We start from the raw sequence: 52,632 nt of genomic DNA on the forward strand, positions 1-52,632 counted from the left end.
CCCCGGGGCGGGCCTACGGCCGCCGGTCGGTCCGCTCCTCGGCGGGGGTGCGGATGGCGAGGACGGCCATGTCGTCGTGGCCGTCGCTGGGGTGGTGGTCGGCGAGGAAGCGGACGAGGTCGTCCAGGGGGTCGCCCGCGTGGGCGGCGGCGAGCTCGGCGAGGGCGTCCAGGCCGCGGTTGATGGGATGGTCGGGGTGTTCGACGAGGCCGTCGGTGAACAGGACGACGGTGCTTCCCGCGGGCAGCGGCTCGGAGTGGTCGGGGCGGTGGAGCTCGGGGTCGATGCCCAGCGGGATGCCGGGTTCGCCTTCCAGGTACCGGGCTCGGCCGTCGGGGGTGAGGACGAGGGGCGGCGGGTGGCCGGCGGTGCTCCAGTGGACGGTCCAGCCGTCGGCGGCGGGTTCGATCCGGGCCAGGCACGCGGTGGTGACGGGCAGGTCGGTGATGGCGCGCACGGTGAGGTCGAGCCGGGTCAGCACCGAGCTGGGAGGGCTCCCCCGGTCGTACAGCAGGGCGCGCAGCATGTTGCGGGCCTGGGCCATGGCGGCGGCGGCGTACAGGTCGTGCCCGACGACGTCGCCGATGACGGCGGCGCAGGCCTGGTCGGGCAGGACGGCGGCGTCGTACCAGTCGCCGCCGATTCCGGCCGGTTCGGCGGCGGTGCGGTAGACCGCGGCCCCGGAGAACGGGCGCAGGTCCGGCAGCGTGGGCAGCAGCAGCCGCTGGAACTGCTCCGCGCTGTCGCGCAGGTGGCCGAACAGGCGGGCGTTGTCGATGGCGATGCCGGCCGCGCCCGCGAGGGCGCGCACGATCTCCTCGTCGTCCTGGTCGAACGGCCGGCCGTCGACCCGCTCGGAGAGGTAGAGGTCGCCGTAGATCTCGCCGCGGACGGTGACCGCCACGCCCAGCAGGGTGCGCATCGGCGGGTGGCCCGGGGGGAAGCCGACGGAGGCCGGGTGGGAGGGGATGTCGTCCACGCGCAGCGGCTCGGGGTGGCGGATCAGGTGGCCCAGCACCCCGCGCCCGTGCGGGAACCCGGTTCCGGCGAGGGCCGCACGTTCCTCCTCGGTCAGGCCGGCGGTGACGAACTGCTCCAGGTGGTCGCCGGAGGGGGCGAGGACGCCGAGCGCGCCGTAGCGGGCACCGGCCAGGTCCATGGCCGTGGTGACGATGCGGTGCAGCACCGCGGGCAGGTCCAGGTCGCCGCCGATGGCCAGGACCGCCGACAGCAGCCCCTGCAGCCGGGCCGTCGACCTCGCCAGGGCGCGCAGCTGCGCCGCGGCGCCCTCCACCTGTTCGTCCGGATCGGGCCCCGGCCCCGGCAGGTCCCCCTCGGCCGGTGGCCCGGCGGGCTCCCCCGCGGGGCTCATGACATCGCCTCGTTCATGACCGCCAACGCTACCCACGCCACCTCCGCCCGGCCGGGAGCACGCGCCCGGCACGGGGGGGGTTCGATCGCACGAGCCAGCCCCAGCCGTCGGACGCGGGGCACCGGCGGCACGATGGTCGATCGCCTGACGTATCGTCAAAAGACCTTCACGCCAAGATACCTGGACGCCCCCTTCGCGCCCTCCCTCTCGCGGAGCCGGAGGTCGGTCGCCGATCACCGACCACGCTGCGCGACCGCACACGGCGGGCTCCCCGCCCCGGGGCCGGAGCAGGGAGCCCGCCGGCCGGACGTCAGGTGTCCCGGCCGAGCGACCGCGCAACCGTCCGGCAGCTGTTCGCCGCCCGGGGAGATCACGCCGCGGGCGGTCGGCGCGCAGCGCAGCGCGGCCCCGCTCGGGCCGGCCGACGGAGGAGTACGGACATGCCGCCGCGCCGTTGCCGGAGGATCATGAAAGCAGTGGACGCGCCGGTCTCCGCGCCTCCCCGGATCCGCCGAGCCTGTCGGTCCGCTGCCAGGCCTCACCTCCTGGAGGTCCCCGTGAACAGCTCACCCGCGCCAAGTCCCGCCGGGCCGATCGTCGTCGGTACGGACGGCTCGGAGCCCGCCCGCAGGGCCGTGCTCTTCGCCCTTCGCGAGGCACAGCTGCGGAGAGTCGGCGTACGGGCCGTCTGCGCCTTCGGCGGCCGGCACGCCGATCCGCCGGACCGGGCCATGACGGGCTGGTTCCGCCCGAGCGGCGATCCGGAGCCGCATCTGCACGACGCCGTCGCCCGGGAGGTGACGGACCTGGTCGAGGAGCTGCGACAGCAGGTCGGCGAACCGTATGTCGAGGTCGAGGTGCGCTGCGAGCACGGCCGCCCGGCTCAGGTCCTGCTGGAGGAGAGCCGGGACGCCGGCCTGCTGGTGGTGGGCACCCGCGGTGCCGGCCGCTGGGGCCGGCTCGCCCTCGGCTCGACCAGCACCGAGATCGTCCACCACGCCCGCCTCCCCGTCGTCGTCGTACCGCCCGAGCCCGGAGCCGCACCCGGGTGATCCCCTGCGCCCGGCGTCCCGTCGAGGGCCCGCAGACAGGTGCGCCGGGGAAGGCCGGCGTCCCGGTGTTCACCGTGCGCGGGGTGGCGTTCGCCGGGTCGCGGAGCACCCGGTGCGACCGCCCCGCCACGAGATCGCTCCCGCCCACGGCCGTCACACCGGACGGCGAGGCGCTGCCCGCCTTCCAGGACACGCGGGTCGGGGCCGGCACACCAGGTGTCCGTCCGGTCAGCCGGGGACGGTGGCGCCGCCGCGTTTCCCGCTCGCCGCCACCGCGGCCGGGCCCGTCGTCCCGGGCACCGCGCGCCAGGCGCGGGCGGCGAGTACACCGGAGGCGAGGGCCACGGCGCCGAGGGCGACGGAGGCCGCGGTGAGGCCCAGGGTGGCGCCGAGCCAGCCGGCCAGGGGGTAGGTGAGCAGCCAGCAGCCGTGGGAGAGGGAGAACTGGGCGGCGAAGACGGCGGGAAGCTCCTCGACGGCCACCGAGTCGCGCAGGACCCGGCCGGTGGGGGTGAGGATCAGCGAGCCGACCGCGCCGAACGCCACCCAGACGGCGAGCAGGACGGGCCAGCGCCAGGCGCCCGGCCCGGCGGCGGTCAGCGCGGCGAGCAGGGCGAAGAGGCCGACGATGCCGAAGGCCGCCGGGAGCATGACGGTCCGGTCCGGCAGCCGGTCCAGCACCCGGGGCAGCAGCAGTGCCACGACCATCGACCCGGCCCCGTAGGCGCCGAGCGCGATCGGGACGTCGGTGGCGGGGCGGCCGAGCGGGCCGCGGACGTAGACGACGGTGTTGACGATCACCATCGCACTGGCGGCGGCCGCCGCGAGGTCCAGGGCGAGCATCGCGCGCAGCCGGGGCACGGCGAGGAAGAGCCGGGTGCCGCGGACGGACCGGGCGAGGACGCCCCCACCGGGCCGCGCACGGTCCCGCTTCGGCCGGACCGGCTCCGCCCGGGTCGGCTCCGGGCCGCCCCGCCCGACCGACTCCGGCCGGACCCGCTTCGGCAGGGCGGCGGAGACCACCAGGACGGCGGAGGCGAGGAACCCGGCGGCGGTGCCCCAGAACAGCCAGTTGTAGCTGATCAGCGCGAGCAGGGCGGCCGCGAGCACCGGGCTGACCAGGCTCTCGGTGTCGTAGGCGAGCCGGGACAGCGACAGGGCGCGGGTGTACGCGCGTTCCTCCGGCAGCACCTCGGGGATCACCGACTGGAAGGCCGGGGCGAAGGCCGCCGAGGCGGATTGCAGTACGAAGATCAGGACGTAGACCTGCCACACCTCGGTGACGAAGGGCAGGGTGAGGGCGACGCCGGCCCGGGTGAGGTCGGAGGCGGCCATCAGGCGTCGGCGCGGGATGCGGTGGGCCAGCGCGGTGACCACCGGGGCGATGCCGACGTACGCGAGCATCTTGATCGCCAGTGCGGTGCCGAGCACCGATCCGGCGTCCGCTCCGGCGAGGTCGTACGCGAGGAGGCCGAGCGCGACGGTGGCGAGGCCGGTGCCCACCAGGGCGACGATCTGGGCGGCGAACAGGTGCAGATAGGTGCGGTTGCGCAGCACGGACAGCATGGAGGACCCCGCTCGGACTGGGCGCGGCAGGACGACACGACCAGGATAGGTCAACATGTGCACGCATGTGCACATGTTGACGAAAAGGCGGCCCGTACCCAGGAGGGCACGGGCCGCGGAGCCGGAAGGTACGGGTCAGTCGTGCGGGGGGAGCTCGCCGATCTGGTGGTCGGCGACGCTCAGCGCCTCGTCGACCAGCCGGCGCAGGTGGCCGTGGCGCAGCGCGTAGACGACGCGCCTGCCGTCCTTGCGGGTCGTGACCAGGCCGGCCAGCCGGAGCTTGCCGAGGTGCTGGCTGACCGACGTCCGGGGGGCCCCGGTCGCCTCGGTCAGCGTGGTCACGTCGGCCTCACCGGCGCTCAGCCGCTGGAGCAGGGCGAGCCGGGTGCGGTCCGCGAGCAGCGCCAGGATGCCGGCCGCGGCCTCCAGCCGCTCGTCGTCCCGATGCTCCTGCGCATGGTGTGCACCTGATATCCGAAGGCTCCCGCTCATGGCGCCATCGTAGGGCCCCGGGCCCGGCCTGCCGAAGCGCCGCGACACCGGCCCGGGCAGCGCCCGGCCGGAGGGGCCGCCATGGGCTCCTCCGGCCGGGTCGTCATCCCACGCGGTCACTGGCTCACGCGATGACGAGCTCACGCGGTCACTGGCTCACGCGGTCACGAGCTCACGCGTTCATGCCCCACAGGAAGCCCGGTACGGGCGTGTAGCGCACGTACGGACTCCACTCGTCGCCCGGCGGGCAGGGGGTGGGCGGGCACGGCGGCGGCGGGCACTTGCTGTCCTCCACCGTGATCGCCACGCACGGGCAGTCCTTGGTCAGCCCGACCTCGGTCACTGCGTGCCGCGGCAGGCTGTAGCCCTCGGGCGCGGAGACCTCCTGCCAGTAGTACGTGCCCAGCGGGAGACCGCTCGCGGAGCAGACACCCGACGCGGGGGTGACGCACGGGGCGCCGACGGCCGTGTCGGGGTTGGCCCCGGAGGTCTGCAGACCGGGCACGCCGTTGCTCTCGCGCCACAGCTGGAAGACCGCGCCCGCCAGCGGCCGGCCCGTACCGGCGTCGACCTTGGTGACGGAGGTCGACCCGCTCGGAGCGGGCGTCTTCCCGTCCCGGACGGTCACCTGGATGTTCTGCCCACCGGTGTCGAGGACCACCGTCGTCACCGCGGGCCGCGGCAGGTCGTAGCCGGGCGGAGCCGCCGTCTCCTGCCAGTAGTAGGTGCCCAGCGGCAGGCCGTCCGCCGAGCAGACGCCCGACGCCGGCGTGACGCAGGCGGAACCCACGGCGGTGTCGGGGTTCGCCCCGGAGGTCTGCAGACCGGCCACGCCGTTGCTCTCGCGCCACAGCTGGAAGGAGGCACCCGCCAGCGGCTGTCCGGTGACGGAGTCGACCTTGGTGACGCCGGTGGTGCCGGTGGGAGCGGTGGTCTGGGCGTCGGCGACGCCGACCGGGGTGTGCTGCCCGTTCATGTCCAGCACCACGGTGGTCACGTTGAGCTCGGGCAGCTCGTACCCGTCGGGCGGCGAGACCTCCTGCCAGTAGTAGGTGCCCAGCGGCAGGCCGTCCGCCGTGCAGACGCCCGACGCCGGGGTGACGCACGGGGAGCCGACGGCCGTGTCGGGGTTGGCCCCGGAGGTCTGCAGACCGGCCACGCCGTTGCTCTCGCGCCACAGCTGGAAGACCGCGCCCGCCAGCGGCTGCCCGGTACCGGCGTCGGTCTTCGTCACGGTGGTGGACCCGGTGGGGGCGGTGGCCTCGGTGTCGGCGACGTTGACCGGGGTGCTCTGCCCGTTGGTGCTCAGCACCACGGTGGTCACGTTGAGCTCGGGCAGCTCGTACCCGGGGGGCGGCGCGGTCTCCTGCCAGTAGTAGGTGCCCAGCGGCAGGCCGCTCGCCGAACAGACTCCCGACGCCGGCGTGACGCAGGCGGAGCCGACGGCGGTGTCGGGGTTGGCCCCGGAGGTCTGCAGACCGGCCACGCCGTTGCTCTCGCGCCACAGCTGGAAGGTCGCGCCCGCCAACGGCTGCGAGGTCGCCGAGTCGATCTTCGTCACGCTGGTGGAGCCGGTCTCGACGACCGGGCTCCGGGTGTCCCGGACGGTGACCGGGACGTTCTGGCCGTTGGTGTCGAGGACCACGGTCGTCACCGCGGGCTGCGGCAGGTCGTAGCCGGGCGGAGCCGCCGTCTCCTGCCAGTAGTAGGTGTCCAGCGGCAGGCCTGCGGTGGAGCAGAGGCCGTTGCTCCCGGTGGTGCAGGGGGCGCCCACCTTGGTGTCCGGGGTGGTCCCCGAGGTCTGCAGGCCCGCGACGCCGTTGGTCTCACGCCACAGCTGGAAGGTGGCACCCGCCAGCGGCTGCGAGGTCGCGGAGTCGACCTTCGTCACGCTGGTCGACCCGGTGGGAGCCGGGGGGTTGCCGCAGTCCGGGAGGTCGCCGTTGAAGGGGTAGGCGTGGAACTCGGTCCCGGTCATGCCCGAACCGGAGTTGTGCAGCAGGGTGCCGGTGGTGAAGAACCGTCCGTTCAGGCCGGGCAGGTTCATCGTGGCGGTGCTGGCCGGGTTGCCGACCAGCACGCTGCCCTGGAACTGCCCCGATCCCGTGAGGGTGACGGTCGTCGCGGTGGGGAAGTTCCACAGCAGTCGCTCGCGCAGCTGGTTCCAGGGGTCGGTGTCCTGGAGGCTGCCGCTGTAGGTGTTGATGGTGCGGGCGCCGCCCACGAGGTTGACGAGCACGGTCGCGTTCGCGGGGATTCCGGCGAACGCGACGCCCTGGGTGGAGCCGCCGCGCCCGACGATGTCGAAGTCGACGTTGAAGACCTGGAGGGCGGAGGTGCCGTCACCGGTGAACAGGGTCTGGAACCCCTGGTTGACGGCGGTTCCGGTGGCGGGGCGGGGCGTGCCTACCCCGGCGTAGCAGGCGCTGGCCGTCTGCAGCTCGCCGCGCAGCGGCGTGTAGGCGGCCACGGCCCGCGGGTCCTGGACCTTGGTGCCGGTGATGGTGCCGGTGGTCGTGCCCGCGTAGCGGACGACGCCTCCCTCGGCCAGGAGCGACTGCCCCGGGGCCACGGTGACGTTGCCTCCGGCGGTGAGGAAGTCGGCCCCGTCCGGCGGGGGGACGCGCGAGCCGACGCCGACGATGCCGATGTTGTAGACGGAGCTGACTCCGGCGGCCTTGTTCATGCTGAAGGAGCCGAGGGTCACCACGTGCCCCTCGGCCTCGGCGGCCGAGCCGCTGACGTTGAAGTCGCCGCCTACGAAGATGTTCACGCCGGCGTCGCGCCCCGCGAAAGGCCCGTTGTTGACCGGCGGGAACGTCGCCGGGCAGTCCGCGCCCAGGCAGGGCCCGAGGCCTCCCGGGAGGCCGGCCGCGTAGGCGGCCGTCGGTGCGACGAGCGACATGCCGAAGGGGACGAGCGTCAGGGCCAGGGCGGATCCCATCACCCTGCCTAGTCTTCGTCCCCAGCCGACGGCGGTCGTCGGATGCTGACTGGGCTTCACTTCAGTCCTTTCATCACATGAACATAAAGACAACCCTCGGAGTGTTCTCCTCGAACCCGCGAGCGGCGGCGACCCACCGGTGTTTTCGTCTGAACGCTCCGTCAGGTGCACCCGATCGGACGCGCACTCAAGGACCCGCGGACACGGCGGACCCACGGACACGGCAGGCCCGGCGCCGGCGCACCGGCAGGGTCTCCCGGCCCCGGATTGGGGTCCTCCGGCCCTGATGCGCCGTCAGTACTGACCCCATCCTGGACGCGTCGAGGCCCACCCGCCGCCTCGCCCGAACGACACCACGAGTCCCCGGAGGACCCGCATGTTCTGCTTCCAGTGCGAACAGACCGACCGCACCGGCGCCACCCCCGGCTGCGCCGGTCCGATCGGCAACTGCGGCAAGGATTCCCCCACTTCGGACCTCCAGGACCTGCTCGTCCACGCGGTCAAGGGCATCTCCCAGTACGCCGCCAGGGCCCGCGCCCTCGGCGCCCCGGACGACGAGGCCGCCGCCTTCGTCCTGTACGCGGTCTTCACCACGCTCACCAACGTCAACTTCAACCCCACCCGCTTCGCCGCCCTGATCCAGCTGGCCGTCGGCGTCCGCACCCGGGCCAAGGAGCGCTACGAGCGGGCCGCGCGCGCCGCCGGCCAGGAGCCGCAGACGCTCACCGGGCCCGCCGCCTGGACCCCCGGGGCGGACCCGGCGACGCTGGTGGGCCAGGCCCCGGACGTCCGGGTGAACCTCGGGCTCCCCCTGGTCGGGCCGGAGGTCGTCGGGCTCCGCTCGCTCCACCTCTACGCGCTCAAGGGCATCTGCGCCTACGCCCACCACGCCGACGTGCTCGGCCGCCGCAGCGCCGAGGTCCTCGGCGGCGTCGAGGACGCCCTCGCCTACCTGGCCGACGAACCGACCGACCCCGCCGAACTGCTGGAGCGCGCCGTCGGCCTCGGCCGGCTGAACCTCGCCGCGATCGAACTGCTCGACGCCGCCAACACCGGCACCTACGGCCCCCAGCAGCCCACCACGGTGCGCACCACCCCCGTCGCCGGAAAGGCGATCCTGGTCAGCGGCCACGACCTGCGGGACCTGGAAGCCGTCCTGGTGCAGACCAGGGACCAGGGCATCAACGTCTACACCCACGGCGAGATGCTCCCCGCCCACGCCTACCCGCTGCTCAAGGCCCATCCGCACCTGGCCGGCAACTACGGCGGCGCCTGGCAGGACCAGCAGCAGGAGTTCGCCGCCTTCCCCGGCCCGATCCTGATGACCTCCAACTGCATCATCGAACCGCACGTCAGCTACCGCCGCCGGATCTACACCGCCGGACCGGTCGGCTGGCCCGGCGTCCGGCACCTCGCCGACCACGACTTCCGTCCACTGATCCAGGCCGCCCACGCCCTGCCCGGATTCCCGGAGACCGCCGCCGAGGAGGAGGCCGTCACCGTCGGCTTCGGCCGGGACGCCGTGCTCGCGGTCGCCGACCAGGTGGTCCACGCCGTGCGGCAGGGCACCATCCGTCACTTCTTCCTGATCGGCGGCTGCGACGGCCCCACCCCCGGACGCGACTACTACACCGACTTCGCCCTCGGCGCGCCCCGGGACAGCATGGTGCTCACCCTCGGCTGCGCCAAGTACCGCTTCAACCGGCACGACTTCGGCGAGATCGCGGGCCTCCCCCGGCTGCTGGACCTCGGCCAGTGCAACGACACCTACTCCGCCATCCGGATCGCCACCGCGCTGGCCGACGCCTTCGAGTGCGAGGTCAACGACCTGCCGCTCACCCTGGCGCTGTCCTGGACCGAGCAGAAGGCCGTCGCCGTGCTGCTCACCCTGCTCGCCCTGGGCATCCGCAACATCCACCTCGGCCCCTCGCTGCCCGGCTTCCTGACCCCCGCCCTGGTCGACGAGCTGGTGAAGCGGTTCGATCTGCGGGTGATCGGCGACCCGGCGGCCGACCTGGCCGCGGCCCTCGAACGGACGGCGTCATGAGCACCGCCGACCCGGCGGAGGCGACCGGCTCGCACCCCGTCACCCTCACCACCAGCGACGGCGGCCGGCTGGAGTTCGACTGCGCCCCCGGCCGCAGCGTCCTGGAGGCCGCGGCGGAGACCGGCGCCGCCCTCCCGGCCTCCTGCCGCCGGGGCACCTGCGGCTCCTGCCACGCCTCCGTCACCGACGGCCCGTACGAACTCGGCCCGCACAGCGAGCAGGCCCTCCCCCCGGGCGAACGCGAACACGGCGAGGTGCTGCTCTGCCGCACCTTCCCGCGCGGACCGCTGACGGCCGCCCTGCCGTACGAACAGTCCCGCATCCTGTACGGCGGCATCCCGGTCCGCGAAGCCACCCTCACCGCGGTGGAGCCGGTGACGCCGGACACCGTACGGCTGGAACTGCGCCTCGACAACCCGGACTGCCAGTTCGACCCGGGCCGGTTCATGGAGCTCCAGGCTCCCGGCAGCGAGGTCGGGCGCGCGTACTCCCTCGCCAACACCGGCAACTGGGAGGGGCGCCTGGAGTTCTTCGTCCGGCTGCGGCACGGCGGGCACTTCTCCACGTACCTCACCGAGCGGGCCCGCCCCGGCGACCGGCTCACCGTACGCGGCCCGCAGGGCGCCTTCGGCCTCCACGAAACCGGCCTGCGTCCACGCTGGTTCGTGGCCGGCGGCACCGGCCTCGCCCCGCTGCTGGCGATGGTCCGCCGGATGGCCGAGTGGCAGGACCCGCAGCCCGCCCGACTCCTCCTCGGCTTCAACGAACCGCAGGACGTCTTCGGACTGGACGAACTGGCCGCCGTGGCAGCCGAGTTGCCCGGCTTCCGGTACGACATCTGCGTCCGGAAGCCGGACCCCGGCTGGTCCGGACCGACCGGCACCCCGGCCGACCTCCTGGCCGCCGCCCTCCCCGAACTCGGCACCACCACACCCGACCTGTACGTCTGCGGCCCGCCACCCCTGGTCGACGCCGTCCTGCACACCGCCGCACTCGCCGGCATACCGTCCGACCAGATCCACCGGGAGCGCTTCCTGGCCACCTGACCCCCGCCGCCCCCGCCCCTCACCCGCCCGGGCCGCCCCCGACCTGATCGGCGGCGGCCCTCGACGTCCGTGTCGGCCCTGGTGACGGTGAACGCAGGTCCGCCGTTGGGTGGATCTGGAAGACTGCTGCCCGGCGCGAACCGGTGTCAGAGTCGGGGAGCCGGATGGGTAGGAGAGCCGCTGTGGAACCGGTCTTGATCGTTCTGATCGTTCTGGTGCTGTTCGTCCTGAGTGCCCTGGTGAAAGCGATCCGGATCGTTCCGGAGGCCAGCGCCGCCATCGTGGAGCGCTTTGGGCGCTACACCCGCACGCTCGCCCCCGGTCTGCACTTCGTCGTCCCGTTCATCGACACCCTTCGATTCCGGGTCGACCTGCGTGAACAGGTCATGGCGGTTCCGCAGCAGCAGGTGATCACGCAGGACAACCGGCGCGTCGACATCGACATCGCCGTCTCCTACCAGGTGTCCGATGCCAGGGCCGCCACCTACGACGTCACCAGCTACGTTCAGGCAATCGAGCAGCTCGCTGTCGCCACGTTGCGCGGCATGGTCGATGGCATGGACCTGGAGCGGGCCCTGACTTCCCGCGAGGAGATCATCGCGGCCCTGCGCGGTGCTCTCGACCGGGACACGGCCCGCTGGGGTGTCCGGGTCCACCGCGTCGAGTGCAAGGTGGGCGCGCCGCCCGCCTCCCTCCGGGGCCCGACGGTGAAGCGGGTCGGAGCCGACCGGCACGGGGGTCCCGTCGTCCCGGCCGACGAGAACGGAGGGGCGCGTGGCACACCGCGGTCGCCCGTGCGGGCCGGACTCGCCCCCGGGCACCGTCCGCTGCGGCAGGATGATCCTCGCCGTATCGGCCGCTACCGCCTGACAGCGGTGCTGGGCCAAGGTGGGATGGGCACGGTCTATCTCGGCCGGTCTCCCGGGCAGCGCCTGGTGGCGGTCAAGGTCATTCGGTCGGAGCTCACCGAGGATTCGACCTTCCGGAGGCGGTTCGCCCGCGAGATCGAAGCCGCAAGCCTCGTCGGCGGGTTCCACACCGCATCAGTGGTCGACGCCGATCCCCACGGCGACCCGCCCTGGCTGGCCACCGAGTACATCCCCGGGCCGTCACTGCACGACGTTCTCAGGCAGCAGGGTGCCCTGCCCCCGAGGACCCTGCACACCCTCGCGGTCGGCGTTGCCGAAGCACTCGAACGCATCCATTCCTGCGGCATCATCCACCGCGACCTCAAACCCGGCAACATCATCGTCTCCGGTGCAGGACCCCGCATCATCGACTTCGGCATTGCCCGGGCCCTCGACAGCACCGGACTCACCAGTACCAACTATGTCGTCGGCACCCAGGGGTTCCTCGCCCCGGAACAGCTCATCGGCGGACCGATCACGCATGCCGTGGATCTCTACGCCTTCGGCATGGTGCTGTGCCATGCCGCCGGAGCCGCGCCGCTCCCGGACGGCGAATCCCTGGCATCCGCCCTCAGCCTGCTGCCCTCCCGGTTCGTCGACGTCATCACCCTGTGCCTCGACCACGATCCCCGGCGCCGGCCGACGGCCACCGACGTACTCGAACTGCTCTCCCGGAACCCGTCGACCGGCGACTGGTTGCCGCTCCCTGTACGCACGATGGTCGACCTGTACAACCCGGCGACCGGCTCGACACTCTGATCGCCCCGGCCGGGACATAGCTGCCACGGCATCTCCTCGCTCGCGCGACCAGCCCCAACATCCGGGCCTGGTCGGGCCGGTCGCCAGTCAGAGCGGCCTCGCCTGAAACCGCAGGACGCACGCGGTGTTCGCGAGGACGAACTGCCACTGCGGTCCGAAGTGCGCTGGTGCGGCGGCGATCCGGCCCGGCTCCGCGCGGGCGGAGCGGACATCGGGGCGCCGCTCGCGACCCGGGCCAGGAACGGGCCACCTCCACGGTCGCGGGACCAGGGTTGGAACACGGTCGGCCGCGAAGTGGCCGACCTGCCGCACATGCCGATGCCGGTCACGCCCGGAGAGGCGTGACCGGCATCGGCGTGTGGAGCGACCGGCTGCCCCCGTGTCACCCGATCTGGATGGCGGCGACCCTCGGCGGTCGGTTCGGGAAGGTGATGTCGGTCCAGCGTTCGATCCTCACGGAGTCACCGTTCACGTCGTAGTACGTCAGGTCGTTGTTGCCCGTGGAGATCCGGTCGACCCACCAGCCACCGAAGTCGGTCCTCCCCCCGTTCGCGTAGCAGTCGACGCTGTCACGGCCGTCGAGGTGCGACCAGATCTTCAGGAAGTCATTGCGGCCCCCGTCGCACTGGACGTGGTCGATGGCGAAGGCGTCGCCGCTCGGCAGGCCGACGGTGGCCGTGGCGGCTGCGGCGAACGCCATGGCCATGGAACAGATGGCCCTCTTGGTCTTCGAGATCACGGATTCTCCCTCGTACGAGGCCCGGGCGCGGCCCGGCGCTGTCAGTGGCGTCACGTCATGACGGAACGGTGCTCGGCCGATTCGGTGAACGGCCGACCCGCGCACCGGTCCAGCTCCTCCCGGCCGTGCCTGTTGGTGACACGGCCGCATGACCCGGACCTCAACGTAGTGACCCCCGTCCCCCGTCCGGCCGCAACACTCCGAATGCGAACCGGCGGGCCGAGACATCACCCGATCGTGGCGCTCACGTGCGGACGAGGGGCCGGGAGGGGGCTACTCCCCCCTCGGAGGTGCTCACCCGAGCGGGGAGGGCGTCGGTGCCGGGGGTGTCTCCGCCTTCCTGCACTCCGCCGGCACCGTGCGGTCGCAGGTCCTGCTCGGGCGCGTGACACGGCCTCGGTCCGACCGCCCGGCGCGGGCCCGTCGGGATGCGTCCCGGCGGGCGCGCGCCGTTCCGGGGCTCGTCGGGAGCAGGGCGGACCGGGCTACTCCGCCGTCCGGTCCGGCTCGGCGGCCGGGGCGTCGTACTCGGCGAGGGTTTCGCGGGTGAAGCCGAAGAAGTAGGTGGCCAGGAAGCCCGCGAGGTAGCCGGTGAGCAGTCCGCCGCCGTAGACGGCGGCGCCCGCGAGGAGTCCGTGCGGGCCGGCCAGCAGGGGGAAGAGGGCCCAGCCGGAGGGGCCGATGGCGGTGGAGCCCACCGTGCTGCCGAGTTGGCCGGCCACCCCGACGAAGGCGCCGCCGGCCGCGCCGCCGACGCAGGCGGTGATGAAGGGGCGCCCCAGCGGCAGGGTGACGCCGTAGACCAGGGGCTCGCCGATGCCGAGCAGGCCCGCCGGGAGGGCGGACCTGATGGTGGCCCGGATCGAGGCGTTGTGGCGCAGCCTCAGGTAGACGGCCACGGCGCAGCCGACCTGCCCGGCGCCGGCCATGGCGAGGATCGGCAGCAGGACGGTGGAGCCCTGCTGCTGGATCAGGGTGGTGTGGATCGGGATCAGCGCCTGGTGCAGGCCGAGCATGACCAGCGGCAGGAAGAGGCCGCCGAGCACGAGTCCGGCGAGCAGGCCGCCGTGGGCGAGCAGCCAGGTGGCGGCGTGGCCGATGGCGGTGGAGATCTCCCCGGCGGCGAACATCAGGCCGAAGAGCGCGGCCAGCCCGCCGAGCAGCACGGTGACGGTGGGGGTGACCAGCACGTCCAGGGCGGCGGGCACCAACCGGCGGGTCCAGCGTTCCAGGTGGACGGCCAGCAGTGCGGCGCCGAGCGCGCCCACCACGCCGCCCTGCCCGGGGGTGAGGTGGTGGCCGAAGGCCTCCACCTTGGTGACCCCCGCGTAGACGATCACGCTGGCCACGGCTCCGCCGAGCACGGGGGTGCCGCCGAACTCCTTCGCCGTGTTGTAGCCGACGAAGACGGCGATCAGGGACATGAACCCGGAGGAGACCGGGCCCAGGGCGGTGACCAGCGCCGGTGCCCAGCCGAGGTTGGCGAGGGCCCCGGCGAGACCGGCGACGATCCCGCATCCGATCAGGGCGGGGATCAGCGGGACGAAGATGTTCGCGATCCGGCGCAGCGCCAGCTTCACCGGGGTCGCGTTGCGCACCCGGGCCTGGGCCCGGATGCGCTCGCCGCGCCCGGCGAGGTCCTCGGCGGTGGGGGCGGCCGACGGCCCGGCCGCCCCGTCCTGCGGGCCGGGGGGCTCCAGGAGCAGGCGCAGCCGCGCGGTGACCCCGGCGACGGCGGCGGGCCCGAGCACGATCTGGTAGGTGTCGTCCTCGACCGTGCCCAGGACCGCCGGCAGCGCCCGGAGCGCCTCGGTGTCGACCAGGGAGCGGTCCGCCAGGCCCAGCCGCAGCCGGGTCATGCAGTGGGCGACCGAGCGGATGTTGGCGGCGCCGCCGACGAGCGGGAGGATCGCCTCGGCCACGGCGCGGTTCTTCTCGTCCGACATGCCGGGTGACGTACCCGGGTGCTCCCCCGGCTCAACCGCCTTGGTACGCGGCGGTTCTGGACCCCGTGGCCGGAGCCGGTGCGCCGGCGGCGCCGTCCGTCCGGTCCGGGAGCGGGTCGTCGTCGGATCCCGTGGTGCGCACCCGGTGCACGTACCGGTCGATGAGGTGGCGCAGCACGGTGGCGGTGGTGACGACGTCCGCCTCGGGGACGCCGTCCAGCGCGTCGGCGAGCCCGATGATGTTGGCCTGTTTCAGGCGGTCCAGCACTTCCCGCCCGCCGGGGGTGATGGCCACCTGGCGGGCCCGCCGGTCCTGGGCGTCCTGGCTGCGTTCCACCAGCTGCTGGCCCTGGAGGCGGTCGATCTGGCGGGTGACGTGGGAGGGTTTGACCATCAGGCGGTCGGCCAGGTCGCTCACCCGGCTGGCCTCCGCGCGTTCGGCGAGCGCGCGCAGCAGGTAGACGTCCGAGCGGGCGGCGGTGATGCCGGCCTTGGCGGTGCGGCGCTCGTGTTCCTGTGACCGTGTCAGCAGGTAGGCCAGGGTGGCCAGGACGTCCTCCAGGCCGTCCAGGCCGTCCGGGCTCTGCGGTCCGCGGGCGGTGGTCCGGTCGTCTTCGGCGTCTTCTTCGTCCGACATGGGGGAACTGTAGCGATCCGGTTCGGGCGGCGGCCGGGGCGGGGAACCGTGGCCGGATTTCGGACAGATTCGGCCGACGTCCGGCGCGCCCTTCCGCCACCACGGAACGCGAGCTACCGTGACGTTCAGTTAGTTGCTTTCGGCACGTAAATATGGCCCGGCTCAACTCCCGGAAGGGGATTCACTGATGGCCACCGCCGAGAAGACCCCCCGATTCACCCACCCCGCCGCCCGCGGCACCTGCCCGTTCGCCCCGCCGCCCGCCTACGACCAGGCCCGGCAGGAGGAGCCGGTCGGCCGCGTCACCCTGTGGGACGGCTCCACCAGCTGGCTGGTCACCCGCCACGAGGACGTCAAGGCGGTCCTCTCCGACGCCCGGTTCAGCTCCGACTCCACCCGGCCCGGCTTCCCGTTCATCAGCGCGGGCGCCCGGCAGCTGAACACCGGACGGCCGACCATCGTCCGGATGGACGCCCCGGAGCACACCCACTTCCGCCGGATGCTGACCGGCGAGTTCATGATCAAGAAGGTCGAGGCGCTGCGCCCGGAGATCCAGCGGATCGCCGACGAGCTGCTGGACCGGATGACCGACGGACGCTCCGGCGCCGACCTCGTCCACGAGTTCGCCCTGCCGCTGCCGTCCCTGGTCATCTGCCTGCTGCTCGGCGTCCCCTACCAGGACCACGACTTCTTCCAGGAGTGCAGCCGCGTCCTGCTGCGCCGCGACTCCAGCGCCGAGGACGTCGCCGACGCCCAGGCCAAGCTGGTCGACTACCTGGTCGGGCTCACCGAGACCAAGCGCACCCACCCCGACGACGGCATCCTCAGCCGCCTGGTGGAGCGCGGCGAGCTGAGCACCCAGCAGATCGGCGACATGGGCCGGCTGCTGCTGATCGCCGGACACGAGACCACGGCGAACATGACCGCGCTCTCCGTGCTCGCCCTGCTGCGCAACCCCGACCAGCTCGACCACCTGCGCGAGCACCCCGAATCGGCGCCCGGCGCGGTCGAGGAGCTGCTGCGCTACCTGACCATCGTGCACTCCGGCGTGACCCGGGTCGCCACCGAGGACGTCGACCTGGGCGGGGTGCGGATCGCGGCGGGCGAGGGCGTCATCTGCATGGTCAACACCGCCAACCGGGACGAGCGGGAGTTCCCCGGCGGCGACGAGCTCGACCTGACCCGCGACGCCCGCCGCCACCTGGCCTTCGGCTTCGGCATCCACCAGTGCCTGGGACAGCCGCTCGCCCGCCTGGAGTTGCAGATCGCGCTGGCCACCATCCTGCGCAGACTGCCCGAACTGCGCCTGGCCGTACCGTTCGAGGAGATTCGCTTCCGCGGCGAGATGCTCATCTACGGCGTCCACGAGCTGCCCGTCGCCTGGTGACCCGGGCTCCCCCGGGAGCCCCCAGAACCACACCAACCCACCTGCCCCTGGGCGGAGTTCACCTCCCCGGGGCACCCGCTCCGAAAGGAAGACCATGCTCGTCCGGATCGACCAGGAGAAGTGCTGCGGCGCCGGGCACTGCGTGCTCGCCGCCCCCGACGTCTTCGACCAGCGCGACGAGGACGGCATCGTCGTCCTGCTCGACGCCGAACCGCCCGCCGAGCTCCACCGGGCCGTCCAGGACGCCGCCGCCGTCTGCCCGGCCGCGGCGATCCACCTGGAGCAGGTGTGACCGCACTGCGGGAGGTGGCCGTGGTCGGCGCCGGCGCGGCCGGGCTGCACGCCGCCGAGGCGCTGCGCAGGTCCGGCTACGACGGCCGGCTCACCCTGATCGGCGCCGAGCCGGAGCCGCCGTACGACCGGCCACCGCTGTCCAAGCACCTGCTCGGCGGGCAGTGGCAGCCCGACCGCCTGGCCCTGCGCGGCCCCGAGGCGCTGGACGAGCTCCGGCTCGACCTGCGCCTCGGGGTCCGGGCCGAGCGGCTCGACCGCCGGGAGCGCACCGTGCGGCTCTCCGACGGCCGGCGGGTGCGCTGCGAGGCCGTCGTCGTGGCCACCGGGGTCCGCCCGCGCCGGCTGCCCGGCGCCGACGCACCGCGGCCCGGGGCGCACGTGCTGCGCACCCTCGCCGACGCCCTCGCCCTGCGCGAGGAACTGCGGCCGGGCACACGGCTGTTGGTGGTCGGCGGCGGACTTCTCGGCGCCGAGGCGGCGGCCACCGCCGTCGGGCTCGGCGCCGAGGTGACCTGGCTGACCTCCACCGCCACGCCGCTCGCCGCCGTCCTGGGCACCGAGACGGCCGCGCTGCTGGCCGGCCTGCACCGCGAGCACGGGGTGCGGCTCCACCGGGGCGTGGCCACCGGGCTGCTCGAACGGCTCGGCCGGGCTGCCGGCGTCCGACTGGCCGACGGCACCGAACTGACCGCCGACGCCGTGCTGATGGCCGTCGGCTCCGAGCCCGCCACCGAGTGGCTGGCCGGCAGCGGCGTCCCGCTGGACGACGGCGTGGTCTGCGACGCCTACTGCGCCGCCGGCCCCGGCGTCTGGGCGGCCGGGGACGCCGCCTCCTGGCCCGACCCGCGCACCGGCCGTCACCGGCGCCTCGAACAGCGCACCAACGCCACCGAGCAGGCCATGCACGCGGCCCGGAACCTGCTGGCCGGCCCGGACGGCGCCCGGCAGGCCTACCGGCCGGTCCCGTACCTGTGGACCGACCAGTACGGACTGCGGGTGCAGGTGTTCGGCCGGCCCGGCGGCGCCGAACGGTTCGAGGTCGTCGACGGCAGCCTGGAGGAGCACCGCTTCGCCGCCGTCTGCGTCCGCGACGGCCTGGTCACCGGCGCGGTCGGGATCGCCTCCGCCAAGGCGCTGCGCGGGCTGCGCGCCCAGGTGGCGGCGCACGGCCCGTGGCCGCCCGAGCCGGCCGGAGCCCCGGGCTCCGGCCCGGCCTGAGCCCCGGGCCGGGCCGTCCCTGGGCACGGGGACGTTCCGTCCTTGCGCACGGGCCCGGGTACGGTCCGCCGGCCGCTGCCGCCCGCCAACCGGGCGAGGCGGCGGGCGGACCGGCATGGTGCGGGGCCCCGGAGCGACCGCGCCCGGAGACTGGTGGCCCGCATCCGGCCAGGGGAGCAAGCGCATGGACGACCGCAGCCGCCGAGCCGGCCCGGGGCCCGCTCCGACCCTCGCGGTGAGCCCCCGGGCCGGTGTCCTGGGCACCGCGCTGGCCGCCGTGCTCGCCTTCTCGCTCTCCTCCGGCTCGTGGCAGTGGTTCTCCACCTACCTCGGGCTGACCCTCCTCGCGGTGGTCCTCTCCTCCACCCGCCCGCCGACCCGTGCGACGGACGCGGGAGCCGGCTACGCCCGGAGCCTGGCCGCCTACGCGCTGGTCATCGGCCTGACCGTAGCCCTCGCCCTGGCCCCCGCGATGCAGCGCTGGTCCTGGCTGTTCCCGATGCCCGGCACCCGCCGCGACTGCCCCCATCTGGGCGACTACGCGCGGCTGCAGGCGCAGGCCGCCCTCGGCGACCTCGCCGCCGGGGACGGCGCCGCGCTCGCCACCGCCCAGGACCAGCAGGCCCGGCACGCCGTCGCCGACTGCCTGTCCGCCACCACCACGCTCTGGCTGCCGGTGTACGCGCTGGCCGCGGCCCTGCTGGCCGTACTCCTCGTCCTGCTGCTGGACCGGGTCCGCGGCCGGCGGCAGCCGTCCGGGACGGCGGCGGGCTGACGGGCGGCGGCCGCGCGCGCCCACCTGCCTCCCGCCGTACCGCTCTCCCGCCGCTCCGCCGCCGGCTCTCCCGCCCTCCCGCCCTCGGCGGTCTACCGAGCGAACAGCCCTCGGACTATCGTTAGTTGGCGGAAGCTATCGAGTTCCCACTCCGACCCGCCGGCCGGCCCCGGCCCGGTCGGCCGGCAGGAGGCAGCGGTGGCGACACGACTCTCCGGCGGCGGCAGGACCGGGCGGCGGCTGTGCGGCGAACCCGTCGCATACGAGCAGCTGCCGGAGCACATCAGGGCCGCCGTGGACGCACCGTCGGGTCACTCGGGCCAGGGCACCGAGGTCTCGACGCCGGTGGTGTAGTCGACGCCGGGGACGTCCCAGCCGTACAGCTGCCGGAACTGGTTGTAGAACCAGGCGGCGCCGTCCGGCTCGGCGGCCAGCGCGCCCGCCGGGTCGGCCCACAGCTCCCGCACCCGGTCCTGCACGGCGGGGTCGAGCTCCCAGCCGTCCAGGCGGATGCGGCCCTGACCGTCCAGAGTGAGCTCCTTCGCGCCGGTCAGCTGCTCCCACAGGTCCACGGCCTGGTCGTCGGTGGTGCGCCAGCCGTCCTCGCCGAGGACGATGCGCAGCAGCGAGGTGTAGAGGGCGATGGAGGGGATGGCGGTGGACGCCTGGGTGACGGCCGCACCGGCGACGACGGTGAACGCCCGGCCGCGGTCGGCGAGCAGTTCGGTCTGCAGCTGACGGGCGGTGGCCTCCAGGTGCTCCTTGGCGGCGCCGATCGTGCCCTGCCGGTAGACCGGCGCGGTGATCTCGGAGCCGACGTAGGACAGGGCCACGGTGGTGAAGCCGGGGCCGAGCAGGTCCTCGTCGGCCAGCGCCCGCACCCACAGCCGCCAGTCCTCGCCGCCCATCACCTTGACGGTCGCCGCCCGCTCGGCCTCGTCGGCCGGGGTGAGGTCGACGGTGCCGATCTGCGGGGCGCCGTCCTCGAAGAGCAGGGACGGCGAGGTGTACGGCGAGCCGAGGGGCTTGATCACCGAGTGGTGGACCTCGCCGGTGGCCGGGTCGGTGCGCCGGGGCGAGGCGAGCGAGTAGACGAGGTAGTCGACCGGGCCGTAGCGCTCGGCGAGGAGCTTGAGCACCTCGGCGCGGGTGGCGTCCGCGTAGGCGTCGGCGTTGACGAAGGTGAAGTCTCCCCCGCTCCGCTCGGCCAGGACCGAGGTCGCGGCGGTGCGGTACCAGCCGGCGGTGGCGGTGCGCCGCTCGGTGGCGGCGGCCTCGTAGCCGACGCCGATGCCGCGGATGCCCTGGCGGCGCAGCCCGGCGAGCAGCAGCGCCTGGCCGTATCCGGCGCTGGCACCGAGGACCAGGGCGACCGGGGCCCGGCCGGCCGGCGCCGCGGGCTCGATGCGCTGCCACTGGCGGTCGACGGTCGCCGCGCTGCCGGCCGGGTGGGAGTTGACGATCAGGTAGCCCCGCTGCTTGGGAGTGATCTGCTGGATGCTCACGTGCTGGCGCCCTCTCCGATCCGGAGATCGTGATCAAGGTGTCGGTCGTCCGGAGCCTATCCGCGCCGGGGGGCACCGCCTTTGCCATGCCGTCACGGAAGATGCGGCCTCCACTTGTCGGAGGTCGTCATTGCGGCGGTGTCCCGCTTCGGGTAGCAGCCTTCCGGGCGATCATGCGTGGAGCCGGAGGACCGGCGAAAATCGCGTGACCCTGCCCGGGGCAACGGCGACACTGACGCCATGACCGGTTCCGCCCTGCCTCGACTGCTTCGACCGCGTGCCCTGGGGCCCGGAGATCTCGTGGTCATCGCATCGCTGTCCGGTCCGCTGCCGGCCGCCTACGAGCCCAACGTCGAGCGGACGGTGGTCGTGCTCGAACGGATGGGATTCCGCGTGCGTCGGGCTCCGCTCCTCGAAGCGGGACGCCGCCGTTGGTGGAGCGCGGCCACGCCGGCGGAGATCGCCGGGGAACTCAACGGTCTTCTGCGTGATCCCGAGGTGCGCGCGATCGTCGCGAGTGACGGCGGCCAGACGGCGCTCGGCTACCTCGACCTGATCGACGTCGAGGCGGTCAGGGCCGACCCCAAGCCGATCCTCGGCTACAGCGACATCTCGCTGCTGCATCTGGTGCTCCACGCGCGCACGGGGCTGGTCGGCTTCCACGCCGACATGGCCGTCCCGGGCTTCGGCGGACACTGGCAGTCCGCGTCCGTGGCGCGCCGAGCGGAACTCGAGAAGCTCTACTCCGGGTTGCTGACCGGCACCGAGGCGATCGGTGCGCTGCCCACGGGCCCGTCGTGGGAGTGCTGGCGTCCCGGTCGTGCCGAAGGGCGGCTGATCGGCGGGCTGATCAATCGCATCGTGCTGGCGCAGGCGACGCCTTTCGCGCTGCCGCTCGAACGGTTCGACGGTGCGGTGCTGTTCTGGGAGGAGATGGGCGGCCTGGCGTCGTACGTGTGGAGCTATCTGCAGGTGCTGCGGCACAGTGGCATCCTCGATCGGATCGCCGGCATGGTCGTGGGCGTTCCGCGCGAGATCGGCGGACTCGAACCCGGCGCCTCCCCGAGCCTGCGCGAGATCGTCCTCGACGTCCTCGGGAACCGTGACATCCCGGTCCTGGGCAACGTCGATTTCGGGCATGCCGGCCCGAATCTTCCGATGCCGGTCGGCATCCGTGTCGGCCTCGACGCGCAGCAGCGGACGCTGTCGCTGCTCGAACCGGCGGTAGCGCCGCACGCGACGACGGGGCCGGTCGGCTGAGCGCCACGGCTCGGTGAGCCGGCCCCGGGCAGCACCCCCCGGGGGCCGACTCACGCTCCGGTGGCGTCCTGGGGGCGGTTCAGCCGCCAGACCACGGCGGTCCCGCTGCCGGCCGGGGCCAGCGGCAGCGCGGCCGGCTCCCGCCGGAGTTCGGTGAAGCCCAGGCGGCGCGGGACGGCGGCGCTGGCGGTGTTGGCCCGGTCGTGCACGATCTCCAGGTGGTCCACCTCCGGCAGGGCGAACATCTCCTCGGCCAGGGCCGCCACCGCCCGGGTGGCGAGGCCCCGGCCGGTGGCGGCCGGGTGCAGCCAGTAGCCGACACGCCGGCCGCCGGGCCCGCCCGCGCGGACGGCCTGGCACATGCCGACCGGGGCGCCGTCCTCGGCGATCGCGTAGGTGTACACCTCGCCGCTCGCCCACCAGGTGTCGCACCGGGTGAGCAGGGCGCGGGTGTGCTCCTCGTCGTGCCGGGCCACCCACGGCTCCCAGGGCCGCAGGTGCGCCAGGGACTCCTCGATCAGCGTGAAGGCCGCCGCGAAGTCCCGTTGTCCCTGCCAGCGCCGCAGCGCGAAGGACCCGCAGTCGACGACGTTCCTCGGTCGCACCATGCCGGCCATGATCCTTTCCCGCACGGTTCGCCGCAACCACCCGCCGCCAACTGCCGTGCGGTGCAAGGCCGGTGGGCGTCAGTGTCCGCCCCGGGGTTCCTCGCAGCCGCGGCCGTCCGGGTAGCCGCCGAACGCCTCCGCCCTGGTGGAGTCGGGGATCATCGTCCCGGTCAGGCACATCCCGGTGGCCTCGACGGTGAAGCCGACCGTGGTCCGCCCGATGCCCTGCACCCGCACCTTGTCCGCCGGATAGCCGAGGCCGGCGAGCCGAAGGCGGGTGCTCTCCGGGGTGTAGTCGTTGGCCGTGCGCAGCGGTTCGAGCGCCTCCTTGACGCGCCGGACGGCCGCCAGTCCGTCGCAGCGGGTCCGGCCGTGCAACGGGAGGGGCGCCTTGAAGCCGTGGTTCTCGGCGTAGTGGTCGAGCGGCGGCGCGGGCGGGGCGGTGGGGCTCCCTGCGCGGGTGGGTGTCGGGGTCGGGGTCGGGGTCTCGCCGGGGCAGGGGAAGTCGACCGGCCCGCCCTTGGCCGTGGGCGCGGCGGTGGTCGCGGCCGTCGTCGGCGCGGCGGCGCCGGTGTCCTGGGCGGTGTCCACGTGCTTCGTCCCGCACCCCGCCGCCAGCACGGCGAGCGCCGCCAGTGCCGGTATGCCGAGGCGCCCCCGCCGGGTCCTGATCGTCGTCATCCCGCGATCATGCCCCGGGCGGCCGACCCGCGCCACCTCCGCGGCCGCACCGGTCGAACCGCCCGGCAGCGCAGGCGTGTTGTGCGGATTCCGTGCCCGCCGGCCGCGCCGCGGTGCACCGGGCGGGCGCCGGGAAGGCGCCGGAAAGGGTCGCCGGCCCGCCCGGGACCGGCGCCACCGCCACCGCCACCGCCACCGCCACCGCCACCGGAGGCTCGTTCGATGCGGACGCCCGGGCACTCGCCGCCCGTTCCGCCGTTGGAGTGCTCTGCCTCCGCCCGCCGCGACATCCGCGACGCTCGGCCGCCCCGTGCGCCGCGAGGCCCACTAGGTTCCTGCCGTGGACGAAACCAGGGCTTCGAACGGGCGCGAGCCGTCCGCCGGCGAGCGCGTCGCGACCCGCCTGGACGCACGGTTGCCGGTCACGGAGGCGGGCCGGGAGCTACTGCGCAAGGTCTTCCCGGACCACTGGTCCTTCCTGCTCGGCGAACTCGCGCTGTACAGCTTCGTGGTGCTGCTGCTGACCGGCGTCTACCTGACGTTCTTCTTCCAGCCGAGCATGAACGAGGTCATCTACCGGGGTGCCTACCTGCCGCTCGACGGCGTCCGGGTGTCCGAGGCGTACGCGTCCACCCTGCGGATCAGCTTCGAGGTGCGGGGTGGGTTGATGATCCGTCAGATCCATCACTGGTCGGCGCTGCTGTTCGCCTCCGCGATCGGTGTGCACCTGCTGCGGGTGTTCTTCACCGGGGCGTTCCGCCGCCCGCGCGAGCTCAACTGGGTGATCGGGGTGACGCTGTTCAACCTCGCGCTGCTGGAGGGGTTCTCCGGCTACTCGCTGCCGGACGACACCCTCTCCGGCACCGGCCTGCGGATCGCCGAGGGCGTCCTGCTGTCGGTGCCGCTGGTCGGCAGCTACCTCACCCTGTTCGCCTTCGGCGGCGAGTTCCCCGGCCACGAGGTCATCCCCCGGCTGTTCACCGTGCACGTCCTCCTGGTCCCGGGCCTGCTGCTGGCCCTGCTCGGGGCGCACCTGACGCTGGTGGTGGTGCTGAAGCACACCCACTGGGCCGCCCCCGGCCGCACCAACCGCAACGTGGTGGGGATGCCGTTCTTCCCCCAGTTCCTCACCCGCACGGTGGGCCTGATGTTCGCGGTGGGCGGCGTGATGGCGCTGTCGGCCTTCCTCGCCGAGGTCAACCCGATCTGGCGGTACGGCTCCTACCGCCCCGACGTGGTCGGCACGGGCGCGCAGCCGGACTGGTACATCGGCTTCATCGAGGGGGCGCTGCGCCTGATGCCGGCCACCGAGACCAGGCTGCTCGGGCACACCGTGTCGTGGAACGTGTTCCTGCCCGCCCTGGTGGTGCCCGGTCTGCTGTTCGCGGCGCTGTACGCCTACCCCTTCGTCGAACGGTGGCTCGACCCCGGGACCGGCGAGCACCACCTGTGCGACCGCCCCCGCAACCGGCCCACCCGCACCGCGCTGGGCACCGCCGGGATCACCGTCTACGCGGTGCTGCTGATCGCCGGCGGCAACGACGTCATCGCGTACGCCTTCGAGCTCTCCGTGAACGCGCTCACCGTGGTGCTGCGGACGGCCCTGGTGGTGCTGCCGCCGGTGGTCTTCGTGCTCACCCGGCGCCTCTGCCTGGCCCTGCAGGCCCGGGACCGCTCCCGGCTGCTGGACGGCGACGAGACCGGTCGGATCGACCAGTCGCACGACGGCGGTTTCTCCGGCCACCGCCGCCCGGTACCCGAGGCCGAGCGGTACGTGCTGCTGGCGCGCTCCGCGGCGGATCCGGTCACGGCCCTTCAGGGGGCGCCGCGGCACGAGCGGGTACGGGCCGCGGTGAGCTCCTGGTTCCACCGCGACCGGGTCGAACTCCCCTCCACCGAGCGGGAGTCGGAGCGGATGGCGGCCGTCCTCACCGCCCCGGCGCACCCCGCTCCACCGGCCGTCCTGGCGCCCGCACCCACACCGGGCGGCCCGCTCCGGCGGCTGCTGCGCCGGTTCAGCCCGCGTCCTGGTCGCGGTACTGGAAGATGAAGCCGGCGACGGCGAACGCGACTACCAGGGCGCCGACGACGATCAGCCACCGGGCGAAGACCAGTCCCAGGGCGAAGACCGTCACACCGACCGCCGCGAGGACCGGACAGCCGCTGCGGGCCGGGAAGAACCCCACCGGCCCGGCAGCCTCGGCGATCTCGGCCTCCTTGCGGTCCTGCGCCCGGCCGCCGCCCAGCCGCCGGTGCTGGACGAACCAGAACAGCGCGACCAGGCCGGACATCAGGAACGCCACCGCCAGGATCGCCTTGCCGGCCGGCTCCCGGGCCCAGAGGCCGTAGACCAGTCCGGTCACCGCGAAGAACGCCGTCATGATGGCGAACAGCCATCCCTCCGCCTTCACCGCCCGCTCCCCCGCCCGCCTGAACGGCCGTTCGGCACACCGGCGTTGCCGCTCGACGGCTCCTCCGACGGCACCTCCGGATGGTGCAGGTCGAAGGCCGGCGACTCGGAGCGGATCCGGGGCAGCGCGTGGAAGTTGTGCGACGGCGGCGGGCTGGAGGTGGCCCACTCCAGCGACCGGCCCCAGCCCCACGGATCGTCCTCGGCGACCTTCTCGCCGTACCTGGTGGTCCGCCAGACGTTGTAGAAGAACGGCAGGTTGGAGATCCCGAGCAGGAACGAGCCGATCGAGGCGCAGACGTTCAGGGCCGTGAAGTCGTCCACCGCCAGGTAGCTCGCGTAGCGGCGCGGCATCCCCTGGGCGCCGAGCCAGTGCATCACCAGGAAGGTGGTCTGGAACCCCGTGAACAGGATCCAGAAGTGGACCTTGCCCAGCCGCTCGTCGAGCATCTTCCCGGTGAGCTTCGGCCACCAGAAGTAGAAGCCCGCGAAGGTGGCGAAGACGACCGTCCCGAACAGTACGTAGTGCAGGTGGGCCACCACGAAGTAGCTGTCGGTGACGTGGAAGTCGATCGGCGGCGCGGCCAGCAGCACCCCGCTCAGCCCGCCGAACAGGAAGGTCACCAGGAAGCCGATCGACCAGAGCATCGGGGTCTCGAAGGACAGCGAGCCGTTCCACATCGTCCCGACCCAGTTGAAGAACTTCACCCCGGTGGGCACCGCGATCAGGAAGGACATCATCGAGAAGAACGGCAGCAGCACCTGGCCGGTGGCGAACATGTGGTGGGCCCACACCGACATGGACAGCGCGGTGATGGCGATGGTCGCGCCGATCATGCCGTAGTAGCCGAACAGCGGCTTGCGGCTGAACACCGGGATGATCTCGCTGATGATGCCGAAGAACGGCACCGCGACGATGTACACCTCCGGGTGGCCGAAGAACCAGAACAGGTGCTGCCACAGCAGCGCCCCGCCGTTCGCCGCGTCGAAGGCGTGCGCGCCGAACTTGCGGTCCGCCTCCAGGCAGAGCAGTGCGGCGGTCAGCACCGGGAAGGCCAGCAGCACCATGACGGAGGTGAACAGCACGTTCCAGGTGAAGATCGGCATCCGGAACAGCGTCATGCCCGGCGCCCGCAGGCAGGTGATGGTGGTGATGAAGTTGACCGACCCGAGGATGGTGCCGAGGCCGGCCACCACCAGGCCGAGCGCCCACAGGTCCCCGCCCGCCCCGGGCGAGAACAGCGGCCCGTTCAGCGGCGCGTACGCGAACCAGCCGAACGAGGGCGCGCCCCCGGTGGTGAGGAAGCCGCTCAGCACCATCAGCCCGCCCAGCAGGAAGGCCCAGTAGGTGAAGGCGTTCAGCCGGGGGAAGGCGACGTCCGGCGAGCCGATCTGCAGCGGCATGATCGCGTTGGCGAACCCGGCGAAGGTCGGGGTGGCGAACAGCAGCAGCATGATCGTGCCGTGCATGGTGAACAGCTGGTTGTACCGCTCGTTCGACAGCAGCCCGGTGTCCGGCCCCATCAGCTGGGCCCGCATCAGCAGCGCGAGCACGCCTCCGACCAGGAAGAAGCCGAAGGCCGTCGCCAGGTAGAGGTTCCCGATGACCTTGTGGTCCGTGGTGAACAGCCAGCGCAGCAGCGTGCTGCCCTGCCGGACCCGCGCCCGGGTGCGGTCCTGCGCCCGGGGCGGCGCGGTGGACGAAGCGCTCATGGAACCTCCGCAGCGGAGCCGGTGACGCCCCCGTCGCGGCGCCGACCCCCTCCCCGGCCCGGCGGAGGGCCCGCCCTCGCACGCCATCGCCGACCCTAGCGGCGGCGGCCCCGGCCGCCGGGGCGCCACGCGGTACGGCCCTTCGACCGGGCGCGGCGCCGTCCGGGGCTTCGGGCTCAGCGCTCCCGCAGGTCGGGGACCACCTCGCGCAGCCGCTCGGCGCCGAGCGCGCCCGCCCGCAGCAGGACCGGCACCTCGCCGGTGACGTCCACGATCGAGGAGGGCACGGCGGCCGCGGTCGGGCCCCCGTCTAGGTAGACGGCCACCGAGTCGCCGAGCATGCCCTGGGCGGCGTCGCAGTCCTGCGGCGAGTCGTGCCCGGTCAGGTTCGCGCTGGAGACGGCCAACGGTCCGGTGGCGTTGAGCAGTTCGATGGCGACCGGGTGCGCGGGCATCCGCACCGCGACCGTCCCGTTGGTCTCGCCGAGGTCCAGCTCGACCGACTCCAGGTGGCGGGCGACCACGGTCAGCCCGCCCGGCCAGAACTCCTTGACCAGCTGCCGGGCGCGCTCCGTCACCTCGACCAGCCCGTCCAGCGCCTCCGGGGAGCCGACCAGCACCGGCGAGGGCATGTTCCGGCCCCGGCCCTTGGCCCGCAGCAGGCGGTCGACCGCCTCCGGTGCGAAGGCGTCGGCGCCCACGCCGTACACGGTGTCCGTGGGCAGCACGACCAGCTCACCGCGGCGCACCGCGGCCACGGCCTCGCGCAGCCCGGCCGCGCGCTCGGACGGGTTCGAGCAGTCAAAACGACGAGTCATCAGGGGTCTCCACCAGCGGGCCGCGGGCCCGCACCGTTCCTCCGGCCCGGCCACCTCTCCGACCGGACACGTCCTGGTCAGCCTACCCGTCCCGGCCCCGCCGCCCGGCCGGGCCCGGGTCCGGCCGGCTCGGTCGCCTCCGCCGCTCGGGTGGCGCGGGGCGGGAGCGCCGTAGCGGGCCGTGGTCCCCGGGGGCGGGCCGTGGTCCCCGGGGGCGGGCCGTGGCGGGCGGACGTAGGTTGCGGACATGACCAGTGACGAGACCGTCCCGGGCGTGGGAGTGCGCCCGCTGGACGAGGTGTTCGCCGCGATCGACAAGGTCAACCGGCACCCGCGGCCCTGGACCGGCTTCGAGCACGGCGTGCTCGGCGCCTACCGGTGGGCCGCCGGCGCCCAGGTCGCGGCCCCGGTCACCGCCGCGGCCACGGCCGCCGCGACGGCCGGCGCCACCGGTCCGTGCCACGCCCAGCTGCTGGCCGAGTGCCAGGCCGCCGCCGTCCACCTCCACCGGGTCCGCGCCCAGGGGTCGGACCACAGCTACGTGCTCGGCGTCCACCGGGCCCTGGCCTGGCTCTGCGGACTGCACGAGGACCGCCCCTGAGCGGGGCGGTCCGGTGCGTCGGGCGGCCAGCGCACGGCACTGAACAGGGGTCAGCCCGGGTCAGTAGTAGTGCCGGCGGCCGCCGACGGCGTGCCCGAGTGCCCCGGCGACCCACAGGACCAGACCGATCGCGACCAGCACGATGCCGATGGTCCACAGGATCCAGATGCCGGTGACGAAGCCGATGATGAGCAGGATGACACCGAGGACTGTCACGAGGGTCTCCAGGGTTGACGGGTGGCTGGCGACGGGGGCGGCCTCGTCGGCTCGAACCGGCCTGGGCCTTCCCCGGGGAGCGGGCCGGTCCCGCCCGGCCCGGCTCCACACCCCACGCGTGTACCGCGCCGCCGCCCGGGCAAACAACCGGCCCGTCATTCCCTCTCAGCGCCGGTGGCGGCCGCGCCGGCGGCGGGGCGGGGCGGCCATCCGGGGCGCGGGCAGGAAGAGCCGGGCCAGCTCGCGGCCCAGGTTGACGCCGATGGCGAGGGCCATCGCCATCGCGCCGGCCCGCCCGATGCCGCTCAGCCCGACCTCGGGCTCGCCCCGCACGAAGGCGAGCATCCCGAAGTACAGCACCGAGCCGGGCAGCAGCGGCCCCAGCGCGGCGGTGATGTGCGGCAGCGCCGAGCTACCCCGGCAGCGCGCCATGAGCTGGCCGGACAGTCCCACCAGCCCCGCCGCCAGGCCGGTGGCCAGGATCGGCTCGCCGCCCGCGTTCACCAGCACCCCGTACGTGGTCCAGCCGGCCGCGCTGTTCAGCAGAACCGCCGGCAGGGTGCCCGGCTCGGTGTTCAGCAGCACCGCGAACGCCAGGGTCAGGAGCACCGCGGCGGCGAGCTGCAACGGCGGGTTCACCGCCCCGGTCGGGACGTCCTGGGCGGCCAGGTCGGCGCCGTTGTTGACGCCGACGTAGAGCACCGTCATCACCCCGATCACCACCCCGGCCATCAGGTACAGCGCTTCGAGCAGCCGGGCGGCGGCGGTGAGGTAGAAACCCGCCAGGCCGTCCTGGGCCGCCGCCACCATGGGCCACCCCGGCAGCACCGCGTACAGCCCCCCGGTGATCACCACCGATCCACGCAGGTGCAGCCCGTTGAACGACAGCAGGATGCCGATCACGGCGGCGGGCACCGCCGCCACCACGAACTGGTAGAAGGCCGGGAGGTCGTGGCGTGCCACCAGCGCCGAGAGCCGCTCGCCCGCCAGCGCGGCGACGACGGCGCTGGCGAACACCAGCCAGGCCCGGGCGTCGGCCCGGCCGCCGATCAGCAGGGTGGCGGCCCCGGCCATCCCCCCGCAGCAGAGCACGAACAGCCGGCCCGAGTAGCGGCGGCTGTGCCGGCGGGCCGCCACCAGCCGGCCGTGCGCCTCCCGGACGGCCATCCCGCCCACCGTGATCTCGATGACCAGCCGGAACACGGCCGCCAGCCGCGCGTAGTCGACCGCCGGGCGGCGGACCGAGCACTCGGCCGTCAGCGAGGGCTCCGACGGGCCGGGCTGGTACGAGATCGCCACCCGGGTGAAGGTGACCTGCGGGTCGCACGGGTGGAGCCGGTAGGCGTGCGCGACCGCGAGCATGGCCGCCTCGACGTCCTCCGCGGCCTCGCCGCTGGCCAGCAGCAGCTCGCCGACCAGCAGCGCGAGCTCCAGCACCTGCGCCGGTTCGACACCCGCCGGCGGCTCCGCGCCGGCCCCCTCCGGCCCGGGCTGCCGATCGGCCGTCGGGGTGCGCAGCAGCGGCAGCATCATGTCGGGCCAGGGGGCCGCGGTGCCGTCGCCGTCCGGTCCGGACCGGGCGCTCGTCTCGCGCCGTCCGGGCGCGGGGGCCTGCGGCGGCACCCGTCCGGGCCGGGTGGGCCGCCCTTCCGGGCCGGCGGGCGCGCCGAGCTGCTCGTGTTCCGTCATCGCGACTCCCTGACCCCACCCCCTCCGTCAACAACGTGCAGCCGTTCAACTACCCGGAGTGACGCTGCGGCGAACGCGCCACACCCGGCACACCCGTACGGACCGGAGCACGACCCGCCGTACACGCCCCGTCGCCCCGCGCGTGCCGACCTCGGGGGCGGGGCCGACCGGCCGCCGGGCTCCCGGACGGTGCACAAGGAGCGCGCCAGGCTTGGCGAGTCGAGGACCGCCGGCCGGAGTTCGACCCACGACATGTCCTCCGGCCGGCGCGGCGGACAGCGCTCGCACCGGGGCGCCCGGGGCCCGACCTACGACCAGCTGTACAACGAGGCCAGGCAGCGCGGCATCAAGGGCCGCTCCACGATGAACAAGAGCCGGCCGGCGCACGCGCTCGGCCGCTGAGCGGCGCGCGCCACCCCAGGAGGTGCCCCGATGACCGTCCCGATGCCCCCGGATCCGGACACCCGGCCGGCCCCCGGCCCCGGTCCCGACCCCACGCCTCGGCCGGGCGAGCCCGATCCCGCGCCGCCGCCGATCCCGCCGTTCCCGCCGTTCCCGCCGCCGGAGCCGCTGCCGGACCCCGACCCGCCACCGCTTTCCCAGCCGCACGCCGGGCAGGCCTGAGGCCTCGGCGCGGTACCGCCGATGCCGGTCGGGGCGGCAGCGCGGGCGGTCAGAAGCGCGGGCGATCAGAAGCGCGGTGCCAGCAGGCCTTCCAGCTCGGCTTCGAAGAGCAGTGCGGGCCGGAAGCCCATACCGGTGAAGTGCCCGGCGAGCTCCAGTGACAGCACGCCGTGCAGGCGGGTCCAGAAGGCCAGGAAGCGGTGCAGCACCTCGGGCGGGGCCGGCTGATCGCCCGCCCAGCCCCGATGGCCCAGCAGGTGGGTGGCGAACGGCGCCTGCGGGATCTCCGGCCCGGCCGGGGCGAGCGCCGCGCAGGCGTCGACCAGCGTCCGCATCACCTCGTCGGCGATGGCGGTGGTGTCCTCCGGTGCGCGGTAGCCGGGCACCGGGGTGCCGTAGATCAGGAAGTACCGCTGGGGGTCGGCCAGCGCCCACTCGCGCAGGACGTGGGCGAGCCCGGCCAGGTCGGCGCCCTCGGCTGCGGCCGCGCCGAGGGTGTCGGCGAGGCTGCGGTACGCGTCCCGGACGAGTTCGGTGATCAGCTCGTCGCGGCCGGCGAAGTAGCGGTAGAGCGCCGGGCCGCTCAGGCCCATCCGCTTGGCGATCGCGTTGACGGAGAGCGCCGAGGCGCCGGCCGTGGCGATCTGGTCCCAGGCGTGCGCCTTGATCTCCTCGCGCACCTGGGCCCGGTAGCGCTCGCGCGGGGTGTCCGCGCCCGTCCCGGCCATGCTTCGCCCCGCCCCCCGAGTCACCCGACTACATGTTCACGCTTCCGTTAGAAGGTATCACGGAACCTGTTGACCCCTCAGGGCTCGGGGAGTTACAACTTCTAACGAAGGCGTGAGCATCTAGCTTGCGGCGACCGTGCCGCTCCCGACGGCCGACCAGTGAATGGGGAGTTCCATGTCCGCCACCCGCACCACCGGCACCCGCAGCATCCGCACCACCGGCATCCGCAGCGCCCTCCTGACCGTCCCGCTCGCCCTCGGCCTGCTCGGCACCGTCGCCGCGCCGGCCGGGGCCGCCACCGCCCACCGCCCCGGCTCCTCGCTCACCTGCCGCGGGGCGGGCGTCGACCCCGACGCCCGGGTCCGCTACCGGACCGGGACCGTGATCCACGCGCCACTGCGGACCGTCTGGCGGCTCCAGACCGACGTGGAGCGCTGGCCCGGCTGGCAGGCCCCGGTGCAGAGCGCCGAGCGCCTCGACGGCGGCCCGCTGCACCCGGGTTCGGTGTTCCACTGGACCACCCCGCTGCCCCCGAACCCCGCCTCGACCGACCCCGTCCTGGAGATCACCTCCACCGTCCGGCAGCTGCGGCCCGGCTCCTGCATCCGCTGGACCGGCCCGGCGGTCGCGACCGGCCTGCGGATCGACGGCGTGCACGTGTGGAACTTCACCGAGGTGCCCGGCGGCGTCCTGGTGCGCACCGAGGAGACCCACACCGGCCCCCAGGTCGACGCCAACGTCCCCGCCGCCACCGACATCCTCCGCCAGGGCCTCGAAGGCTGGCTGCACGACCTGAAGACCGCCGCCGAGGCCGGCGCCGCCCAATAGCACCGCCGCGCCGGCGAACCGCCGGGCTTCCCCGCGCGGGATCGGGACCCGGAAGAGCCCGGCCACGCACGGAAGTCCCCGGGCCGCGCATGGAAGCCCCCGACCGGGGCAGACGCCGCCCGGGGCGGACTTCGCCCCCGTCGACGAGAGGAGGCACCCGCTGTGGGTACCGAGAAGAAGCTGCACAACATGGCGGAGAAGGCGAGCGGCAAGGCCAAGGAAACCGCCGGGCGGGCCACCGGCGACCGCTCGACCGAACTCAAGGGCAAGGCCGAGCAGGTGAAGAGCGACCTGAAGCAGGCCGCGGAGAAGGTCAAGGACGCGGGCAGGCATTGACCCGGCACCCGGCGGTCGCCCCGGGCGGCCACCGGGTGTCCGCGCATCCACCGCACCCCGCAGAGGAGTCGGATCCCGTGAACGACCAGCACGAACCAGTCCCCAGGGACTCCCCGGTCCCGGTCGAGACCCCCGAGTCCCGGATGACCGGCGAAAGCGCGCCGCGGTCCGGACACGAGGAGGAGAAGGGGCGTCAGCAGGGCGCCGAGTCCGAGACCACCGCGCCGGCCCACGACCCTGACCCGCACGAGCCGCCGGACTGAGCAACTGCCTTGCGCCGCAGTTGCGGTGACCACAGGTTCGCCCGTTCCCGTTGCGGCGGGGGTCACCCACCGGCGGACCGAAGCCGGGCCGACCGACACCCGGCCGGACCGACCCCGGCCAACGGCTCCGGACGCCCGCTCAGGGGGCGAGCAGCCCCTGCCGGCCCGCGTACTCCCCGAGGCCGTCGGCCGTCTCACCGGCCCAGCCGACGAAGCCGTCGGGCCGGACCAGGAAGACGCCGGTGCCGTACGCCGCGTAGGCCGGGATGCGGACCACCGGGGCGGTGACGTCGGGCAGCGGCGCGTCCGTGCCGACGGTGAGCAGCGTCCAGTGCGGCCCGCGGAAGGCGTCGAACAGCCGGACGCCGCCCCGCCGGCCGTCCGGGGCGCGGTCGCCGGCCCGCAGCGCGTCCGCCGGGAGGTTCCGGCGGGTCTCCACCGAGAGCGTGGACTCCCGGTAGCCGAGGCCGAGTTGCTGGGTCGCCCGGCCGCGGCGCTGCTCGCCGCGGTGGACCCGGGTGGAAAGCTCCAGCATCGCCGCCGCGTTGCTGCGGCGCTCCTCCTGGTAGCTGTCGAGCAGTTCCTCCCCCGCTCGTCCGGCCAGCACCGCGGCCAGCTTCCAGCCCAGGTTGTAGGCGTCCTGGACGCTGGTGTTCAGGCCCTGCCCGCCGGCCGGCGAGTGGACGTGCCCGGCGTCGCCCGCGAGGAACACCCGGCCCGCGCGGAAGCGGTCCGCGAGTGCCGCGCGCGGGCGGAACTCGGAGATCCAGCGCAGTTCGGTGACCTGCTCGGCGGTCAGGTGGGAGCGGGCCGCGACCACCTCGCGCAGTCCGTCGAGGGTGAGGTCGACGGCCGCGCCCTCCGGGAACCGGGCGACCAGCTGGAAGTCCTCGGTACCGCCGAGCGGGCAGATCGCCAGCAGCCCCTCGGCGGACCGGAACACGTGCCAGTGCTCGCGGCCCAGGCCGTCGATCCGGACGTCCGCGACCAGCATCGGGTCCGGGTCGACGGTCTCGCCGGTCATCCCGATGCCGAGCAGCCGCCGCACCGTCGAGCGCCCGCCGTCCGCCGCGACGACGTACCGCGCCCGGACCGGGCCGCCGGCGGCGAACTCGGCGGTCACGCCCTCCTCGTCCTGCGTCAGGCCGACCAGCTCCCGGCCGAACGCGGCCTCGCCGCCCAGCTCGCGCAGCCGCCCGTACAGCACCTGCTGGGTGCGCCACTGGGGCAGCATCAGCGTCTCGGTGTACGGCTCGGCCTCGGAGGGCTCGGTCGGGTCGTACATCCGGTGCTCGCCCTGGGGTTCGCCGTCCTGCCAGATCAGGTTGGGCGGGTAGTGCCCCGCCACCGCGCGGACCCGGTCGAGCACGCCGAAGTCGTCGAACACCTCCAGGGTGCGCGGCTGGAGACCCTTGCCGCGCGAGCCGGGGAAGAGTTCCGCGCCGCGCTCGACCACCAGCGCGGCGACGCCGTGCCGGGCGAGGTCCAGCGCCAGGGCGAGTCCGGTGGGCCCGGCACCGACGACCAGGACGTCCGTGTGCATGCCGCGAGAAGTCACGGCAACCTCCTTAACGTTGTTAAGTAGCCGTTGCCGACAGCCTGCACTTAACGGCGTTAAACTGTCAACCGTGACCCCGCAGAGAACCCCCAAGCTCGACCGCGCCCAGGTCGTCGACACCGCGCTGAACCTGCTGAACGAGGCCGGCCTGGACGGCCTGACGCTGCGCGCCATCGCCACCCGGCTCGACGTCAAGGCACCCGCGCTGTACTGGCACTTCAAGGACAAGCAGGCGCTGCTCGACGAGATGGCGACCGAGATGATGCGCCGCATGACCGGCCTGGCGGGGGAAGGCCCGCCTGCGGGCGACTGGCGGGAGAGCTACCTGAGGACGATGCGCACCCTGCGCGCCGAGCTGCTGCGCTACCGCGACGGCGCGAAGGTCTACAGCGGCGCCCGGTTCACCGACACCAGCTACGCGGCCGGCCTGGACGCCTCGCTGCGCGTGCTGGTCGAGGCCGGCTTCACCCCGACGGCCGCCACCCGGGCCTGGCAGACCGCCTACAGCTTCACCATCGGCTACGTCATCGAGGAGCAGGCGATGGGCCCCAACCCCTTCGACGGCGAGGAGGGCTACGACGTGGACGCCCGCGCCGAGCGCCTGGCCGCCCACCCCCTGGCCGCCGAGTCGGGCCGGGTGATGTTCCAGGACTTCGACGAGGGCTTCGAACAGGGCCTGGCGGCGATCCTCGCCGGGGTCGAGGCCACCCTGCTCGGCTGACGGCTCCGGCCCCGCCGTCGCGCACCGGCGCCCGCCGCGCCGTACCGGAAGACGACACCGCCGGGCCCGCACCAGGGCCCGGCGGTGTCCGTGCTTCGGAGGAGTTTCGACGTGGTGCGGTCGAGCGCGGCCGAGCGCGGTGAACGCGGTCGAGCGCCGTGGAGCGCGGTCAGGCGGTCATGAACTCGCCCGCCCGCAGCGCCCGCCGCACGATCCGAACATCCCCGACGTACCCGTGGAAGACCTTGTCCAGCACCCCCGCGTACGCGTACCCGCCCAGCATCCACGGCCGCCCCAGGGTGGTCAGTCCGACCGCGGGCGTCGCCGGGTTGCGCGCCACCTCGCAGCCGTCGACGTACATCCGGCTGAGCTTCCCGTCGTTGACCACCGCGACGTGCCACCACCGGTCCAGCGGCAGCTGGTGGCCCCAACAGGTCGACGCCCCGGTCTGGTTGAGCGGGTAGACGCACCACTGGAGGGCCGGCGCCTCGGAGACGCTCAGCGTGGCCACCGGCTCGTCGGCGTCCGTCCCCGGCCCGCTCCTGCCCGCCTCACCGGCCGTCCCCCACCGGCTGAGCAGGGCGGACCAGCGGCTCTGCGCGGAGTCCCAGTCGGCGGGCAGCTTGAAGAAGGCCTCGACGGTGAACCCGCGCTCGAAGGTCTCCCGGTTCAGCGGCGCGGTGGGCACGGTCTGCAGGTAGCCGCCGCGCACCGGCGAGCGGGTTCCCTTGAACAGCAGACTGCCGTGGCCGGGCTGGTCCGGGTGGTGCTCGGCGGACCAGCTGAGCGCGCCCTCGGGCGTGCCGGGGGCACCCTGCCAGAGCAGGTCGTTGCCCTGCCCGCTCAGGTCCTTGACGATCTGCTGCGGGGAGACGGCCGTGCCGTCCCCGCCGCCGTCGAACCGCCAGTAGGCCACCGTGTCGCGCACCAGCAGCTCGCCCGCCCGGCGCGCCGGGCGCTGCGGGACGGGCGCGAAGCCGGCGAACCGGCGGTCGAAGTCGATCGTGAGCGAGAAGCGGTCCACGTCCGAGGTCAGCTCGACGTGCTGGGCCGCCAGCGCGTTGCGCTCCTCGGCCGCGATCTGCTGGATCCACGGCGAGAAGGTCGACACGTCGACGGTGTTGCGGTCGAGATCGAAGCGGTACGCCCGGATCATCGCCGCGCCGCCGTAGTAGCGGTCCTGGTAGTTGGTGATGTGGACGTGCACGTCGTGGCCGGCCTTGTTCTTCAGCACGGTGCGGCCGGGCGGCCAGTAGTGCCCGTTGACGGTCAGGAAGATCTGGTCGTTGCCGTCGACCAGCCGCTCCCAGAGCCGCTTCCCGTTGTCGGAGAGCTCGGCGCGGCCGCTGTCGTCGGCGTACGCCAGGTCGTGGGTGGTCAGGATCACCGGGACCTTCGGGTTGGCCGCGATCACCCCGTTCGCCCAGGCGAAGCCCGCGTCGGAGAGCCGCCAGTCCAGCGAGAGCACCATCCAGTCGCGGCCGGCCGCCCGGAACACGTGGCAGGTGTTGTAGCCGTCCGGGCTGGACCCGCGGTACCCGGCGGTGCGGGCGGCCCTGGCCTTGCTGAAGGTCTCCAGGTACGGGGTGCTGCCGCGCTGGTCGTCGGTCGAGGAACGGACGTCGTGGTTGCCGGCGAGCACCCCGTAGGCCGCGCCCGCTTCGTCCAGCAGGCCGAACACCTTGGTGACGGCGGCGAACTCGACGGCCAGGCCGTTCTCGGTGACGTCCCCGAGATGGGACAGGAAGACGATGTTGTCGTCCGTCCCGTCCTCCCGGTTGACCCCGCCGTCCAGCACGTGGCGGACCGAGGCCTCCAGCGGCGCCGGGTGGATCCGGTCCTGGTCGAACAGGTACTGGGTGTCCGGCATGACCACGACGGTGAACTGCCGGGCGTCCGGGTCCGGCTGCCAACGCCCCTTCCCCCCGGCCTTCTTCGGCTTCTTCCCGGCCCCGCCGGCCTGCTCGGCCCCACCGCCCTGCTCGGGCCCGGCCGCCTGCGCGGGCACCGCACCGAGCAGGCCGAGACCGGCGGTACCGACCCCGGCGCCCACCAGACCGGCCCCGCGCAGGAATCGGCGCCGACTGGCCGCGGCCGGCCCCTCCCCGTCGAGGTCGGCGGTCCGCGGGCAGCCGCACTCGTGCTCGGTCGCCTGGATGTCGTGCATGTTCGCTCCCGGAAGTGGTGTGGGCCCCGACGGTAGGCACCGGGAGCAGTCGTGGATCATCGGCCGGGCCAAGCCCCGTTGAACAGCGGCCGAATCCACCGGGCGCCGGCGCCGCGATGGTCCCGCGCGGGCACCCGCGCGACCGCGGCCCGGCGCCGCGCGCCCGGGCGGGCCGGCAGCCGGTCGAAGGCCGGAGACGGCGATCTCGCCCTCGGGCCGGATGCGATCGGCCGGCCCTCGCCGTACCCGTGGCCGGCCACGGGTACGGCGGTGTCCGGCAGATCGACGTCGACGGCTCCCGGTCCGGCGCCGTCACCATCCCCGGGCAGGACCTCGCGCACGCGGGAGCCGTCACGTGGGACGGGAGCGCCACCGGGTCCGTCACCGTGGGCGGGCAGGACTGACCGAGCCGGGCCCCGGACAGTCGCGGGACCCGCCGAGTGCCGGGCCCGTGGGACCGGGTGTCGCCCTGACAACTCGCCGACTACGCGCTACTCGGCCGAGGTCTCTCTCTTCGCGGGTGCCGCCGGGATCCACAACATCGCGATCCTCGCCTCCGACCGCCGCCGCGGGTACGGCGGAGCCATCACCCTGGCCACGCTGCGCGCGGCCCACGACGCGGGCTACCGCACCGCGGTCCTGCAGGCGTCCCCGGACGGGGAACCCGTCTACCGCCGTCTCGGATTCCAGGCCTGCGGCCGGTTCACCGGGTACGCAGTCACCCCCTGAGCCCTCCGGCCGGGCCGGGGACAGCGGACAGCACCCACCCGGCCTCGCGGGACTCGCGCCGTCCTCGGACGCAGGAGAGGGCCTTCCGCCGACGCCGGTCAGGGACGCGGACCGGAAGGGCTCGTCCCTTCATGCCTGCTTCCGCCCAGCAGCGCATACCCGCAAAACTCCGGACCGCCGCGGCCGGGTCGACGGTCGGTGGTCCGGCTGTCCGGCTGCGGCTCGACCAGCGCCTACCGGCACCCGCCGACGTGTACCGGCGCCGGGCGCGGGTAGGCGCACCGACGGAACACCACCGATCGACTCCGTTCGGGGGTCGTCATGTCCGTACAACGCAGACCGAGCGTGCAGCACGGCGGCGGGGCCCGTCGCCGGAGCGGCGAGCGCCACGACTTCCCGCACACCTCGCAGGGCCCCGGCCGGACGACGCCGCAGCTGCGGCCCGAGGAATCGGTGCGCCAGGGCACCGAGCCGGTGACCGCCCGTTCTGACCTGGAGCTGCGGCGGCTGCTGTCCCGGGTCTTCCTGGTCCTGTTCGTCGGCGGGACGGTGGCCTTCGCCGTGCTGGCCGCGCTGGCCGGCCCGGGCCCCGCGCCCAACCGGGGGACCTACGCCTTCTTCGCCGCCCTGTGCGCCGGGTTCGCCGCCCTCGCCGGACTCGACCTGCTGGTGATCCGGCGCCGCCTGGCCGCCGGCCAGGGCCGCGACCGGACCGGTGCCCCGGGACGCCCGGGGGCCGAGCGTCGGGGCTCCGACCAGCAGGAGTGAGCCGGTGCCCGCACCGGGCCTGACCACCACCGGCCCACAACCATCCCACCGGGTCTGGCCCGGTGGCCGTTCGGCAGAGCCCGGGTTTGCATGGACTCACCGAGCCCCCAGCGATCCGGAGGTAGCGCCGTGTACGAGATGTGGGCCGAGCACGACCCGGCGGTCTCCCCGCCCGCCGTGGTGTGGCACGTGGTGGCGAAGGACGACGCGTCGTCCTCGCTCTGCGGGCGGTTCCTGGAGCCCTCCCAGCGCGTCGTCCCGGCAGCGGACGGTGCCGGTGCGGCCGGGCCGGACCGGTACTGCGACCCCTGCCTGGTCACCGTGCGCGAGGCCTTGGCCGCCACCACGCGGTGACCGTCCGTCGCGACGCCCGCCCGCGTCGCCTCCGCTCCTCCATCGCCTTCGTTGCGGCACGCATCGCCTTCGTTGCGGCACGCGTCCCGGCCTCGTGCTCAGGGCAGCGGCACCGCCATCAGGCACGGGTGCCGGCTGCCGGCTCCGGGAGAATCCAGGACGGTGGCCACCCCGCTGGCGATCTCCACCCGCAAGTCGCCTTCCGCACTCTCCCAGACCAGGCCCCCGTCGGGCCCCACGATCTGCGTCTCGTGCACGACGACCGAGCACAGTGGGGCGTGCCCGCCGATCGGGCCGGGGAGCGTCACCGCGTAACGGCGCGTGAGGCTTCTCATGTCTGCCTCCTTCTCCCCCCACCCTGCGTCATCGATTCTCCCCACATCCGACCGCTTGTACACGGAGGGCCACTGTCCTCCCGAGGGAGACCGGTGCCGCTTCGCGCCTGCCCCGGCCCCGCGCGTTTACACCCGGCAGACCGCCCGTGGGAGTGAACGGCGCCGAACCGGACCGGCGGCCCGGGCCGCTGGGCAGCCGCCGTCCCCGGGTGCCGGCCCGCCGGACCCGGGCGGGAGCGCCGGCCCGGGGCCCGTCCCCGTCCGGGGAGCACGTCCCCTCCGGCCTGCGGACGGCGGCCGGGTACACCTGGCGGCTGGCGCTGCTCGGACTCTTCGCCTACCTGGTCGTCGACGTCCTCGCCCGGCTCCAGCTGGTGGTCGTCGCACTGTTCGTGGCCCTGGTCATCACCTCCGTGCTGCGTCCGTTGGTCGACCTGCTGGCCCGGGGCACGCCGCGCTCGCTCGCCGTCGTGATCGCCTTCCTCTGCACCCTCGTGCTGGTCGGCGGGGTGCTGGCGCTGGTCGGCACGACCGTCGCCGACGAGTGGACCCGGCTGGGGAACGAGCTGCGCGGCGGGCTCTCCCGGATCGACCGCTGGCTCACCGGCGCCCCCTTCCACCTGCGCCCCGGCACCGTCACCGACCTGCGGGCCAAGATCGGCGCGTTCGTCTCGGCCCACCGCTCCGCCCTGGTCAGCACCGCGCTCAGCGGCGCCGGCCGGATCGTCGAGCTGGTCACGGGGCTGGCGCTCGCGGTCTTCTGCTCGGTGTTCTTCCTGCACTCCGGCGACCGGATGTGGTCCTGGGCGCAGCGGCAGATGCCGGCCCGGAGCCGGTCGGCCTGGGACCGTGCCGGTCGTACCGCCTGGCGCACCTTCGCGGGCTACACCCGGGGCGTGCTGATCGTGGCGGCCTCCAACGCCGTGCTGGTGGGCATCGCGCTCGCGATCCTGCGGGTGCCGCTGGTCATGCCGCTGATGCTGCTGGAGTTCGTGGCGACGCTCGTCCCGCTGATCGGCTCCCCGATCGCCCTGGCGATCGCCTCCGTGGTCGCGCTCGCCGCCCGCGGGCCGGTGATCGCCCTGCTGGTGCTCGCCCTGATCGTGGTCATCGGCCAGATCGAGGGCCACCTGCTGCATCCGCTGGTGCTCGGCTGGTCCGTCCGCATCCACCCGGTGGCCATCGCCGTGTCGGTGGCCGGCGGCACCGTGCTGGCGGGAATCCTGGGCGCGGTGGTGGCCGTGCCGGTGGTGTCGGTCGCCTGGGCGGTGCTCGGCGAGCTGCGCTCCCGTGGCGCATCCGGCGGCTCAGGGACGCGGCCCCTTGCTGCGGGCGATCGGTCCGGTCACCGACCGGACCAGGGCAGGCGCCAGGAATAGGGCGAGGGCAGCCGGCACGGTGGGTGAGTGCCCGGTGCTCCGCAACGGGGCCGCCTCCACTCCCCTCCTGGCCCCGCCGCCCCCTCCGAGCCCCGCCACTCCCCTTCTGGCCCCGCCCCCCGACGGGCCCGCCCCCGGACCGCGGCTGGTCCGCCCGGCCCTCCCGGTGGGGCCGTTGGGCCCTGGCCGCGCGGGGCGGGGGCGGGAATCCTGGTCGCCGGTATTGCGCCGGCTGGGAGTGGAAGGGCCTGGGATGGGCGAGTTGGTCACGGTGAGGGCGTTCGAGGGGCTGACCTGCGAGGGCCTGGCCGAGGCGCGGGCCCGGGTGGGCGCCGCGGCGGCGGCTCCGGGAGTGGGGACGCTGGTGGAGGCCCTGCGGGTCCGGCTCGCGGCCGTGGCCGGGGGTGTGCTGGCGCAGGTGAACGCCGAGGTGGACGGCCGGCGGATCCGCGTCCAGGAGGCCGCGGCCGGGCTCGGCGACTCGCTCGACCGGGTGAGCGACGCGCTGCGCGGCAGGATCAGGGCCGTCACCGGGGCCTGGGCGCCGCGCCCGTGGCCGGGCCACCGCGCCGCGGCCCCCATCGGGCCGGACGGCGGCGAGCTCCGCGAGCTCCGGGTGGTCCGGCACAAGGAGCCCTCGCTGGTCTGGTGCTCGCCGGAGGCCGCTGCCCGGACCATGGACGCGATGGACTACGACATCCACCTGTTCACCGATCCGGCGACCGAGACCGACGCCGTGGTCTACCGGGTCGGGCCGACCGGCTACCGCCTCGCCCGTACCGTCCCGGCCGGACCGGCGGGCCGCCGGACCTCGCCGATCACCCTCAGCCCGTACGGCGCGCCCCGGCTGACGCAGGCGCAGGCCGTCGACCGGCTGGCGGGCGCGGAGCTGCCGTTCCTGTTCTTCGCGCACCCGGTCACCGGCCGGGGCCGGGTGCTCTACCGCCGCTTCGACGGTCGGCTCGGCCTGATCGCCGGGCACGTCTGACGGGCCCTGACCGGAGCCCGGGGCCGCTCCTGCCGATCGGCCCGGAACCGCGCCGCGCCCCCGCCGGGCAGTCGCTCGACGGGGCGCGGCGCGTGCCGGGGGCCGGTCGTCACATGTTGATCATGTGGCCGGCCAGGCCGTGGATGGCCTCCTTGACGGCCTCGCCCAGGGTCGGGTGGGCGTGCACGTTGCGGGCGACCTCGTGGACGGTCAGGTCCCACTGCTGGGCCAGCGTCAGCTCCGGCAGCAGCTCGGTGACCTCGGGGCCGATCAGGTGGGCGCCGAGCAGCTCGCCGTGCGTGTTGTCGCTGATGACCTTGACGAAGCCGATCGGGTGGCCGAGGCCGTGCGCCTTGCCGTTGGCGGTGAACGGGAACTTGGCGACCTTGACGTCGTAACCCAGCTCGCGCGCCTGGGCCTCGGTGTACCCGAAGGAGGCGATCTGCGGCTGGCAGTAGGTGGCGCGCGGGATCATGACGAAGTCGACCTCCATGGTCTCCGCCCCGCCGATGGTCTCGGCGGCGATCACGGCCATCGTCTCGGCGGCGTGCGCGAGCATCAGCTTGGCGGTCACGTCGCCGATCGCGAAGATGTGCTCGACGCTGGTGCGGCCGCGGCCGTCCACCGCGATGGCGTTGCGGTCGGTGAGCTTGACCCCGGTGTTCTCCAGGCCGTAGCCGTTGACCCGCGGCGCGAAGCCGATCGCCTGGAGCACCTTGTCGGCCTCCAGCACCTGCTGCTGCCCGTCCTTGGTGACGGTGACCCGGACCTTGGCGTTCGGGTCGCTGTCGTCGATCGACTCGACCCGGGTGGAGGTCAGCACCTCGATGCCCAGCTTGCGGTACTGCTTGGCGAGTTCGGTGGAGACCTCGACGTCCTCCAGCGGCACCACGCGGTCCAGGAACTCGACGATGGTGACCTTCACGCCGTAGTTGTGGAGCACGTAGGCGAACTCGACGCCGATCGCGCCGGCGCCCGCGATGATGATGCTCTCCGGCAGCTGCTCGGTGAGGATCTGCTCCTCGTAGGTGACCACGCGGTCGCTCAGGCTGGTGCCGGGCAGCAGGCGGGTGGTGGCACCGGCGGCGATGACGCAGTTGTCGAAGGTGACGACCTCGAAGCCGCCGCCGCTCAGCGCGACCTGGAGGGTGTGCTCGTCGACGAAGGTGCCCCAGCCGTCGTACTCGGTGATGCCGTTCTTCTTCATCAGGTAGTGGACGCCCTTGACCCGGCCGTCGGCCACCGAGCGGCTGCGCCGGAAGGCCTCGCCGAAGTCGAAGGTCACCTGGCCCTCGACCTTGATGCCGAAGGTCTTGGCCTCCTTGGTGAAGATGTGGGCGAGCTCGGCGTTGCGCAGCAGGGCCTTGGAGGGGATGCAGCCGACGTTGAGGCAGACGCCGCCCCAGTACTTGGCCTCGATGACCGCGACCTTCAGGCCCAGCTGGGCCGAGCGGACGGCGGCTGTGTAGCCGCCGGGGCCCGCGCCGAGGACGACGACGTCGTAGTGCGTGCTCATGTTGCTGACTCCTCCGAGGATGTCACCGTGTCGTGATCTCGGTCCCATGGTGTCAGGACCGGACCCGGCGCACCCACCGGGTCTCGGCGGATGCGCTCCGCGCGGCACCGTACCGGTCCGCGACCGGATTGTCAGTGTCCTGCGCTACGGTGACCGCACCCACGGCCACCAGGGGCGATGAGGCGGGGAGGTCCCGGATGGAGCAGTCTCGGACGGAGCGGTCGGGTACGGCGGTCGGGTGGGCCCGGCGGACGGGAGCGGTGGCGGGCCCACCCGGGCGTCAGGCCGCCACTCCGCCGGAGTGGGCGTCGCTCGTGCCGCTGATACCGGGCGCCGCCTTGGCGGCCGGGCGCTGGGCCGGGACGGGCCGGTGGAGCGAGGAGAGGTCCCAGGCGTAGGTGCCGACGGCGTTCGCGATCACGTCGATGTTGACGTCGAAGACGCCCATGTCGATGTTGCCCAGGTTGTCGCAGGCCTTGTGGTAGCACCCGTCGTACGCGGCGCCGGCGGTGCCGCCGTAACGGGCCGCCTGCTCCGGGGACTTGACCTTCTCGGCGCCGGTGTCGGTGCCGCCGGCCGGGATGCCCGCGTCGATGAACGGACCGTAGTCGGAACGGCCGTCGAAGAGGGTCGGGTCGTGCGGCAGGCCCCGGCCGTCCAGGTAGCCGTTGATGTCCCGTTCCAACTGCGCCGAGCCCTCGGGGCCCGCGTCGCCGCCGGCGCTGCCCGAGCCGTTGTAGACGAACTGCGCGTAGTTGGGGGACGCGATCATGTCGAAGTTGAGGTAGAGGCCGATCTTCTTCTTCTCCGCGTCGGAGAGGGAGTTCACGTACGTCTCGGCACCCTTGAGGCCGAACTCCTCGGCCGACCACCAGGCGAACCTGACCTTGTTCTTCACCGGGTGGACACTGAGGTTCTTCGCGACCTCCAGGACGCCGGCCGTGCCGGAGCCGTTGTCGTTGATGCCCGGCCCCTCGGGGACGGAGTCGAGGTGCGCGCCGACCATCACGGTGTGGTCCGGGTCGCCGCCGCGGGTCTCGGCGATGACGTTCCAGGTCTTGCGCTGCTCCATGAAGGTCCGGATGTCCAGGGTCACCCGGACGGGCCCGGCGGCGGCCTGCGCGGCCAGGGCCTGGCCAGCGGCCTGGGTGATCCCGCCGGTCGGGATCCGCCCCGCCGTCGGCTCGCTGAGCGTCCCGTTCAGGGTGCCCTCGGTGTTGTTGTAGATGATCGCCCCGGTCGCGCCGACGGCGGCCGCGGCGGCCTGCTTCTCGGCGAAGGAGCATCCGCCGCGCCGGATCAGGGCGATCTTGCCGGTGAAGGCGCCCGACGGGTAGTCGGCGGGCGTGCAGCCGGTGGTGGCGCCGACCGGGGCGACCGCCAGGTCCGCGGTCAGGCCCGCCTCCGGGCCGCCCACCGAGTACGTCATGGCGATCACCGGCACCGATTCGGCCTTCGGGGAGACCACGTCGAGGCGCTCGGAGCGGGCCTCGAAGAAGGTGTACACGAACTCCTGCTTGGACACCTTGAGCCCGGCCCGGCGCGCCTGCTCGTAGACGTACTGCGCGGACTGGTCGTGCCCCTTCGAACCGGCCACCCGGGTACCGCCGTTGCGGTCCGCGATCAACTGGAGCGCGGCCAGCGTGGCCCGAGCGTCCCGGGCACTGCTCGCCTCGACCAGCCGGGAGGCCAGCTTGGCGCCCTTGCGCGCCGGGTCCGGGTCGGCCGAGGCACTGCCGGCGCCGGCCAGCAGCAGCGGGGCGACCAGCGCGGCGACGGTCAGGGCGGCGCCCGCGCCACGCCGGGTGACGGCGGTTCGCGGGCGCCCTGTGGAGGTGGCGGGGTCCTCCGGGACGGAGCGGTCGAGCGGGGAGGTGGGGCGACGGGTGCGCAGCATCAAGGGAGCTCCATCCGACGGGCCGTGAAGGTCATGAGGGTCATGATTTGACATGACCGGAATCCCGTTGCCAAGCCTTTACGCAGACCTTGCGAGATGCGGGTCGTGGCGCGCGCGGTGATATTGGAGGGGTGGGGGCGTCTCATCCAGGAGTGTGACCAGATGTCCATGATGGATAAGCTCAAGAACCTGCTGAAGGGCCACGAGGAGCAGGCCGACAAAGCCGTCGACAAGGCGGGCGACACCGTCGACCAGCGCACCGAGGGCAAGTACAGCGGTCAGGTGGACGCCGGCCAGGAGCAGCTCAAGAACCAGTTCCGCGACCAGCCGCCGCAGCAGTAGCGGCTGCTGCCTCCCGCGGGCCGCCCCACCCGGGGCCGTCCGGCCGGCGCGGCGCCCTGGTCAGGCCTCCCGGGGCTCCGCCGCGTCCGGCGGGCCGCCTCCGCTCTCGCCGTCGGCTTCACCGTCGGCGCCGCAGTTCTCGCAGGGCCCCGGTCCGGGCCGCTCGCGCAGCCGTCCGCACTCCGGGCACACCCGGTCCAGCCAGCAGGCCGGCTCGCCGCCTTCGTCCATGGGGTCGATTCTGCCCGGGGCGCTCCCGCGAGCGCGAGTAGACACTGTCTACGAACACCTGGTAGACAGTGTCTTCATGACCGAACAGGAACAGGACCTACGGGCCCGACTGGTGGCCGCCGGCGTCGAGTTGGTGGCCGAGGGCGGCGTCCAGGCGCTCGGCCTGCGCGAGATCACCCGCCGCGCCGGGGTCTCGCACGGCGCGCCCCGCCGCTACTTCCCCACCCACCGCGAGTTGCTCGCCGCCATCGCCCAGCAGGGCTTCGGCAGGCTCACCGACACCCTCGCGGGAGCCGACGCCCTCACCGCCACCACCGGCGCCGACGCCCGCACCCGCCTCGACGCGCTCGCCCGCGCCTACCTCGGCTTCGCGGCCGCCAACCCCGGCATGTTCGAGCTGATGTTCCGTCACGACCTGCTGGAGGGAAGCGGCGCCGAACTGCGCCGCACCACCCTGCCGCTCTTCCTGACCTTCGTCGGCCTGGTCTCCGAGGTGCACCCGCGGTCCGACGATCCGGCCGCCGCCACCGCCGCCCTCTGGTCCAACCTGCACGGCCTCGCCCAGCTGCGCACCTGGGGCAGCCTGCGGCTCATCACCGGCGACGATTCCATCGAGCCGCTGCTGCGCGCGACGCTGGACGCCCACCTCGGCCCGGCCGCGCGGTGAACCCGCGGCACCGCCGGGGGCTCGTCCTGGCCGCGAGCATCACCGGCGCCGTCCTGGTCGCCGTCGACGGCACCGCGCTGACCGTCGCCCGGCCGACCCTCCAGCACGACCTGCACGCCTCCGTCGCCGCCGTCCAGTGGGCCGGCACCGGCTACCTGGTCACCGTCGCCGCCCTGCTGGTCTTCGCCGGCCGCCTCGGCGACCGGTACGGGCACCGGCGGGTCTTCGCGCTCGGCGTGACCGGCTTCGCCGCCGCCTCGCTCGGGATCGCCGTGGCGCCCGGCATCGGCTGGGTCGTCGCCCTGCGCGTCCTGCAGGGCGCGGCCGGCGCGCTGCTGCAGCCGGCCACCCTGGGCATGCTCCGAACCGTCTGGCCCGCCGACCGGCTGGCCGGTCCGATCGCCATCCGCACCGCCGCCATCGGGCTCGCGGCGGCGGCGGGGCCGCTGGTCGGCGGGGCGCTGACCGCGCACCTCGGCTGGCGGTCGGTCTTCCTGCTGGGCCTGCCGCCCGCCGCGGCCGCCCTCCTGGCGGCGCTCGCGGTGCCGGCCCGGGCCGGATCGCCCGACACCCGGTCCCCGGCCGCCCGGCGCGGCAGCAGGCACGGCAGCGAGCACGACGGCCGGCACGGCAGCCGGCACGGCAGCGGGCACGGCAGCGGGCTCGACCTGCCCGGCGCGGCCCTGCTCGCACTCGCGCTGGCCTTCCTGGTGGAGAGCCTGGTGACGCTGCCGGACGCCGGCCGGCCGGCCGTCCCGCTGCTCTGCCTCGCCGCGGCCGGAGCCCTCGCCCTCCTCCTGGTCCGGCACGAACGCCGGACCGCCGATCCCCTGCTGCCGCCCGCGCTGTTCCGCTCCACGGCCGTCGCGCCGCCGCTCGTCGTCCTGCTCGCCGCCTCCGCCGCCCTCCAGGGCGCACTCTTCCCGGCCACCTACTACCTCCAGGACGTGCTCGGCCTCGACCCCCTGCAGAGCGCCCTGCGGGCGATGCCGCTCGCCGTGGCGATGATCCTCGCGGCGCCCGGTTCCGCCCGGCTGGCGAAGCGTCACGGCGAACGGGCGGTGGTGCTGCCGGGGATGGCACTGATCACCGCGGGGGCGCTGCTCACCGCAGGGCTCGGCACCGGTTCCGGGACGCTCGTGATCGGCGGCTGCTTCGCGCTGCTCGGCACCGGCTTCGGTGCGGTGATGGCCACCGCCACCACGATGGTGGTCCGGGGTGCGCCCGCCGCCCGGGCCGGGGTCGCGGGCGGCCTGCAGCAGACCGTCCTGAACACCGGCCCGGCCCTGGGCATCGCCCTGGCCACCACCGCCGCCGGCCGCACGGACCCCGGCGCGGCGCTCGCGCCGTCCGCGCTGACCATGGCGGCGGTGGCCGGCGCGGGGACGCTGCTCGCCGCGCGGCTGCCCGGACGGGCGGCTGGACCGACGGCCGGTGGGGCCGCCGATCGGACCGCCGGTCCGGCGTCGGGCGGGCGGCCGGAGGTCACCGGCCGTCGGTGAGCAACGCCCTTGCCGTCACACTCCGGCCCGGTTCACACTCCGGTTCGGTTCAGGCCCAGGTTCGGTTCAGGCCCAGGTTCGGTTCAGGCCCACGTTCGGTTCAGACCCCGGTGACGCCGTCGACGCACTCCCGGAGCAGGTCGGCGTGGCCGTTGTGGCGGGCGTACTCCTCGATCAGGTGCACCAGGATCCAGCGCAGCGAGACGCTGTCCGCGCCGATCGCCGCGGCGGCCTGCGGGGAGAGCGGGCCGGCCGCGTCCAGCGGCTGGTCCGCGGTCAGTTCCCGGCCCCGGTCGATCTCCCTCCTCCAGTCCACCAGCGCCTCGGCCATCCCGCGCACCGGGTCCAGCCCGTAGCCGTCGGCGTTGTCCGCGCCGTACAGCGGCGGGGCGTCCTACCCGGCGAACACCCGCTGGTACCAGCTGCGTTCGACCTCGGCGACATGCTGAACCAGCCCCAGCAGGGTCATCGTGGACGGCGGGACGGACGCCAGCCGCGCCTGCCGGTCGTCGAGCCCGTCGACCTTGCGGGCGAGCGTGGCCCGCTGGAAGTCCAACCAGCTCTCCAGCATTGCGCGTTCATCGGCGTGCGGGGTCGGGATCGGCCGCCCGTCCGGGGTGAGTGCCATGGCCCCCACTCTGGCACACGCCCGCTGCGGCCCCGCGCGGACTCCGCGACCGCGTCAGTGCGGCGAGCAGCGCGAGCTGCACGGCCGCGCCCACCGCCGGCCCGAGCCACACCCCCGACACCCCCAGCGGCCCGGACAGGGCCGCCGAGGCGGCGAGTTGGGCCCCGAGACCGAGCAGGACGGAGACCACCAGCGGGCGCCCGGCGCCCGCCGCCTGGTGCACTCCGCCGACCGCCACCACCAGCGCGTACGGCAGCAGGTAGAGGGCCGCCGAGCGCAGGAAGCCGACGGACTGCGCGGCCACCGCCCGGTCCGCGGTGAAGAGCGCGGTCAGCGGCACGGCGAGGGTGACGGCAAGCACCGCCGCCACCCCACCGAGCAGCGCGGCGAGGCGTCCGGTGGCGCGGCGCAGGGTGTGAAGCGCGGCGCCCTCTCCCGCGCCGGTCAGCCGTGCCGCCTCGATCGCGGCGGCCTGGCGCAGCGCGTAGAAGGCCATGGTGACGACGAGCAGGACGCGGTAGCCGAGGCCGTAGCCGGCCACCGCCGCGACGCCGAAGCCCGCGACCAGGCCGAGTTGGGCGGTTCCGACGGCCATCCGGGCGGTGAAGTCCAGACCGAACGGTGCGCCCGCGCGCAGGATCCGTACCGCCGCCGCGCCCGCTCCCCCGGTGCCACCGGGGTCCTGCGGCTGCGGCTCTGTGCGTCGCACCGGCTGCGGTTCCGCGTGCCGCCCCGGCTGCGGCTCCGTACGTCGCACCGGCTGCCGCAGTCGCCGCACTCGCAGGGTGACGGCGAGGGCGATCGCCCGGGAGAGGACCAGGGCCAGGGCGGCGCCCGGCACGCCGAGGGCGGGCAGCGGCCCCGGGCCGAGGATCAGCAGGGGGTCGAGGAGGAGCAGCAGCGCGTTGGACAGCAGGGCGAGCCGCATCGGGGTGCGGGTGTCGCCCGCGCCCTTGAACAGCTCGTCGGCGACGCGCTGGCCGACGAAGAGCGCGAAGGCCGGGAACGCGACGGCGAGGTAGCCGGCGGCCTGTTCGGCGGCTTCGCCGTCCAGGAAGGCGCCTGCCAGCCGGTCGCGCAGCAGGAAGCCGGGGACGGCGAGCGCCGCACTGACGGCGGCACAGAGCCGCCAGGCCGCGCGGGTGGTCCGGGCGGCTTCGGCGTGGTCGCCCGCACCGAGGGCGTGGGAGAGCCTGACGCTGGTGCCGGAGGCGACCACCAGGACCAGGCCGAGCAGCAGGTTCTCGACGGTGCCGGCCAGGGTGACGGCGGCGACCGCGGCCCCACCGAGACCGGCCACCCAGAGGGCCCCGATCACCGAGGCGATCACCCCGGACAGCAGCTCCGCGTAGACGGGTACCGCCAATGCCGTGAGTCGGCGCAACTGGCCGCGCATGCCCTTCTCCCTTCCCCTGTGGTACTCGTGCGTGACCGGGCCGGCCTCGGCGCGGCCCTGGCCCGCCTCGGCTCTCCTCGATCGGCTGCGGCCCTCTCGACCTGCCTCGAATAGAGATACATCGTTTCGAGGCACATCGACAAGAGGTAACATGACGACTCCACAGGGCGCACTCCGACCGAAGGGCTCCAGCCGTGTTGACGCTCGCGATCCTCGGTTTCCTGTACGACCAGCCGCTTCACGGCTACGAGCTCAAGTCCCGGATCACCGGACTGACCGGTCATGTCCGACCGGTGAGCGACGGCGCGCTCTACCCCGCCATCGCCCGGCTGGAGAAGGCCGGCCTGCTGCACCGCCGCACCGAACCGGGCAGCGGCGCCGCACCGCGGCAGACGCTGGAGCTGACGGCGCGGGGGCGGGCCGAACTGCTGCGCCGACTGGCCGACCCGGAGCAGGCCGAGATCACCGACCAGATCCGCTTCTTCACCGTCACCACGTTCCTGCACCATCTCGCCGACCCGCCCCGGCAGGCCGCCGTGCTCCGCCGCCGGCTGGCCTTCCTGGACGCTCCGAGCAGCTTCTTCTACGACGGGACGGGGCAGCCGGTCACCGCCGAGCGCGAGCCGAACCCCTTCCGGCGCGGGATGCTGCTCGTCGCCCGAGCCTCCACGGCGGCCGAGCGGGCCTGGCTGTCCGAGACCGTCACGGAGCTGGATCGGGCGGCCGGGGCGGAGCCGTCGGAAGCCCCCGACTCGCCGACGGAGCCGCGGTCCTCGGAACGCTAGGCCGACCAGGCGAATCCAGAGCAAAACCGAAGGCGCACGCCCCTGCCGAACGGCAGAGCGAAAATCCGAATTCAGCCGTTCCGCACCTGGTTCCCCCCGGCCCCGGCGTCGCTATGATGATCCGCCTCACGTCCTCGGCGTCCCCCCTCCGCGGGCGTGATCCGCCACCGCGCCCCGCCGTCCCCCTGGAGGCCGCCGTGCCCGATTCCGAGACCGCGGTCGAGGCCGCAGTCCACTCCGCGCCGCTGAAGCGGGACGACATTCCCGGCTGGTTCTTCAGCCTCGACCGGGCCGCCTTCAGCCACCTGCTGTCCGCCCAGAGCGCGGCCGGCGTCACCGGCGACATCCTGGAGCTCGGCAGCTACCTCGGCCGCAGCGCCGTCCTGCTCGGCGACCACCTGCGGCCGGGCGAGCGGCTGACGGTCTGCGACCTGTTCGACTCCGAGGCGAGCGACGCCGAGAACGCCGCCGAGATGAACATGTCCTACCGCAGGACCCTCACCCGCAGCGCCTTCGAGGCCAACTACCTCGCCTTCCACGGCGAACTGCCCGAGATAGTGCAGGCCCCGACCTCGGTGCTGGCCGACGGCCGCGTCCGGGCGCACAGCTGCCGCTTCGTCCACGTCGACGCCTCCCACCTCTACGAGCACGTCGCAGGGGACATCGCCGTGGCCCGCGCCGCGCTCGCCGAGAACGGCGTGGTCGCCCTGGACGACTACCGCTCCGAGCACACCCCGGGCGTCTCCGCCGCGGTCTGGGAGGCGGTCTTCACCGGCGGACTGCGGCCGGTCCTGCTCACCCCGATGAAGTTCTACGGCACCTGGGGAGACGCGGCTGCCGTCCAGGCGGTCCTGAAGGAGCGCGACTGGTGGGCCGAGGGGTACACCGTCGACGAGGACACCATCGCCGACGCCAAGGTGCTGCGCCTCAACTACCAGGTCAAGGCCCCGGTCCAGCGCTCCACGCCGCGCCGGATCGCCCTCGAACTCCTGCCCCCGGTCGCGACCAAGGCCACCCGCCGGATGCTCCGGACGCTGCGCGAACGCCGCGCCGTCCCCCCCGTCCCGAGCGCCTGAGCGCCCGACCCCTCGCCGGGGGCCCCCCCCCCCCCGCGCCGCCCCCCACCTAGACAACGCCGCCCCCTAGGACGCCGAACAGTTCTAAATTGCCCTTAACCCCGGACGGCCGGCCCGGCGCCGCCCCCCC

General features: G+C 74.1%; 48 protein-coding genes and 2 pseudogenes. 26 read left to right on the forward strand and 24 right to left on the reverse strand.

Annotation, left to right across the window (positions count from 1 at the left end; translation table 11 throughout):
- Positions 1-13: 13 nt before the first annotated feature.
- Entirely contained in the window at positions 14-1,372 is a 1,359-nt protein-coding gene (locus tag ACFWJ4_RS08595; protein WP_380540848.1) for a PP2C family protein-serine/threonine phosphatase, read from the reverse strand.
- Positions 1,373-1,929: 557 nt separating this feature from the next.
- Between ACFWJ4_RS08595 and ACFWJ4_RS08600 the strand changes: the two genes are divergently transcribed.
- On the forward strand, positions 1,930-2,424 hold the full coding sequence (locus tag ACFWJ4_RS08600) for a universal stress protein (RefSeq protein WP_380540851.1): 495 nt from the start codon (positions 1,930-1,932) through the stop codon (positions 2,422-2,424).
- Between the two features lie 228 nt (positions 2,425-2,652).
- On the opposite strand, the gene ACFWJ4_RS08605 is transcribed toward ACFWJ4_RS08600, so the two are convergent.
- From ACFWJ4_RS08605 to ACFWJ4_RS08615, 3 genes are all read right to left on the reverse strand, one after another.
- Entirely contained in the window at positions 2,653-3,990 is a 1,338-nt protein-coding gene (locus ACFWJ4_RS08605) for an MFS transporter (protein ID WP_380540854.1), read from the reverse strand.
- Positions 3,991-4,125: 135 nt separating this feature from the next.
- A complete protein-coding gene (locus tag ACFWJ4_RS08610) occupies positions 4,126-4,482 on the reverse strand; it encodes an ArsR/SmtB family transcription factor (RefSeq protein ID WP_380540857.1) in 357 nt (118 codons plus the stop codon).
- A gap of 172 nt (positions 4,483-4,654) precedes the next feature.
- The gene (locus ACFWJ4_RS08615; RefSeq protein ID WP_380540993.1) at positions 4,655-7,426 is read right to left on the reverse strand and encodes a SpaA isopeptide-forming pilin-related protein; all 2,772 of its coding nucleotides are present in this window, start codon (positions 7,424-7,426) and stop codon (positions 4,655-4,657) included.
- Positions 7,427-7,802: 376 nt separating this feature from the next.
- Between ACFWJ4_RS08615 and hcp the strand changes: the two genes are divergently transcribed.
- The 3 genes from hcp to ACFWJ4_RS08630 all read left to right on the forward strand — a co-directional run bounded on the left by hcp (position 7,803) and on the right by ACFWJ4_RS08630 (position 12,186).
- A complete protein-coding gene (gene hcp / locus ACFWJ4_RS08620) occupies positions 7,803-9,473 on the forward strand; it encodes a hydroxylamine reductase (protein ID WP_380540860.1) in 1,671 nt (556 codons plus the stop codon).
- Positions 9,470-10,519, forward strand: coding sequence for an FAD-binding oxidoreductase (locus ACFWJ4_RS08625; RefSeq protein WP_380540863.1), 1,050 nt, complete (start codon positions 9,470-9,472; stop codon positions 10,517-10,519). The genes hcp and ACFWJ4_RS08625 overlap by 4 nt, the downstream gene beginning before the upstream one ends.
- Positions 10,520-10,713: 194 nt before the next feature.
- Positions 10,714-12,186 (forward strand): SPFH domain-containing protein, encoded by a 1,473-nt coding sequence (locus tag ACFWJ4_RS08630; protein ID WP_380540866.1) that lies wholly within the window; start codon positions 10,714-10,716, stop codon positions 12,184-12,186.
- Between the two features lie 382 nt (positions 12,187-12,568).
- Here ACFWJ4_RS08630 and ACFWJ4_RS08635 read toward each other — a convergent pair whose 3' ends face one another.
- The 3 genes from ACFWJ4_RS08635 to ACFWJ4_RS08645 form a co-directional block, all read right to left on the reverse strand.
- The gene (locus tag ACFWJ4_RS08635; protein WP_380351537.1) at positions 12,569-12,886 is read right to left on the reverse strand and encodes a beta/gamma crystallin domain-containing protein; all 318 of its coding nucleotides are present in this window, start codon (positions 12,884-12,886) and stop codon (positions 12,569-12,571) included.
- 524 nt (positions 12,887-13,410) lie between these two features.
- Entirely contained in the window at positions 13,411-14,871 is a 1,461-nt protein-coding gene (locus ACFWJ4_RS08640; RefSeq protein ID WP_380540869.1) for a PTS transporter subunit EIIC, read from the reverse strand.
- A gap of 31 nt (positions 14,872-14,902) precedes the next feature.
- Positions 14,903-15,508 (reverse strand): MarR family winged helix-turn-helix transcriptional regulator, encoded by a 606-nt coding sequence (locus ACFWJ4_RS08645; protein ID WP_380540872.1) that lies wholly within the window; start codon positions 15,506-15,508, stop codon positions 14,903-14,905.
- Positions 15,509-15,695: 187 nt separating this feature from the next.
- Between ACFWJ4_RS08645 and ACFWJ4_RS08650 the strand changes: the two genes are divergently transcribed.
- The 4 genes from ACFWJ4_RS08650 to ACFWJ4_RS08665 all read left to right on the forward strand — a co-directional run bounded on the left by ACFWJ4_RS08650 (position 15,696) and on the right by ACFWJ4_RS08665 (position 19,182).
- Entirely contained in the window at positions 15,696-16,895 is a 1,200-nt protein-coding gene (locus ACFWJ4_RS08650) for a cytochrome P450 (RefSeq protein WP_380540875.1), read from the forward strand.
- Positions 16,896-16,989: 94 nt separating this feature from the next.
- Positions 16,990-17,187 carry a ferredoxin gene (locus ACFWJ4_RS08655; protein WP_359903142.1) on the forward strand — a complete coding sequence of 66 codons (198 nt, stop codon included), beginning with the start codon at positions 16,990-16,992 and terminating at the stop codon, positions 17,185-17,187.
- On the forward strand, positions 17,184-18,407 hold the full coding sequence (locus ACFWJ4_RS08660; protein WP_380540878.1) for an NAD(P)/FAD-dependent oxidoreductase: 1,224 nt from the start codon (positions 17,184-17,186) through the stop codon (positions 18,405-18,407). The genes ACFWJ4_RS08655 and ACFWJ4_RS08660 overlap by 4 nt, the downstream gene beginning before the upstream one ends.
- Positions 18,408-18,591: 184 nt before the next feature.
- Entirely contained in the window at positions 18,592-19,182 is a 591-nt protein-coding gene (locus ACFWJ4_RS08665; RefSeq protein ID WP_380540881.1) for a hypothetical protein, read from the forward strand.
- A 311-nt stretch (positions 19,183-19,493) separates the two neighbouring features.
- On the opposite strand, the gene ACFWJ4_RS08670 is transcribed toward ACFWJ4_RS08665, so the two are convergent.
- A complete protein-coding gene (locus ACFWJ4_RS08670; protein ID WP_380540883.1) occupies positions 19,494-20,687 on the reverse strand; it encodes an enoyl-[acyl-carrier-protein] reductase FabV in 1,194 nt (397 codons plus the stop codon).
- Positions 20,688-20,927: 240 nt separating this feature from the next.
- Here ACFWJ4_RS08670 and ACFWJ4_RS08675 point away from each other — a divergent pair, with 240 nt between their 5' ends.
- Positions 20,928-21,947, forward strand: a complete 1,020-nt coding sequence (locus tag ACFWJ4_RS08675; RefSeq protein WP_380540886.1) for an LD-carboxypeptidase — start codon at positions 20,928-20,930, stop codon at positions 21,945-21,947.
- Positions 21,948-21,997: 50 nt separating this feature from the next.
- Here ACFWJ4_RS08675 and ACFWJ4_RS08680 read toward each other — a convergent pair whose 3' ends face one another.
- Both ACFWJ4_RS08680 and ACFWJ4_RS08685 read right to left on the reverse strand, forming a co-directional pair.
- Positions 21,998-22,555, reverse strand: coding sequence for a GNAT family N-acetyltransferase (locus ACFWJ4_RS08680; protein WP_380540889.1), 558 nt, complete (start codon positions 22,553-22,555; stop codon positions 21,998-22,000).
- Between the two features lie 78 nt (positions 22,556-22,633).
- Entirely contained in the window at positions 22,634-23,236 is a 603-nt protein-coding gene (locus ACFWJ4_RS08685; RefSeq protein WP_380540892.1) for a hypothetical protein, read from the reverse strand.
- 340 nt (positions 23,237-23,576) lie between these two features.
- Between ACFWJ4_RS08685 and ACFWJ4_RS08690 the strand changes: the two genes are divergently transcribed.
- A complete protein-coding gene (locus ACFWJ4_RS08690) occupies positions 23,577-25,286 on the forward strand; it encodes a cytochrome bc complex cytochrome b subunit (RefSeq protein ID WP_380540895.1) in 1,710 nt (569 codons plus the stop codon).
- Here the strand turns inward: ACFWJ4_RS08690 and ACFWJ4_RS08695 are convergent.
- From ACFWJ4_RS08695 to ACFWJ4_RS08705, 3 genes are all read right to left on the reverse strand, one after another.
- On the reverse strand, positions 25,252-25,647 hold the full coding sequence (locus ACFWJ4_RS08695) for a cytochrome c oxidase subunit 4 (protein WP_380540898.1): 396 nt from the start codon (positions 25,645-25,647) through the stop codon (positions 25,252-25,254). The two genes, ACFWJ4_RS08690 and ACFWJ4_RS08695, sit on opposite strands and share 35 nt — an antisense overlap.
- Complete coding sequence (gene ctaD, locus ACFWJ4_RS08700) at positions 25,644-27,359, reverse strand: cytochrome c oxidase subunit I (protein WP_380540901.1); 1,716 nt, start codon at positions 27,357-27,359, stop codon at positions 25,644-25,646. Before ctaD ends, ACFWJ4_RS08695 begins: the two co-directional genes overlap by 4 nt.
- 176 nt (positions 27,360-27,535) lie before the next feature.
- Complete coding sequence (locus tag ACFWJ4_RS08705; protein WP_380351512.1) at positions 27,536-28,177, reverse strand: L-threonylcarbamoyladenylate synthase; 642 nt, start codon at positions 28,175-28,177, stop codon at positions 27,536-27,538.
- A 247-nt stretch (positions 28,178-28,424) separates the two neighbouring features.
- Between ACFWJ4_RS08705 and ACFWJ4_RS08710 the strand changes: the two genes are divergently transcribed.
- On the forward strand, positions 28,425-28,778 hold the full coding sequence (locus ACFWJ4_RS08710; protein ID WP_380540904.1) for a hypothetical protein: 354 nt from the start codon (positions 28,425-28,427) through the stop codon (positions 28,776-28,778).
- 60 nt (positions 28,779-28,838) lie between these two features.
- Here the strand turns inward: ACFWJ4_RS08710 and ACFWJ4_RS08715 are convergent, their stop codons facing one another.
- Complete coding sequence (locus tag ACFWJ4_RS08715; RefSeq protein WP_380540906.1) at positions 28,839-28,994, reverse strand: DUF6131 family protein; 156 nt, start codon at positions 28,992-28,994, stop codon at positions 28,839-28,841.
- 165 nt (positions 28,995-29,159) lie between these two features.
- Positions 29,160-30,683, reverse strand: coding sequence for a threonine/serine exporter ThrE family protein (locus ACFWJ4_RS08720; protein WP_380540909.1), 1,524 nt, complete (start codon positions 30,681-30,683; stop codon positions 29,160-29,162).
- Positions 30,684-30,863: 180 nt separating this feature from the next.
- Here ACFWJ4_RS08720 and ACFWJ4_RS08725 point away from each other — a divergent pair.
- A pseudogene (locus ACFWJ4_RS08725) lies at positions 30,864-31,085 on the forward strand (plasmid stabilization protein); the annotation flags it as partial.
- 287 nt (positions 31,086-31,372) lie between these two features.
- Here the strand turns inward: ACFWJ4_RS08725 and ACFWJ4_RS08730 are convergent.
- Positions 31,373-32,035, reverse strand: coding sequence for a TetR/AcrR family transcriptional regulator (locus ACFWJ4_RS08730; protein ID WP_380540910.1), 663 nt, complete (start codon positions 32,033-32,035; stop codon positions 31,373-31,375).
- 175 nt (positions 32,036-32,210) lie between these two features.
- On the opposite strand from ACFWJ4_RS08730, the gene ACFWJ4_RS08735 reads away from it, so the two are divergent.
- From ACFWJ4_RS08735 to ACFWJ4_RS08745, 3 genes are all read left to right on the forward strand, one after another.
- On the forward strand, positions 32,211-32,864 hold the full coding sequence (locus tag ACFWJ4_RS08735) for an SRPBCC family protein (protein ID WP_380540912.1): 654 nt from the start codon (positions 32,211-32,213) through the stop codon (positions 32,862-32,864).
- Positions 32,865-33,026: 162 nt separating this feature from the next.
- Positions 33,027-33,200 (forward strand): CsbD family protein, encoded by a 174-nt coding sequence (locus ACFWJ4_RS08740; RefSeq protein WP_359903189.1) that lies wholly within the window; start codon positions 33,027-33,029, stop codon positions 33,198-33,200.
- 77 nt (positions 33,201-33,277) lie between these two features.
- Complete coding sequence (locus ACFWJ4_RS08745) at positions 33,278-33,463, forward strand: hypothetical protein (protein WP_380540915.1); 186 nt, start codon at positions 33,278-33,280, stop codon at positions 33,461-33,463.
- A gap of 139 nt (positions 33,464-33,602) precedes the next feature.
- Here ACFWJ4_RS08745 and ACFWJ4_RS08750 read toward each other — a convergent pair whose 3' ends face one another.
- The gene (locus ACFWJ4_RS08750) at positions 33,603-35,006 is read right to left on the reverse strand and encodes an FAD-dependent monooxygenase (RefSeq protein ID WP_380540996.1); all 1,404 of its coding nucleotides are present in this window, start codon (positions 35,004-35,006) and stop codon (positions 33,603-33,605) included.
- A gap of 85 nt (positions 35,007-35,091) precedes the next feature.
- On the opposite strand from ACFWJ4_RS08750, the gene ACFWJ4_RS08755 reads away from it, so the two are divergent.
- Positions 35,092-35,742, forward strand: coding sequence for a TetR/AcrR family transcriptional regulator C-terminal domain-containing protein (locus tag ACFWJ4_RS08755; RefSeq protein ID WP_380540918.1), 651 nt, complete (start codon positions 35,092-35,094; stop codon positions 35,740-35,742).
- Positions 35,743-35,911: 169 nt separating this feature from the next.
- On the opposite strand, the gene ACFWJ4_RS08760 is transcribed toward ACFWJ4_RS08755, so the two are convergent.
- Positions 35,912-37,909, reverse strand: coding sequence for a LamG-like jellyroll fold domain-containing protein (locus ACFWJ4_RS08760; protein WP_380540920.1), 1,998 nt, complete (start codon positions 37,907-37,909; stop codon positions 35,912-35,914).
- Positions 37,910-38,157: 248 nt separating this feature from the next.
- Between ACFWJ4_RS08760 and ACFWJ4_RS08765 the strand changes: the two genes are divergently transcribed.
- The 3 genes from ACFWJ4_RS08765 (at position 38,158) to ACFWJ4_RS08775 (ending at position 39,760) form a co-directional block, all read left to right on the forward strand.
- Positions 38,158-38,313, forward strand: coding sequence for a hypothetical protein (locus tag ACFWJ4_RS08765; RefSeq protein WP_380540923.1), 156 nt, complete (start codon positions 38,158-38,160; stop codon positions 38,311-38,313).
- A 646-nt stretch (positions 38,314-38,959) separates the two neighbouring features.
- A complete protein-coding gene (locus ACFWJ4_RS08770) occupies positions 38,960-39,406 on the forward strand; it encodes a DUF6343 family protein (protein WP_380540926.1) in 447 nt (148 codons plus the stop codon).
- Between the two features lie 129 nt (positions 39,407-39,535).
- Positions 39,536-39,760 carry a hypothetical protein gene (locus ACFWJ4_RS08775; RefSeq protein WP_359903204.1) on the forward strand — a complete coding sequence of 75 codons (225 nt, stop codon included), beginning with the start codon at positions 39,536-39,538 and terminating at the stop codon, positions 39,758-39,760.
- A 98-nt stretch (positions 39,761-39,858) separates the two neighbouring features.
- Here ACFWJ4_RS08775 and ACFWJ4_RS08780 read toward each other — a convergent pair whose 3' ends face one another.
- Positions 39,859-40,095, reverse strand: coding sequence for a DUF6296 family protein (locus ACFWJ4_RS08780; RefSeq protein WP_380540929.1), 237 nt, complete (start codon positions 40,093-40,095; stop codon positions 39,859-39,861).
- A 146-nt stretch (positions 40,096-40,241) separates the two neighbouring features.
- On the opposite strand from ACFWJ4_RS08780, the gene ACFWJ4_RS08785 reads away from it, so the two are divergent.
- Together ACFWJ4_RS08785 and ACFWJ4_RS08790 are read left to right on the forward strand one after the other, a co-directional pair.
- Positions 40,242-41,474, forward strand: coding sequence for an AI-2E family transporter (locus ACFWJ4_RS08785; protein ID WP_380540932.1), 1,233 nt, complete (start codon positions 40,242-40,244; stop codon positions 41,472-41,474).
- A 253-nt stretch (positions 41,475-41,727) separates the two neighbouring features.
- Positions 41,728-42,462: a sigma 54 modulation/S30EA ribosomal C-terminal domain-containing protein gene (locus ACFWJ4_RS08790; RefSeq protein ID WP_380540935.1), complete on the forward strand. Its 735-nt coding sequence runs from the start codon at positions 41,728-41,730 to the stop codon at positions 42,460-42,462.
- A 109-nt stretch (positions 42,463-42,571) separates the two neighbouring features.
- Here the strand turns inward: ACFWJ4_RS08790 and lpdA are convergent, their stop codons facing one another.
- Together lpdA and ACFWJ4_RS08800 are read right to left on the reverse strand one after the other, a co-directional pair.
- Positions 42,572-43,978 (reverse strand): dihydrolipoyl dehydrogenase, encoded by a 1,407-nt coding sequence (lpdA, locus tag ACFWJ4_RS08795; protein WP_380540937.1) that lies wholly within the window; start codon positions 43,976-43,978, stop codon positions 42,572-42,574.
- A gap of 280 nt (positions 43,979-44,258) precedes the next feature.
- Complete coding sequence (locus tag ACFWJ4_RS08800; protein WP_380540940.1) at positions 44,259-45,875, reverse strand: M28 family peptidase; 1,617 nt, start codon at positions 45,873-45,875, stop codon at positions 44,259-44,261.
- Between the two features lie 162 nt (positions 45,876-46,037).
- On the opposite strand from ACFWJ4_RS08800, the gene ACFWJ4_RS08805 reads away from it, so the two are divergent.
- Positions 46,038-46,217 carry an antitoxin gene (locus ACFWJ4_RS08805; protein ID WP_380540943.1) on the forward strand — a complete coding sequence of 60 codons (180 nt, stop codon included), beginning with the start codon at positions 46,038-46,040 and terminating at the stop codon, positions 46,215-46,217.
- Between the two features lie 60 nt (positions 46,218-46,277).
- On the opposite strand, the gene ACFWJ4_RS08810 is transcribed toward ACFWJ4_RS08805, so the two are convergent.
- A complete protein-coding gene (locus ACFWJ4_RS08810; RefSeq protein WP_380540946.1) occupies positions 46,278-46,448 on the reverse strand; it encodes a hypothetical protein in 171 nt (56 codons plus the stop codon).
- Positions 46,449-46,524: 76 nt separating this feature from the next.
- Here ACFWJ4_RS08810 and ACFWJ4_RS08815 point away from each other — a divergent pair, with 76 nt between their 5' ends.
- Together ACFWJ4_RS08815 and ACFWJ4_RS08820 are read left to right on the forward strand one after the other, a co-directional pair.
- Positions 46,525-47,115 carry a TetR/AcrR family transcriptional regulator gene (locus tag ACFWJ4_RS08815; RefSeq protein ID WP_380540949.1) on the forward strand — a complete coding sequence of 197 codons (591 nt, stop codon included), beginning with the start codon at positions 46,525-46,527 and terminating at the stop codon, positions 47,113-47,115.
- Positions 47,112-48,617, forward strand: coding sequence for an MFS transporter (locus tag ACFWJ4_RS08820; RefSeq protein ID WP_380540952.1), 1,506 nt, complete (start codon positions 47,112-47,114; stop codon positions 48,615-48,617). The genes ACFWJ4_RS08815 and ACFWJ4_RS08820 overlap by 4 nt, the downstream gene beginning before the upstream one ends.
- A gap of 100 nt (positions 48,618-48,717) precedes the next feature.
- On the opposite strand, the pseudogene ACFWJ4_RS08825 reads toward ACFWJ4_RS08820, so the two are convergent.
- A pseudogene (locus ACFWJ4_RS08825) lies at positions 48,718-49,245 on the reverse strand (DinB family protein).
- Positions 49,196-50,641: an MATE family efflux transporter gene (locus ACFWJ4_RS08830; protein ID WP_380540955.1), complete on the reverse strand. Its 1,446-nt coding sequence runs from the start codon at positions 50,639-50,641 to the stop codon at positions 49,196-49,198. Before ACFWJ4_RS08830 ends, ACFWJ4_RS08825 begins: the two are co-directional and overlap by 50 nt.
- Before the next feature lie 194 nt (positions 50,642-50,835).
- Between ACFWJ4_RS08830 and ACFWJ4_RS08835 the strand changes: the two genes are divergently transcribed.
- Positions 50,836-51,426 carry a PadR family transcriptional regulator gene (locus ACFWJ4_RS08835; protein WP_380540958.1) on the forward strand — a complete coding sequence of 197 codons (591 nt, stop codon included), beginning with the start codon at positions 50,836-50,838 and terminating at the stop codon, positions 51,424-51,426.
- Between the two features lie 197 nt (positions 51,427-51,623).
- Entirely contained in the window at positions 51,624-52,502 is an 879-nt protein-coding gene (locus ACFWJ4_RS08840; protein WP_380540961.1) for a class I SAM-dependent methyltransferase, read from the forward strand.
- The last annotated feature ends 130 nt before the right edge of the window (positions 52,503-52,632 follow it).

This window comes from Kitasatospora sp. NPDC127067 (assembly GCF_042724755.1).
GTDB lineage: Bacteria > Actinomycetota > Actinomycetes > Streptomycetales > Streptomycetaceae > Kitasatospora > Kitasatospora lactacystinica.

Bases quoted from the DNA above. Each gene is read 5' to 3' on its own strand.
- ACFWJ4_RS08720 (WP_380540909.1), bottom strand. From the start codon at position 30,683: ATGACGGAACACGAGCAGCTCGGCGCGCCCGCCGGCCCGGAAGGGCGG.
- ACFWJ4_RS08790 (WP_380540935.1), top strand. From the start codon at position 41,728: ATGGGCGAGTTGGTCACGGTGAGGGCGTTCGAGGGGCTGACCTGCGAG.
- ACFWJ4_RS08655 (WP_359903142.1), top strand. From the start codon at position 16,990: ATGCTCGTCCGGATCGACCAGGAGAAGTGCTGCGGCGCCGGGCACTGC.
- ctaD (WP_380540901.1), bottom strand. From the start codon at position 27,359: ATGAGCGCTTCGTCCACCGCGCCGCCCCGGGCGCAGGACCGCACCCGG.
- ACFWJ4_RS08685 (WP_380540892.1), bottom strand. From the start codon at position 23,236: ATGACGACGATCAGGACCCGGCGGGGGCGCCTCGGCATACCGGCACTG.
- ACFWJ4_RS08730 (WP_380540910.1), bottom strand. From the start codon at position 32,035: ATGGCCGGGACGGGCGCGGACACCCCGCGCGAGCGCTACCGGGCCCAG.
- ACFWJ4_RS08665 (WP_380540881.1), top strand. From the start codon at position 18,592: ATGGACGACCGCAGCCGCCGAGCCGGCCCGGGGCCCGCTCCGACCCTC.
- ACFWJ4_RS08645 (WP_380540872.1), bottom strand. From the start codon at position 15,508: ATGTCGGACGAAGAAGACGCCGAAGACGACCGGACCACCGCCCGCGGA.
- ACFWJ4_RS08640 (WP_380540869.1), bottom strand. From the start codon at position 14,871: ATGTCGGACGAGAAGAACCGCGCCGTGGCCGAGGCGATCCTCCCGCTC.
- ACFWJ4_RS08605 (WP_380540854.1), bottom strand. From the start codon at position 3,990: ATGCTGTCCGTGCTGCGCAACCGCACCTATCTGCACCTGTTCGCCGCC.
- ACFWJ4_RS08735 (WP_380540912.1), top strand. From the start codon at position 32,211: ATGTCCGCCACCCGCACCACCGGCACCCGCAGCATCCGCACCACCGGC.
- ACFWJ4_RS08625 (WP_380540863.1), top strand. From the start codon at position 9,470: ATGAGCACCGCCGACCCGGCGGAGGCGACCGGCTCGCACCCCGTCACC.
- ACFWJ4_RS08750 (WP_380540996.1), bottom strand. From the start codon at position 35,006: ATGCACACGGACGTCCTGGTCGTCGGTGCCGGGCCCACCGGACTCGCC.
- lpdA (WP_380540937.1), bottom strand. From the start codon at position 43,978: ATGAGCACGCACTACGACGTCGTCGTCCTCGGCGCGGGCCCCGGCGGC.
- ACFWJ4_RS08805 (WP_380540943.1), top strand. From the start codon at position 46,038: ATGTCCATGATGGATAAGCTCAAGAACCTGCTGAAGGGCCACGAGGAG.
- ACFWJ4_RS08710 (WP_380540904.1), top strand. From the start codon at position 28,425: ATGACCAGTGACGAGACCGTCCCGGGCGTGGGAGTGCGCCCGCTGGAC.
- ACFWJ4_RS08760 (WP_380540920.1), bottom strand. From the start codon at position 37,909: ATGCACGACATCCAGGCGACCGAGCACGAGTGCGGCTGCCCGCGGACC.
- ACFWJ4_RS08705 (WP_380351512.1), bottom strand. From the start codon at position 28,177: ATGACTCGTCGTTTTGACTGCTCGAACCCGTCCGAGCGCGCGGCCGGG.
- ACFWJ4_RS08610 (WP_380540857.1), bottom strand. From the start codon at position 4,482: ATGAGCGGGAGCCTTCGGATATCAGGTGCACACCATGCGCAGGAGCAT.
- ACFWJ4_RS08830 (WP_380540955.1), bottom strand. From the start codon at position 50,641: ATGCGCGGCCAGTTGCGCCGACTCACGGCATTGGCGGTACCCGTCTAC.
- ACFWJ4_RS08650 (WP_380540875.1), top strand. From the start codon at position 15,696: ATGGCCACCGCCGAGAAGACCCCCCGATTCACCCACCCCGCCGCCCGC.
- ACFWJ4_RS08635 (WP_380351537.1), bottom strand. From the start codon at position 12,886: ATGGCGTTCGCCGCAGCCGCCACGGCCACCGTCGGCCTGCCGAGCGGC.
- ACFWJ4_RS08800 (WP_380540940.1), bottom strand. From the start codon at position 45,875: ATGCTGCGCACCCGTCGCCCCACCTCCCCGCTCGACCGCTCCGTCCCG.
- hcp (WP_380540860.1), top strand. From the start codon at position 7,803: ATGTTCTGCTTCCAGTGCGAACAGACCGACCGCACCGGCGCCACCCCC.
- ACFWJ4_RS08680 (WP_380540889.1), bottom strand. From the start codon at position 22,555: ATGGTGCGACCGAGGAACGTCGTCGACTGCGGGTCCTTCGCGCTGCGG.
- ACFWJ4_RS08595 (WP_380540848.1), bottom strand. From the start codon at position 1,372: ATGAGCCCCGCGGGGGAGCCCGCCGGGCCACCGGCCGAGGGGGACCTG.
- ACFWJ4_RS08780 (WP_380540929.1), bottom strand. From the start codon at position 40,095: ATGAGAAGCCTCACGCGCCGTTACGCGGTGACGCTCCCCGGCCCGATC.
- ACFWJ4_RS08675 (WP_380540886.1), top strand. From the start codon at position 20,928: ATGACCGGTTCCGCCCTGCCTCGACTGCTTCGACCGCGTGCCCTGGGG.
- ACFWJ4_RS08770 (WP_380540926.1), top strand. From the start codon at position 38,960: ATGTCCGTACAACGCAGACCGAGCGTGCAGCACGGCGGCGGGGCCCGT.
- ACFWJ4_RS08810 (WP_380540946.1), bottom strand. From the start codon at position 46,448: ATGGACGAAGGCGGCGAGCCGGCCTGCTGGCTGGACCGGGTGTGCCCG.
- ACFWJ4_RS08815 (WP_380540949.1), top strand. From the start codon at position 46,525: ATGACCGAACAGGAACAGGACCTACGGGCCCGACTGGTGGCCGCCGGC.
- ACFWJ4_RS08615 (WP_380540993.1), bottom strand. From the start codon at position 7,426: ATGGGATCCGCCCTGGCCCTGACGCTCGTCCCCTTCGGCATGTCGCTC.